This is a genomic window from Nostoc flagelliforme FACHB-838 (assembly GCF_014698065.1).
GTDB lineage: Bacteria > Cyanobacteriota > Cyanobacteriia > Cyanobacteriales > Nostocaceae > Nostoc > Nostoc flagelliforme_B.
Map to the genome: position 1 here is coordinate 1 of NZ_JACJSI010000043.1, position 57,671 is coordinate 57,671.

General features: G+C 40.9%; 41 protein-coding genes and 1 pseudogene. 30 read left to right on the forward strand and 12 right to left on the reverse strand.

Annotated features, from left to right (window positions below; translation table 11 throughout):
- Positions 1 to 298 precede the first annotated feature (298 nt).
- The 7 genes from H6G97_RS20375 (at position 299) to H6G97_RS20405 (ending at position 10,753) form a co-directional block, all read left to right on the forward strand.
- Entirely contained in the window at positions 299 to 3,334 is a 3,036-nt protein-coding gene (locus H6G97_RS20375) for a bifunctional YncE family protein/alkaline phosphatase family protein (RefSeq protein WP_190942511.1), read from the forward strand.
- A gap of 137 nt (positions 3,335 to 3,471) precedes the next feature.
- A complete protein-coding gene (locus H6G97_RS20380) occupies positions 3,472 to 4,014 on the forward strand; it encodes a PEP-CTERM sorting domain-containing protein (RefSeq protein WP_190942512.1) in 543 nt (180 codons plus the stop codon).
- A 1,041-nt stretch (positions 4,015 to 5,055) separates the two neighbouring features.
- Positions 5,056 to 6,273 (forward strand): HMA2 domain-containing protein, encoded by a 1,218-nt coding sequence (locus H6G97_RS20385; protein WP_190942513.1) that lies wholly within the window; start codon positions 5,056 to 5,058, stop codon positions 6,271 to 6,273.
- Between the two features lie 37 nt (positions 6,274 to 6,310).
- On the forward strand, positions 6,311 to 7,150 hold the full coding sequence (locus H6G97_RS20390) for a hypothetical protein (protein ID WP_190942514.1): 840 nt from the start codon (positions 6,311 to 6,313) through the stop codon (positions 7,148 to 7,150).
- A 139-nt stretch (positions 7,151 to 7,289) separates the two neighbouring features.
- On the forward strand, positions 7,290 to 9,542 hold the full coding sequence (locus tag H6G97_RS20395; RefSeq protein WP_190942515.1) for a heavy metal translocating P-type ATPase: 2,253 nt from the start codon (positions 7,290 to 7,292) through the stop codon (positions 9,540 to 9,542).
- Positions 9,543 to 9,609: 67 nt separating this feature from the next.
- Positions 9,610 to 9,918 (forward strand): DUF5132 domain-containing protein, encoded by a 309-nt coding sequence (locus H6G97_RS20400; RefSeq protein WP_190942516.1) that lies wholly within the window; start codon positions 9,610 to 9,612, stop codon positions 9,916 to 9,918.
- A 256-nt stretch (positions 9,919 to 10,174) separates the two neighbouring features.
- On the forward strand, positions 10,175 to 10,753 hold the full coding sequence (locus tag H6G97_RS20405) for an HMA2 domain-containing protein (RefSeq protein ID WP_190942548.1): 579 nt from the start codon (positions 10,175 to 10,177) through the stop codon (positions 10,751 to 10,753).
- Between the two features lie 18 nt (positions 10,754 to 10,771).
- On the opposite strand, the gene H6G97_RS20410 is transcribed toward H6G97_RS20405, so the two are convergent.
- On the reverse strand, positions 10,772 to 13,120 hold the full coding sequence (locus tag H6G97_RS20410) for a WD40 repeat domain-containing protein (RefSeq protein WP_190942517.1): 2,349 nt from the start codon (positions 13,118 to 13,120) through the stop codon (positions 10,772 to 10,774).
- 585 nt (positions 13,121 to 13,705) lie between these two features.
- Here H6G97_RS20410 and H6G97_RS20415 point away from each other — a divergent pair.
- The 10 genes from H6G97_RS20415 (at position 13,706) to H6G97_RS20460 (ending at position 26,893) form a co-directional block, all read left to right on the forward strand.
- Positions 13,706 to 14,350 carry an HMA2 domain-containing protein gene (locus tag H6G97_RS20415; RefSeq protein ID WP_190942518.1) on the forward strand — a complete coding sequence of 215 codons (645 nt, stop codon included), beginning with the start codon at positions 13,706 to 13,708 and terminating at the stop codon, positions 14,348 to 14,350.
- Between the two features lie 137 nt (positions 14,351 to 14,487).
- Positions 14,488 to 15,528 carry a phosphatase PAP2 family protein gene (locus tag H6G97_RS20420; protein ID WP_190942549.1) on the forward strand — a complete coding sequence of 347 codons (1,041 nt, stop codon included), beginning with the start codon at positions 14,488 to 14,490 and terminating at the stop codon, positions 15,526 to 15,528.
- 83 nt (positions 15,529 to 15,611) lie between these two features.
- Complete coding sequence (locus tag H6G97_RS20425; RefSeq protein ID WP_190942519.1) at positions 15,612 to 17,282, forward strand: alpha-amylase family glycosyl hydrolase; 1,671 nt, start codon at positions 15,612 to 15,614, stop codon at positions 17,280 to 17,282.
- 294 nt (positions 17,283 to 17,576) lie between these two features.
- Complete coding sequence (locus tag H6G97_RS20430; protein WP_242055023.1) at positions 17,577 to 17,753, forward strand: hypothetical protein; 177 nt, start codon at positions 17,577 to 17,579, stop codon at positions 17,751 to 17,753.
- Between the two features lie 928 nt (positions 17,754 to 18,681).
- Entirely contained in the window at positions 18,682 to 19,716 is a 1,035-nt protein-coding gene (gene egtD, locus H6G97_RS20435) for an L-histidine N(alpha)-methyltransferase (RefSeq protein WP_190942520.1), read from the forward strand.
- A gap of 432 nt (positions 19,717 to 20,148) precedes the next feature.
- Positions 20,149 to 20,346 (forward strand): hypothetical protein, encoded by a 198-nt coding sequence (locus H6G97_RS20440; protein WP_190942521.1) that lies wholly within the window; start codon positions 20,149 to 20,151, stop codon positions 20,344 to 20,346.
- Positions 20,347 to 22,057: 1,711 nt separating this feature from the next.
- Complete coding sequence (locus H6G97_RS20445; RefSeq protein ID WP_190942522.1) at positions 22,058 to 23,227, forward strand: PAS domain S-box protein; 1,170 nt, start codon at positions 22,058 to 22,060, stop codon at positions 23,225 to 23,227.
- A 144-nt stretch (positions 23,228 to 23,371) separates the two neighbouring features.
- Positions 23,372 to 24,886, forward strand: coding sequence for a glycerol kinase GlpK (gene glpK, locus H6G97_RS20450; protein WP_190942523.1), 1,515 nt, complete (start codon positions 23,372 to 23,374; stop codon positions 24,884 to 24,886).
- 118 nt (positions 24,887 to 25,004) lie between these two features.
- The gene (argC, locus tag H6G97_RS20455; RefSeq protein WP_190942524.1) at positions 25,005 to 25,979 is read left to right on the forward strand and encodes an N-acetyl-gamma-glutamyl-phosphate reductase; all 975 of its coding nucleotides are present in this window, start codon (positions 25,005 to 25,007) and stop codon (positions 25,977 to 25,979) included.
- A gap of 530 nt (positions 25,980 to 26,509) precedes the next feature.
- A complete protein-coding gene (locus tag H6G97_RS20460; RefSeq protein ID WP_190942525.1) occupies positions 26,510 to 26,893 on the forward strand; it encodes a DUF4346 domain-containing protein in 384 nt (127 codons plus the stop codon).
- A gap of 91 nt (positions 26,894 to 26,984) precedes the next feature.
- On the opposite strand, the gene psb32 is transcribed toward H6G97_RS20460, so the two are convergent.
- Positions 26,985 to 27,725: a photosystem II repair protein Psb32 gene (gene psb32, locus H6G97_RS20465; protein ID WP_190942526.1), complete on the reverse strand. Its 741-nt coding sequence runs from the start codon at positions 27,723 to 27,725 to the stop codon at positions 26,985 to 26,987.
- Positions 27,726 to 28,129: 404 nt separating this feature from the next.
- Here psb32 and H6G97_RS20470 point away from each other — a divergent pair, with 404 nt between their 5' ends.
- The 3 genes from H6G97_RS20470 to H6G97_RS20480 all read left to right on the forward strand — a co-directional run bounded on the left by H6G97_RS20470 (position 28,130) and on the right by H6G97_RS20480 (position 29,796).
- Positions 28,130 to 28,495: a hypothetical protein gene (locus H6G97_RS20470; RefSeq protein ID WP_190942527.1), complete on the forward strand. Its 366-nt coding sequence runs from the start codon at positions 28,130 to 28,132 to the stop codon at positions 28,493 to 28,495.
- Positions 28,496 to 28,539: 44 nt separating this feature from the next.
- The gene (locus tag H6G97_RS20475; RefSeq protein WP_190942528.1) at positions 28,540 to 28,683 is read left to right on the forward strand and encodes a hypothetical protein; all 144 of its coding nucleotides are present in this window, start codon (positions 28,540 to 28,542) and stop codon (positions 28,681 to 28,683) included.
- Between the two features lie 75 nt (positions 28,684 to 28,758).
- Complete coding sequence (locus H6G97_RS20480) at positions 28,759 to 29,796, forward strand: AI-2E family transporter (protein WP_190942529.1); 1,038 nt, start codon at positions 28,759 to 28,761, stop codon at positions 29,794 to 29,796.
- 141 nt (positions 29,797 to 29,937) lie between these two features.
- Here the strand turns inward: H6G97_RS20480 and H6G97_RS20485 are convergent, their stop codons facing one another.
- Complete coding sequence (locus H6G97_RS20485) at positions 29,938 to 30,924, reverse strand: hypothetical protein (protein ID WP_199349502.1); 987 nt, start codon at positions 30,922 to 30,924, stop codon at positions 29,938 to 29,940.
- Positions 30,925 to 31,044: 120 nt separating this feature from the next.
- On the opposite strand from H6G97_RS20485, the gene H6G97_RS20490 reads away from it, so the two are divergent.
- The gene (locus tag H6G97_RS20490; protein ID WP_190942530.1) at positions 31,045 to 31,605 is read left to right on the forward strand and encodes a hypothetical protein; all 561 of its coding nucleotides are present in this window, start codon (positions 31,045 to 31,047) and stop codon (positions 31,603 to 31,605) included.
- 18 nt (positions 31,606 to 31,623) lie between these two features.
- On the opposite strand, the pseudogene H6G97_RS20495 reads toward H6G97_RS20490, so the two are convergent.
- Positions 31,624 to 31,962: pseudogene (locus tag H6G97_RS20495) on the reverse strand (acyltransferase family protein); the annotation flags it as partial.
- Positions 31,963 to 31,976: 14 nt separating this feature from the next.
- Complete coding sequence (locus tag H6G97_RS20500; RefSeq protein WP_190942531.1) at positions 31,977 to 37,643, reverse strand: alpha-2-macroglobulin family protein; 5,667 nt, start codon at positions 37,641 to 37,643, stop codon at positions 31,977 to 31,979.
- 482 nt (positions 37,644 to 38,125) lie between these two features.
- Here H6G97_RS20500 and pbpC point away from each other — a divergent pair, with 482 nt between their 5' ends.
- Positions 38,126 to 40,498, forward strand: a complete 2,373-nt coding sequence (gene pbpC, locus H6G97_RS20505) for a penicillin-binding protein 1C (protein WP_190942532.1) — start codon at positions 38,126 to 38,128, stop codon at positions 40,496 to 40,498.
- Between the two features lie 75 nt (positions 40,499 to 40,573).
- Here the strand turns inward: pbpC and H6G97_RS20510 are convergent, their stop codons facing one another.
- Positions 40,574 to 41,503, reverse strand: coding sequence for an NmrA family NAD(P)-binding protein (locus tag H6G97_RS20510; protein ID WP_190942533.1), 930 nt, complete (start codon positions 41,501 to 41,503; stop codon positions 40,574 to 40,576).
- Between the two features lie 229 nt (positions 41,504 to 41,732).
- On the opposite strand from H6G97_RS20510, the gene H6G97_RS20515 reads away from it, so the two are divergent.
- The 6 genes from H6G97_RS20515 (at position 41,733) to hisS (ending at position 48,337) form a co-directional block, all read left to right on the forward strand.
- Positions 41,733 to 42,506 carry a red chlorophyll catabolite reductase gene (locus tag H6G97_RS20515; RefSeq protein WP_190942534.1) on the forward strand — a complete coding sequence of 258 codons (774 nt, stop codon included), beginning with the start codon at positions 41,733 to 41,735 and terminating at the stop codon, positions 42,504 to 42,506.
- A 32-nt stretch (positions 42,507 to 42,538) separates the two neighbouring features.
- On the forward strand, positions 42,539 to 43,594 hold the full coding sequence (locus H6G97_RS20520; protein WP_190942535.1) for a nitrilase-related carbon-nitrogen hydrolase: 1,056 nt from the start codon (positions 42,539 to 42,541) through the stop codon (positions 43,592 to 43,594).
- Positions 43,595 to 43,670: 76 nt separating this feature from the next.
- Entirely contained in the window at positions 43,671 to 45,089 is a 1,419-nt protein-coding gene (locus tag H6G97_RS20525) for an aldehyde dehydrogenase family protein (RefSeq protein ID WP_190942536.1), read from the forward strand.
- Positions 45,090 to 45,420: 331 nt separating this feature from the next.
- Positions 45,421 to 45,798 (forward strand): DUF6632 domain-containing protein, encoded by a 378-nt coding sequence (locus tag H6G97_RS20530; protein WP_190942537.1) that lies wholly within the window; start codon positions 45,421 to 45,423, stop codon positions 45,796 to 45,798.
- Positions 45,799 to 46,376: 578 nt separating this feature from the next.
- Positions 46,377 to 46,823, forward strand: a complete 447-nt coding sequence (locus tag H6G97_RS20540) for a DUF3598 family protein (protein WP_190942538.1) — start codon at positions 46,377 to 46,379, stop codon at positions 46,821 to 46,823.
- Between the two features lie 125 nt (positions 46,824 to 46,948).
- Positions 46,949 to 48,337 carry a histidine--tRNA ligase gene (gene hisS, locus H6G97_RS20545; RefSeq protein ID WP_190942539.1) on the forward strand — a complete coding sequence of 463 codons (1,389 nt, stop codon included), beginning with the start codon at positions 46,949 to 46,951 and terminating at the stop codon, positions 48,335 to 48,337.
- Between the two features lie 502 nt (positions 48,338 to 48,839).
- Here hisS and H6G97_RS20550 read toward each other — a convergent pair.
- The 4 genes from H6G97_RS20550 to H6G97_RS20565 all read right to left on the reverse strand — a co-directional run bounded on the left by H6G97_RS20550 (position 48,840) and on the right by H6G97_RS20565 (position 53,291).
- The gene (locus tag H6G97_RS20550) at positions 48,840 to 50,033 is read right to left on the reverse strand and encodes an MFS transporter (protein WP_190942540.1); all 1,194 of its coding nucleotides are present in this window, start codon (positions 50,031 to 50,033) and stop codon (positions 48,840 to 48,842) included.
- Positions 50,034 to 50,129: 96 nt separating this feature from the next.
- Positions 50,130 to 50,843 (reverse strand): rubrerythrin family protein, encoded by a 714-nt coding sequence (locus H6G97_RS20555; protein WP_190942541.1) that lies wholly within the window; start codon positions 50,841 to 50,843, stop codon positions 50,130 to 50,132.
- Positions 50,844 to 51,136: 293 nt separating this feature from the next.
- Positions 51,137 to 51,877, reverse strand: coding sequence for an SDR family oxidoreductase (locus tag H6G97_RS20560; RefSeq protein WP_190942542.1), 741 nt, complete (start codon positions 51,875 to 51,877; stop codon positions 51,137 to 51,139).
- 106 nt (positions 51,878 to 51,983) lie between these two features.
- Positions 51,984 to 53,291: an efflux RND transporter periplasmic adaptor subunit gene (locus tag H6G97_RS20565; RefSeq protein WP_190942543.1), complete on the reverse strand. Its 1,308-nt coding sequence runs from the start codon at positions 53,289 to 53,291 to the stop codon at positions 51,984 to 51,986.
- 327 nt (positions 53,292 to 53,618) lie between these two features.
- Between H6G97_RS20565 and H6G97_RS54820 the strand changes: the two genes are divergently transcribed.
- Positions 53,619 to 53,744: a hypothetical protein gene (locus H6G97_RS54820; RefSeq protein WP_277883312.1), complete on the forward strand. Its 126-nt coding sequence runs from the start codon at positions 53,619 to 53,621 to the stop codon at positions 53,742 to 53,744.
- A gap of 218 nt (positions 53,745 to 53,962) precedes the next feature.
- On the forward strand, positions 53,963 to 54,505 hold the full coding sequence (locus H6G97_RS20570) for a DM9 repeat-containing protein (protein ID WP_190942544.1): 543 nt from the start codon (positions 53,963 to 53,965) through the stop codon (positions 54,503 to 54,505).
- Positions 54,506 to 54,746: 241 nt separating this feature from the next.
- Here the strand turns inward: H6G97_RS20570 and H6G97_RS20575 are convergent, their stop codons facing one another.
- Together H6G97_RS20575 and H6G97_RS20580 are read right to left on the reverse strand one after the other, a co-directional pair.
- Positions 54,747 to 56,831, reverse strand: coding sequence for a glycoside hydrolase family 10-like protein (locus H6G97_RS20575; protein WP_190942545.1), 2,085 nt, complete (start codon positions 56,829 to 56,831; stop codon positions 54,747 to 54,749).
- Positions 56,832 to 57,042: 211 nt separating this feature from the next.
- Positions 57,043 to 57,615, reverse strand: a complete 573-nt coding sequence (locus H6G97_RS20580) for an HdeD family acid-resistance protein (RefSeq protein ID WP_190942546.1) — start codon at positions 57,613 to 57,615, stop codon at positions 57,043 to 57,045.
- Positions 57,616 to 57,671: the final 56 nt, after the last annotated feature.

Genomic DNA, 57,671 nt, shown 5'->3' on the forward strand with positions numbered 1-57,671 from the left:
ATGGGATTTGGTGTTTACTGGCTGGGTGCAGGATTGGATGTGAAATGGCCTGGTGGTCACTGGGCAATTATTTGGTTGCCTTTAGCTTGGGGTGTGGGTATGGCGATCGCCTCAGCAATTTGGCGCTGGCAAGTTAGTTTACAAAAACCAGAGGAAGCGATCGGTTAAGTAGATACTAAATTTTTAACATTTTGTCAATCCTAATTACTCTGAAAGTAACCTCACCTTATCCTGTTCTTAACTAGTAAATAGGAATATTAGCTGCGTAGGCAAGAAATTTTGATGTGTGAAATAGCAAATGCTCAATTTCAAGCGTAAGCGATATCTCCTACTTAGCCTGCTGATCGCAGTGGTGATAGTAGTAAGCAGTATACAAATAGTTACAGCCCAGCTTGCTACTAGCCGTGTTGGTGATCTACCTGAAGGTGGAGCATTACTACCTACAGGTCAAGTGATTACACCCGCAGCTGCCCCAGGCTCGACGTTTGCACGTTTGGCGACTGGTTTGCGTACAGATAATAATGCTGATGCTGCCGAAGCTGTAACCACAGCCCTCAGCCCCGATGGTAAAACTCTACTGGTGCTTACCAGTGGCTATAACCAGAACTTCAAGAGTCAAAATGGTGCTGATCTCACTTATCCGGTCTTAGACCCATTAACTGGCAAACCAAGTGCTACGAGAACTTCAAAAGCTGAATGGGTTTTTGTCTTTGATGTCAGCAGCGGTAAGTTGGTTAAGCAGCAGCAGATTAACATTCCCAACACATATAATGGCCTAGCTTGGGCAAAAGACGGCACACGCTTTTATGTATCAGGTGGCATTGACGATCGCGTTTATGCTTATGCCTCGAATGGCAACCAGTACTTGCCAGATGCTCCCTTTATTTTGCTAGGTCACAATTCCGAACAAACTGCGCCCTTCCCTAGCTACGATGGTGGTTTGTTGAAGAACACACCAGCTGAAACTGTGGCAACAGGAGCAGTTGTAGCTGGTCTTGATGTCAGCAAAGATGGCAAAACTTTAGTAGCTGCTAATTTTGAGAACGACTCAATATCAATTGTTGATACTACTAATCGTAAGGTACTCAGAGAAATTAAGTTCTTTAGACCAGGCGATCGCATACCAACAGGAGAATTCCCTTTTGATGTAGCCATCAAGAGTGCAGAAAACGGTGCGGCAGCGAAAGTCTTCGTTACCAGCCAACGCGATAACGAGGTGGTTGCTGTTAGCATAGCTTCGGGGCAAATTACCCGTATACCTGTAGGTAGCCAACCAAACAAGGTGCAACTATCGACAGACCAAAAGCGACTGTATGTAGCTAACGGTAATAGTGACTCGGTTTCAGTCATTGACACAAATACCAATAACGTTGTCCAAACTATCTATCTGTCTCGACCTAGTGATAAGTACAAAGGAGCAAATCCCAACTCTGTAGCTCTGAGCCCAGATGAACGTCAGCTTTACGTGACTCTAGGTGGTGAGAACGCTGTTGCTGTTGTGGACTTGCAATCATCTGGTCGGGTGATTGGACGTATCCCCACTGGCTGGTATCCCAATTCTGTAAGCGTCAGTAAGGATGGCCAAAACCTATACGTTGTCAATGCCAAGAGCAATTCTGGCCCCAACCCCTCAAATAACCTAACAACACCAGCCGGATTAGCACGCAACACAACTTTTAGAAATGAGTATACCTGGGCTTTAGAAAAAGCTGGGATCTCAGTTATTCCAGTTCCCCAAGGCGGTACTTTAGCTAGCCTTTCCGAACAGGTAGATAGAAACAACGGTTTCTACAATCGCCGTCCTGACCGGACGATGAAGTTTCTCCAGGATAAAATTAAGCACGTTATCTACGTGGTTAAAGAAAATCGTACCTACGACCAATTACTCGGTGATTTACCTGTTGGCAACGGTGATCCCGCGCTGGCTTTATTCCCGCAACCAATTTCACCCAACCATCACAAGTTAGCTCTTGACTTTGTGACTTTTGATAACTTTTATGATTCTGGTGAGTCAAGCGGTGTCGGCTGGAACTGGTCTACTTATGCAAGGACAACTGATTACACTGAAAAAACTCAGTCAGTACTTTATGGCAACGCTGGGTTTAACGGTCTGACCTACGACTACGAAGGTGTTAACCGGAACATCAACGTTGTTTTACCACAAACTTCCTCTAATCCTTCCCAATTAAATACACGAGTAACGGGAGTGTTAGATCCCTCTGGTCGATCTTCTATTTTGCCTGGAAATAAGGATGTAAATGCCCCCGCAGGCGATGGTGAACTGAATTCAAACGCTATTGGCGGCTATCTTTGGGATGCAGCATTGCGTGCTGGTAAGACTGTACGCAATTACGGTTTCTTCGTTGATGGCAACTACAGTACTACCCAAGCAGATCCCACAAAACCAGATCCCACCAACCCGCGTTACATCCCCATCTCCCCAAATCCTGCTGCTGATAATATTCTTCAAGCTGTAGCTGCTAAAGCTGTATTGTTGGATAAAACTGACAACTATTTCCGGGGATACGACCAAAAGCAACCAGACATTTATCTCTACAACGAATGGGCGCGGGATATTGATAGCTATTTGGCAAAGAATGAATTGCCCAACTTGTCACTAGTGCGTTTGCCTCACGACCACTTTGGTGATTTTGGTAACGCTGTGGCTGGTTTGAATACTGTCCCACTGCAAATGGCTGATAATGATTATGCCGTCGGCTTGCTAGTGGAAAAAATCTCCAAGTCTCCTCTGTGGAAAGAGACTGCGATCGTTATTGTAGAAGATGATTCCCAAAATGGCCCTGACCATGTTGATAGTCATCGCTCAGTAGTCTATATCATTTCGCCTTACACTAAGCGAAATGTCGTAGTCAGTACTAACTACAATACTGTTAGCCTGGTGCGGACAATGGAAGATTTACTGAACATTGGTTATTTAGGAATCACTGATGCTAATGCCAAGCCAATGTCGGATGCATTCACTAGAGAGCCAAACTTTACTGCTTATAAAGCTGTTGTACCAGGTAATTTGTGTGGTGAACCTGTAGACCCCAAACTAGTGCCAGCTTGCCAAGACAAGAATGTAGAAAAGACAGCAGCTATTCCGTCTTTGCATAACAAACAGTGGTGGGCGCAAGCAACCAAAGACTTCTACTTTGAAGTTGAAGATAAGTTAGATCCTGAGAAATTCAACCGCGTACTTTGGGCCGGCATTCAAGGCGACAAAGTGCCTTATCCAACAGAGCGCAGCCATGCCGACCTTCGTCAAAATCGCGCGCAGCTACTCGGTAAATTGAGTTTGAGTACAGATAACCTCTCTGCTCAAGCAAACTAATCAGATCAGGCTTGATTCTCCTTAACCTCCTCTTAAAGGAGGCTAGGGAAAGCATAGACAATTAGCAATTATATCAAGCCTAATTACATAGTTTACGTGAACATTGCTTGTAGAAATTTATCTTGAGGAAAGTTGAGATGAAATTGGTTTCGCAATTAACTCTTGCTACTAGTTGTGCCCTAATTTTTGCTGCTACAGGAGCTAATTCTGCATTTGCTGCAATTATTAATTACGCCTTCAATGTTGATAGTTTTATAACTAAGGGAGAAGGCGTTTTTAGCTTTGATGATTCAACTTTCAGTGACGATAATATTCCAGTAGCACTAGTTGAGTCGCTAAGTTTTAAATTTGATAATGATCCTAATACTTATAACCAAGAAGATGATACAGAATATCCCCAATATCCTATCGTATTTCCAACTACATTTTTGACAGGTAGTGAATCTGTTGGATTGCAATATCTGTTTTTTGATAAAGCTAATCCTTCAAGCTCTATCACATACGAAATTAATGGATATGATTTTGCAATTACTTCCGCCAATAATATCCAAATTGACTCAGGTAAAGTTACCTATAGGCAAGTTCCTGAGCCTACAATCTTAGGTGGCAGTTTCATTGCTTGCAGCATTGGCTGGCTCATGAAGAAAAAGTTAACATTAGGCAAAAAGGTTAAAGTTTAACCTAAAGTTTAGTTTGACCAAGTAGGGAATATTGTCATTTGTAAAGCATATTCCCTAAGAGGTTGTTTGACAGGAATAGCTAAAGTTGTAGGATTAAATAATGAACAATGCTTACACCATGCCCAATACTTGTCGGTTAAAGGGAAAAGGGGAAAGAAAAAACCTTTAACCTCTGACTGTCTTATTGGTATATAGCAATGAATTTCAAAGCTTGAATCTAGCAAAATTTTTAGTGATGGGTTTAAACATACTGATAAGACAGTCAGGGCTTGAGTTGCTCTCCCCGGCAAGCTGCTGTGGCTTGGAAACGGATTGATTATTTGTGCAGTCTACTGTTCGAATCAACCCACTGATATGCAACTATAACAGGTGAAAATAAAGATGCAGTCGCACATAATCCCTTAGCTAGAAGGTGTTTTAGGTTGACTAAAGGTGGTGGTAAAGCACTTTTTTTCCATCCGTTCTAAGCTTTGCTCTATCAACGTCAAATTTTCTTGTAACTTTAATCCAGATGCCTCTAACGCCACACTTGGATGGCTGCTTGAGATATATCCTCAAACATTAATAATAGATTGAAATCATAAACAATTTGTCAATAAACAATAATGCTTAAAATTTTGCCGAAATCAGGGTAGAAAATACAATTTTTAAGCTAGCGATACCTACACGGGCTACGCCTACGCATCATCAAGAAAACTGCCTCCGTATATTATTCAATCCGATACTCACCACACCATGTTAATTAACAACGTTATGGATTATTGACAATACTGATTTTTTCTTAACCTATTACGAATGCTAGACGCGTTTCTAAAACCCTGCGGATAGAGGCTTTTGAGGCTACTACCAGGTTTTTTTGCTTATCACCTTCTCAATCTAAGTTTATCGACTTTATACATAGTTACTGAGTAAAGATATGAACAGCAAGTCTTAATAAGTTTTAATAGAAAATAATCCGGGAGAGATAGATTTCACCCTAAAGCTTACGTTAAACTTAACCTACTGTTAACCTAACGATTCAGCTATTGGAAAATCGAGTAAATGACTAAAACTCTCAGTAATCGCTCTCAACTAAGTCCGTCGGTGAAAACATCAGCTGACTTCATCTCTGCACAACAAAGTAATGAAGTTAATCAAAGTGCAACTAAAGCGATCGCACAGTCAACGGACTCACAACCCTCAAGTGGTTTGCAAATAGTTCATGTAACTACCGGGCGGGTGCGACTCCGTACTACTGACAGTAGTCTTAACTCGATATTAGATAGCATAGCCCAAGATTTACGTTCCTTAGACGGAGTGACGGAAGTCTACGTGAATGAGCAAACGGGCAGTTTGGTAATTAATTTTGATGAATCTAAGCTGTCATTACCAGAAATTTTGGCGCTAAAATCCGATATTGAGATCAAACCGCAAGCTTCCTCTGATCCATCTAACAATACCGATCCCTTTGCAGCTTGGAAATCGCTTTCATTTTGGAAAGAACAAGGTATTTCCTTAATTCCGATGATGACAGGCTTGGCCGTAACAGGAGGATTGGGAATTCAAGGCTGGGTATCGATTCCAGTTTACATGATTGCGGCGGATGCAACTCGTGGTGTAATTAGTTATCTTGGCTCTCAAGTTGCGACATCAGAAAAAAACAAAAGTGATGACACCAGTTCTGCTATAAAAAGTGACATAAAATCAGAATCAGCTATCCAACAAGAAGATAGCGAGATGGTAGCACCTGCAAAGATTGACTACAGCGTAGTTCATCAAATTCCCGGACGTATTCGGTTGAATGTGCCGAAAATCACTGAAGATCGAGCTTATGGGCGGCGGCTTGAAAAGAGAATAAAAACAGATGCTCAAGTTAAAAGGGTGCGTGTGAATTTTGATGCAGCATCGATCGCGATCGCTTATCAGTCTCGTGACATTCCATTATCTTATTGGGTGAGTCTGATGGAATTAGCGTTGGAGATAAACCCACCAACACTAGGAATCACAACCCCTAACCAACCCCTAGAACAAGTTAGTCAGACTCCTGAAGTTACAGAGGCAACAACGGCAAATCATATTACTCAAGTTAGTCAGACTGCTGAAATTACAGACGCAACAACGGCAAACCAAACAACTCAGGTTACTCAGACTGCTGGAGTTATCAACTCAACAACAGCAAACCAAACAACTCCACAGTTATCCAGTCTGTGGACTAACCTAAAATCGCCTGCGATGTCATTGTCATTAGGTATTATGGCGAACTTACCCTTGGGAACTTAACATACAGTTTCAAATTGCGGAATACTGGAGGGCAATTATGACTGGTTTAAATTTAGAAACGGCAGCAAATTTAGACAAAAAACAAGAGCAAACAGTCACAGACGAGACTAATTGCCCAGCAGCGCCGCCTTCAAGGGTAGCATATAGCATTATTTGTGCATTTCCTGGACAAGTGGCGTTTTGCATACCTCAAATTAGCGAAGATGCAAAATATGTGCAACGTCTTCTCGCCTTGCTTGCCAATGAGCCTTTGGTAATAAATCAGCAAGTCAATACTACGATGGTAGGGTCAATTGCTATTACCTATAAATCTGATGTAATGTCAGATGTTGATATGCGATCGCATTTGGCTAATTTGATTCAGTCGGCTGGTAATGAAGAAGTGATACCAGCAGCTGCAAACCAATTCAAACCATGCTCAACTGCGGTAACAACAGAAGACAGGCAGGATACAAAGCCAAAAAGAGAAGCAGAGAAGCAGAAATCAGCAACATTCTCCTTACCCTCTGCGGATGCGTCAGCCTCTAAGACTAAAAGCAATTCGGTATCCTCGACTCATTCTGTAATTCAACAACCAAAAAAACCTGCAAAAGTAGCTTATAGCATTGCTCATGCAATTCCCGGAAGGGTGCGGTTTCGTGTACCTCGAATTGCCTGCGATCCAAAATATGTCCAACGGTTAGAGACATTACTCAAATCAGATTCTACAGTTACAAGTGAGCGAGTCAATAGCGCTGCGAGATCAGTTGTCATTACCTATAAAACAGGAATGATGCAGAATTCTCAGAAGCGAGTGCAAAACTTTTTGTCACCACCAATATCTCATCTAGCCAATTTAATTGAATCTGCCAATGATCCCGCCACAGCAATAAGTTAGCTAACTAATCTAGCAAATTACAAATAACCAAATTGATAGCTAATCAATCTCGTAGGATTGGTGGCTAATTTGCTCTCTTTACCTAAGTAAAGAGCCTGATTTTGATCGAAGTGTAACAATTATTGGATTAAAGAAAAGAATGGCAAAAGTAGCACTGCAACTACCATCACCCCCAAAATCTCAATTCACTGTGTTGGAAGGGAATGGAAAAGTTTCTTTAATTGACACTAATGGACACTCTCAAGGAGAGTTGCCCAACGTTAACTACAACGTTGTCCATACAACTCCGGGAAGACTGCGGTTTCGTTTACCTCGCTTACGCTGTGATGCAGATTATGCCAAGCGTCTCGAAGTCTTATTAACAGCAGATGCGCTGGTGAAGAATGTCCGTGTCAAGCCTGCGGCAATGTCAGTTGCAGTTACTTATAAATCTGATAAAGTTTCCGATGCGAAGATGCGATCGCACCTTCACGATTTGATTCAGGCTGCGAGTGTTGTAGTTGTTCTTAAAAACTCTACATCTTTATCGGAAACGGAAAAAGAGCCATCTTGGCCAGGTTTACAACTCTCCGCCGTTGCAACTACTTTAGCAGTACTGGGAGGGCCGTTAGGATTACCGATCCCGCCTTTGATAGTGGCGCTTCCAATCGCCATTGCCACACTTCCCGTTGTCCAACGAGCATGGGAAGGTATCAGAGTAGAGCGAAAATTGAATATTGACTTTTTGGATTTGATGGCGATCGCTATTACTACCCTCCAAGGCCAATTTCTCACCCCATCGTTGATGCTCGGTTTAATTGAAGTAGGCGAAAATATCCGCGATCGCACGGCTCGTTCTTCTGCTCAACAAACTCTAGATTTACTTAGTTCTCTGGGACAATTTGTCTGGGTGGAACGCAATGGCGACAAGCAACAAATTCCCATTCAAGATGTGCAGCGTGGCGATACAGTGATTGTTTACCCTGGCGAACAAGTGCCGGTGGATGGTAGCATTTTGCGAGGAAAAGCCCTGCTAGATGAGCAAAAACTAACTGGTGAGTCGATGCCAGTGTTGAAAAAAACGGGACAACCAGTTTTTGCCTCAACCCTAGTACGGGAAGGACGGATTTACATTCTCACAGAACGGGTAGGGAATGATACTCGCGCCGGACAGAGCATTAAGTTAATGCAAGAAGCACCTGTCCACGATACCCGCATGGAGAATTACGCCACAAAATTTGCTCAAAAAGCTGTTGTGCCAACTTTGCTACTTGGTGGAGCAGTATTTGCCGCAACCCGCAATCCTTCAAGGGCAGCCAGCGTTTTAACTCTAGACTTTGCTACAGGTATTCGAGTATCAGTCCCCACAACAGTTTTAGCAGCATTAACTTATGCTGCACGGCGGGGTATTCTCATCCGTAGCGGTCGGGCGTTAGAACAATTAGCAGAAGTTGATACCATCGTTTTTGATAAGACGGGGACATTGACTAAGGGAGAAGTTGATGTTGTCAGTGTGGAAAGTCTCAATCCAGCAACCTCAAGATTACGAGTGTTGGAATTGGCCGCCGCCGCCGAACAGCGTTTAACTCATCCAGTAGCGGAAGCAATTGTTCGCTATGCCGAAGCAGAGCAAGTGGAAATTTTGCCGCGTAGTAAGTGGGACTATCAACTAGGTTTGGGCGTGCAAGCTTTGATTGATGGAGAGACAGTTTGCGTCGGGAGCGATCGCTTTTTGCGCTCCAATGGCATTGATACCGAAGCCTTAAATGGTCTGCAAAAATCTCCAAATTCAGCGATTTATGTAGGCAGCAATGGTCAACTTCAAGGTATTATTAAATATAGTGATCTTCTCCGTCCCGAAAGCCGGGAAGTCATTACAGCACTTTCGACGGTCGAAGGTGTAGAAATTCACATGCTAACCGGCGATAACAAGCGAACCGCTACTGCTGTTGCTGCTCAACTTGGTATTTTGCCCACGCATACTCACGCAGAAGCTTTTCCAGAACAAAAGGCAACAGTTGTCCGTCAACTGCACGAACAAGGTAAGACGGTTGCATTTGTAGGCGATGGTATAAACGATTCGCCAGCTTTAGCCTACGCTGATGTTTCCGTTTCCTTTGCCAACAGTTCTGAGATAGCCCGCGAGACAGCAGACTTAGTGTTAATGCAGAATGACTTGCATGGTTTATTAGAAGCGATCGCGATCGCTCGTCAAGCCAAGCAATTGATTCGGCAAAACACAGGACTTGTTGCCGTTCCTAACTTAGGGGCATTAATAATAGCCGTTCTCTTTGGTCTTAACCCCTTAGCCGCAACGGTAGTTAACAATGGCTCAACAGTAGTTGCCGGAATCAACGGGTTGCGTCCAATTCTCAAAAGTCGCCACCAAAAAGCTCTACCATCGGCGAGATGATACACTATGCCGACAAGAGTAATTTAGAAAGCTTCCCAAACTTTTAATTAATAGGAGAAAATTCAAGATGGCACCTAAAATTAGTGATTTTGTTGAAGATGCAGGCGCTCCCGGTATTATAGCCGGAATTGGTGCAGTACTCTTAGCACCTGTTTTATTACCGATTGTCGCTGGAGTTGGTAAACCCTTAGTTAAGTCAGTCATCAAAGGCGGAATTGGTCTTTATGAAAGAAGCAAGGGAAGCATTGCCGAAATGGGCGAAACCTGGGAAGACATGGTAGCCGAAGCCAGAGCAGAACTTGCTGACGAAAAACAAACACCAGCCTTTGAAGCTAGTGCCACTAATGTGGATAATGTTCCAGATAATGGTGTGTAATTTCATTTGCATATCAGCAAGTTAAATTCTTCCTAGAAGGGACTTGCAATTAGCAAAATTTCTAATTAGTAGGGTGCGTTAAGGTGTTTTACCTAACCCACCCTACAAAAACAGAAAATTTCATAAATCATTTAGGACTGCCATAACAAACCCTTTTACAACAGTCCTAAATTCTTCGTAAATTTATTTGCTTCTTCTCTTGGCGGCTTGGCGGCTTGGCGGTTCGATAATTTTTACAAGTCAAAAAGGCGGTTCTATGTTAACAAATGGTCATAGTACTTACAAAAAAATGCCAGAAATTCTAAACATACCCACTACCAAAACACCACCAAAACCGATATCTACAAAAGTTGTAAGTTCGACTCCCGGAAGATTACGATTAAGAGTAGCTCATTCCCATCGTCAGCCAGAAAAGATGCAACGCATTGCCAATGCTTTGTCAGCAAATTCGCACATTAATCGAGTTAAGACAAATGTCGGTCATGGCAGTATCGTTATCAATCACGATAGTAATAATGGCAGTCTGGAAAATGTGCTAGCAACACTTAAAGATTTAGGCATAATTTTTGCCAATGTTGCCGAAGGTAACACCGAGGCAGCAGCCGGAGTATCATCTGCGGTTGTTAACTTAAACCAGCGCGTTAAACAGTCAACGGATGGCGCTTTTGATTTACGGATTCTTTTCCCTTTGGGATTAGCTAGCCTTTCGCTGCGGCAATTACTTAATAAAGGGTTACAGTTAGAAGTTATTCCCTGGTATGTTTTAGCATGGTATGCTTTTGATAGCTTTATAAAATTGCACGGAACTAGCCAATCAAAATCAACAAACGAGTAACCAAAGCAGTAAAAAAGCTTAGTTGAACCGCCAAATTTTGATGGTTTTATCAGAACTACCACTTGCCATAAATTGACCATTTCGGCTAATAGTAATAGAGTTGACTGCCCCAGCGTGTTCTGTTAAAGTTTGCAGTAACTCTCCAGTCCGCAAATGCCAAATTTTGATAGTTTTGTCTGCGCTACCGCTAAAGAGAATTTCTCCATCAGGACTAACAGCTAAGGATCTTACCTCTTCTGAATGGTAAGCCAAGGTGTGCAGCACTTTACCTGTAGCTAGATGCCAAATTTTGATAGTTTTATCTGTGCTACCGCTAACAAGAATTCTTCCATCAGGACTAATGATTACTGATTTTACTTCACCTGAATGTCCATTAATGGTGCGTAATGGATCTCCTGTGCGTGGGTTCCACAACCTAATTTTATTATCACTACTAGCACTAGCAAGGATTGTACCATCGGGGCTGATAGCAGCAGCATTAACTGCCGATGAATGCCAAAGAGTACAAATGCGGTCGCCTTTTTGCAAGTTCCAAATTTTGATTTTATTACTACCACTAGCAAGAATTTGTCCGTCGGGACTGATTGCGATACAGTTAACCGGTTTTTGATGTCCTAACAGAGTGTGGATTAGTTTGCCAGAATTAAGATTGCATACTCTAACATTACTTTTAGGATGTTGGGAACTACCAACAGCAAGAAAATGTCCATCAGGACTAATAGCAACAGATGAAATTTCGCCTAAGTCTTCTGTAGTGCGGATAAGTTTACCAGTATTGATATTCCACACTTTGATGGTTTTATCTGCACACCCACTAACTAAAGTCTCACCATCAGGGCTAATGACAACAGATGTCACTTTTTCGGAATGTCCCGTTAGGTTGTAACTGAGGACGGTATGTTCTAATTTAACTTGTTGTTTAAGGTTAGCGACGCAATTTAAAATTTTCTCAACATCAGCAATACTTTGACTATCACCCACTGCAACAAAATATTCTCTTAGCTTTTTGATATATTCTTCATCTTTAATGCTGACGGCTAATTGCATTGCCTGAAGCGGGTTTGTAGAATCCTGTAATGATATCTGGCGTAGTTGCAACCATGTATTCACAGAATAATTTAGCTGTTCGTTTGCCCAAGTGCGTAGTTTACCACCGTAGGCATCGCTTAAGTGTGATAAACTCTGGGCTAATTGCAAAGCCAACTCTGGAATCCAGTAACAACGCTCATTTTCCAAAGCTTGGTAAACTTGTTTATAACCTGAAGCGATAACCTGCACTGATTGTAAATCAAAAGTATCTGACAGCAAACTCGGCAGTAACTCTGGTAATAGTGGAGGTACATCATGATCAACCAAGTGATAAACATCCGCTACCCAACCTGCAATCAAACAGTGATAGGTAATCAAAACCTGGCAAAGTTTTTCAAAATCCTGACGATTTACTTGATATTGTAAAGATAACTTACTAATATCAATTCCTTTGTCCTGCCATTTTTCTACTTTTTCTAAAATTGCCAAATTAACCACATTCTCTTTTCCAATGTGATTAATTTCCTCTAAGCTTTCTCCTAATGCCAGCAGTTCATCTCTAATTATTTTCCACTCTAACGCCCGTTTTTTAGCAGACTCTTCCAGAATCTCTCGATAAGGTAGACGAGCAATTGTTTTATAATAATAATAATTACCTTGTTCTAAACCCCAGTAGGCAATCCGAAAATTTAAATAATCTCCATCATTTTCTGATTCCAAAATTAAAATAGGCTCTGTTTTCAGCATTCCAAACAGAGCCTTAATACTTGATTCACTGTGAAAACGTTTACTATCCCAAGCTCCTGCTAATAACTCTGTTGGTCTAACTTGACTATGTAGAGAATAATGCTTGCTAAGGAAATCTCGTAATCCTTCAGCCAACATTAACTCAATTTGGGAAATTTTTTCATCTCTATTATCGTCAAATTGGTCAAAATGTATTTGAGGAGGAGCGATAAAAATTTTTAGTGGAGTGCGTCCATAATTGGTATGTTCTAAAATTTGTGAAGGGTATAATCTTAAAGGCCAACTATCAAGAATTTTATTGACTTCTGGCAACTTGAGCGCTGTTTCTCGTTCTTGTGCGGCTATTCTTAATCGCGTTTCGTGATTGTCAGCTACTAATTGCTGTTGGAGAATTCTTTCTTGTTCAAAGTCTTCAACATAACTGTTTTTTTGAGTTGAAGTATTTATAACTTTGAGTAATTCGGGAATTGCTTCAATTGGTTTATATTTACTCAAAGCTAAACTATCTTGGCTTCTCTTTTGTACTAGCTCTACAACAACAGGTGCAAACTCTAGTACCAGTTGAATTAGTAACGTTAACCCTTGCTGCATAAACACATACCTAGAAACTAAATAAAGTAAATAAGCAACCCTTGTATGAAATCAAGGCAATACTCCTATCCAGTCAATTCATAGATATTCTTGATCTTACTACTTGGGAGTGTAGTAACCCAACCGTTATAAGTAAAAACATTGACATTTTTATAGGAATATATACTTAAAATAGTGCAAATAAATCAATCTGATGGCAGCAATAGCTAGATTCACTACTGGGATAGATTTTTTCACTCAGTCAAAAAACATAAACTGCATAAGTTGGGTTGAACGAACACGAACAGCGTCTCGTAGGCAAGTAAAACCCAACAAACCACTGAAAATGTTGGGTTTGGTTCCTCAAACCAACTTACAATTCTCTTCGTTAATTATTCCATTTTTATTAGCAAAGCGCAGTGTTAAAAAAACTTAATCAACCTGATGGCATTAACAGCCTAGATTCACTACTGGGATAGATTTTTCCACTCAAAAGAATAGGTATAACTAAAGTAAAATCATTGCAGTTAAATAAAACGCTACATTAAAATTTAAGTTTATAAACTTCGGATACTTTTTTCTTTTTTGAAATTAAAACATGATCCTATGACTTCTAAAAAACGGACTAATTCTGAAAAAAATGCTCGTCTTAATCAGCATTTACCAGCAAAAAAGGCAGCTAAAAGCGTAGCTAATAAAACAGCGCCATCTCAAAAGATATTTTATAGCATTGTCCATGCAATTCCTGGGCGAATTCGTTTTCGTATTCCTCTGTTAGCCAGAGATCCTGAATATGCTAATAATCTCAAATTGATGATAGAATCTGACACTAAAGTTACAAATGTCCGTGCTAACCCACAAGCTGCATCCATCATCATCAATTATCAAGTACGTGCAATTTCAGATAATCAAATGCGCGAGCATCTGGTTAGTCTGATTCAAACTGCCCAAGATGCGGTTGTGCCCAAAGAGGTAGCGGCAAAATCAATCGTGGGGGCTATCTTTGACGCTGTAATTAACCTAATTGATAGTACACGCAAAATTAACCAAGCACGTAATGTTATTCTATATCGAAGGTTTAGGACAGATATTTGGGAACGAATACTTTCTACCTCAAGAAGCATAATTAAGAGGCTAAAATCTGCCACCATGTTTATCTTGCCTAACAAGCGATGGCGATTGCGCGGCAATGGTGGGGTGAACTCCCAGCCATTACAACTGCAACCTGTGAGCAAAGTTGAGGTTGTGTAATTGCCAATACAGTTACCATTAACATTATTTATGATTAAGAGTAAGTAGCCTTGAAAGAACTACACTCCCCCAGAACGGATGAAAATGTCTCTTCCTTAGTCCCCAGCCAAAATGTTCCTACTATCAATCAAAAAGAAATGGGTACAGATGATTTCCATAAACTTCTCAATGAAAATCATTGGGTTCAGGCAATACATACTGCTGTTAAAGGAAGAGCTAGATATAAGGTAAATGGGCTTTATCATTCAGAAGCTCTCAAAAAATATCTGGAATCAAAATTATTAGAACAAAAAATAATCTTTCAAGCTCGTGCTAATAGTTACACAGGGAATGTTCTAGTTATTTTCCCTCCAGAAAAGAGTTTAAACGCGATCGCACTGCTAATTCAAGGAATTGTTTTAGATTATCGCAAAAAATGCAGTAAATCAATTGACACTGAAGAAAATGCTGCTTTGGTTAGTGGCAATAATCAAAACATATTTGATTCAGCCGTAGTACCTCAAATATCTGTACAGCGACAATTACAGCAAACAGGCAGTCAACTTATTCCGGTATTGGGGGCTGTTTCCGCCCTTGTATGCGCTACCGGACTGTTGTACGCATATAATCTTGACGAAGCCATTTTGCTATTGATTCAAAAGCTGCATACACCACTGCGCGATCGCATCATGGTTAGTATCACTTTTTTAGGCGATCCAGTAGTAATGCTGATATCTTCTTTAGGGTTGGCAATTAGTCCGTTATATTACAATTGTCGCCGAGAAGCAACTATCTTGGGCATTGCTGGAGCCGGCGCAATCTTGCTAAATTGTTTAATGAAATTATCATTTGGGAGAGCGCGTCCAGCACTGTGGAAACATCTTATTAATGTGGGTCAACACAGTTTTCCTAGTGGTCATGCAATGGTTTCAATAGTTATTTACGGCTTTATCGGCTATCTTCTAACAAAGCAGTTTCCTCAATGGCGCTTTCAGATTTATGCCTTAACTATTGTCTTAATTGCTGCGATTGGTTTCAGTCGGCTTTATCTTGGAGTACATTGGCTGACTGATGTCACAGCTGGCTACGGGGCAGGTTTAGTGTGGTTAATTGTCTGTATTCTAAGCTTGGAATCGCAACAAAAATACCGTTCGTCATTAGAATATAAGCAAAACGTGCCAATTTTGTCATCTAATTAAAGATATAAAAGGCAAGACTTTTAGATAAAGTAAATCTAGCTTAAGGCTGGATTGTACTTAGAGAAAATTATGAAAGTGTAGAAATGGGAAATTTAACTGAATTTACATTGTTTGCTCCTCGTAACAAAGGAGCAGCTTTAATTGGGTCTTTTTCAAATTGGAAAGAAATCCCAATGTCAAAAGGTGAAGATGGTTATTTTCGTACTCAAATTGAACTGGAAGATGGCGTTTATCAATATAAATTTCGCATTCAAACCAAAAGTCCAAATTTTGCACCCGATGAATGGATAGATGTCATTGAGCCCAGAGCAACAGATGTTAATGAAACAGAAAAATCCGGCATAGTCCGCATTCAAGATGGACAACGCATTGTTGATACTTACCTTTGGCAAAACGATGAAGTGCCGTTACCTGATAACCGAGAATTAGTCATATATGAAATGCACGTTGCCGATTTTACTGGTGATGAAGTTGGCTCTGATAAGCGAGGCAAATATTTAGGAATAATTGCTAAGTTAGATTATCTTTGCAAATTGGGAATTAATGCAATTGAATTAATGCCAGTTAATGAGTACCCTGGTGATTATAACTGGGGCTATAAAGTTCGCCACTTCTTTGCTACAGAATTTAGTTACGGTTCAACAGAAGATTTAAAGCGGTTGATTGACGAGTGTCATGGTAGAGGCATTCGCGTCTTTATGGATGGAATTTATAATCATACAGATGAAGAATGCCCCTTGATACTGATTGACCGAAATTACTGGTACTACGAACACAAGCATTATCCTGAAGACCCAGATAATTACTGGGGCCCAGAGTTTGACTATGATAATTATGATGAAAAGTTAAATATTAAACCTGCATGGGAATACATCGGCGATGTGGTAAAGTTTTGGATTCAGGAGTATCACATTGATGGAATTCGCTTTGATGCAGTGCGCCAATTGGCTAACTTTGAATTTCTCAACTGGCTAACGAATCAAGCGAAAAACCATGCAGCGCCCAAGGAATTTTACAACATTGCTGAACACATTCCTGATACAAATATTGTAGTTAAGCCAGATGGGCCATTAGATGCTTGTTGGCATGAGAGCTTTCGCTACTTTATAGTTCCATATATTTGTGGCAAATCATTTGAATTAGAACAACTCAAGGAGATTTTAGATCCCAAACAGCAAGGTTATGCGATCGCAACCAATGTGATAAATTATTTGGCAACCCATGATCGCGAACGTATATTACGAGAATTAGGCAATTGTGGCATCTTTAACGCAGCTGCATTTGAACGAGCCAAGTTAGCAGCAGTTCTGTTAATGACAGCGATGGGTATACCGATGCTGTGGATGGGAGAAGAGTTTGGCGAATACCAGCAAAAAAGCGAAAATGTGACCAAACCGCAGAAGATTAATTGGTCTTTGTTGTCAAGCGACCAGAATCGTGATTTATTTGAGTATTATCAAAAGCTTATTGCTTTACGCCAGCAAACTCCAGCTTTGCAAAGTGACAATATTCAGTTTTTCTACGAAAAAGCAGATGATAAAGTGCTGGCTTATACCCGTTGGGATCAGCAGAATTCTCATATCGTCGTCGTAGCAAATTTCTCCGACCAGAATCTAAATCAATATAAAATTTCAGACTTCCCAACTGCTGAGTATTGGCGAGATTGGGTCGCTAATCGAGAAGTAAAATCTGGAGAGGATGGTTTAGTTATTGACTTGCCAACCTATACAGCTAAGATATTTGTTTCGCAGTAGACAATAAAAAGACAGGTCATAAAGCCACCTGAAATCATGCCATTATCTACTTTTGGAGTGTCAGCAGGTTGTGGAGATTAGCAATGGCGCTGTTTCGCTCACCTTATGCGATCGCATCGGTCGAGTATATTCTACTATGCTAGAAGAGCCGATTTAAAAATTTCAGAGTCATTGGGAAAGTTGAATCGTCCTTATTTAACTTTGCTTTTTGAGGTTAAACATAAGCATACCAACCAATATTATTGATAAGCTTTAATAATTAATAATTGAACCAAAGGGAGGCTTTTATAATTTATGTCAGAGATTGAAAATTTGGGAGTAAGTGTAGAAGAATATTTGGATGGATTGGCAGAAGGTATTGACGTTTTGGAATTGAAACGTTTAGAAGCCAAGGAAGGGAATTCCAACAAATCTAGCTCTGGAAGTTATGGAGATTGTATCAAAGGTAATCAATGGCACAGCTACCCCTGAAGAAATTGTCAAAGGGTTAATGATTCTAACACCATCGCTTAGGCAACAAATTAAATAGTCCTTAACGAGAACTTAGAAAAAAATTTGTTTGTAATGTTTTTAAGCCTTTTGGAGAGTTGCAATGCCTCTATTGGACTACCGTTATCTTTATGATTTGTAAAATGTAAACCTTAAGAAATTTATCCATTTTTATGACTGTAAAACTCCAGACTGAAAAAGACAAATTACAGGCAAGCACTAGTATAAAGATAAATCAAGAAACAGAAAACGAAAAAGTTCTATGTCCGCACTGTCGGCGCACTGCAACGAACGGTATTAAATGTAAAGGAATTTGTGTAGCTGACAATGACTATTAAAGTATAAATTTTATTGAGGAAGGCAGGAGGCAGGAGGAAAACTGCTCTCTGTTTCCTGCCGCGACTAATCAGTGAAAGGATTTAAGACCCCCACTATTGCGTCAGCCACTTTTGCTTTCTTCATGCCGAGGGACTTCGAACGCACTTTTGCAGGGTTTCGCTGTGCTGCTGATTAAATAAGGGGTTAGTAAGTAATCGGACAAAAAGATTTACAGTCATTGCGAACGTTCGCAATGACATTGTGTAATTAATTATGTCTAACTACTTAATAGTACTTAGGGACTTCCAAAAAATAAATTATCGAAATCCTTGCTAGAGAAGCGTTAGCGGAGAGAAGCCCATTACAATTTTGCGTCTCTACAGGTTTAAAATCAGTACCAAAAATCCTGAACCCAAGCGTATTGCTTTAGACGCTTAATTATCATTTAAATGGGAAAATGCGGAAAAATAGCTTTAAAGCTTGAGCTATATAGCTCAAGCATGATTTTATTAGCTATGACGATGTGTTTCACTAATTGGGGTAAGGGTTTGCCATAAAAGGTAACTTATTACGCCAAGCAAACGGAGGTTCAATGTCGATATCTAAAGCTGTTAACAGCAACGTTACTTCTCAAAACAGCGTTGAAAAACGCTTGCAGATAGAACGTTTGGTAGGAGCAACTCAAATAGTTGCACTTAGTGCTGGGAGTGATGTAGTGAAGGGATTAACTCAAACACCTAAATCTCTACCCCCCTGTTACTTTTATGATGACCGTGGTTCTGATCTGTTTGAGCAAATCTGTGATTTACCAGAATATTATCTTACACGCACAGAAACAACGATTTTACAGCAGTATGCTGGCGAAATTGCCAAGATAACTGGTGCTTGCGAATTGGTAGAACTTGGCAGTGGCAGTTCTACCAAAACCCGCATTTTACTAGATGCTTATCAGCAGCTGGGCTATCCCCTGCACTACTTACCAATTGATGTGTGTGCAGGTATGTTGGAAAGTAGCGCCAAGCAGTTATTAAGAGATTATCCCTTAATGCAAGTTCATGCTTTAGCGGGAACCTATGAATTAGCCCTGGCAAAACTCCTACCAACGCAATTACCCAGCAGGATGATTTGTTTTATTGGTAGCAGTTTAGGTAATCTTGCACCTCATGAGTGTAATGTCTTCTTCTCTCAAATTACAAATGCTCTACAAGTGGGTGAGTATTTATTGTTGGGGATAGATTTACGAAAGCCGAAACAGATTTTGGAACCAGCTTATAACGACAGCCAAGGAGTTACGGCAGCATTTAACCTCAATATGCTGGAGCATTTAAATCAGCGGTTTGAAGGAAATTTTGACACTACGCAGTTTGAACATTGGGCATTTTACAATGAAAGTGAGCATCAAATAGAGATGCATTTACGCAGCTTGCGATCGCAAATTGTAGAATTACACGCTCTTAACCTCAAGGTTAATTTTGCACTAGGTGAGACTATCCTCACCGAAATTTCTCGCAAATTTGACCTTAATACTATCAAGCTGCAACTCACCGCACAAGGTTTATTACCTCTTCGGATGTGGACTGATCCAAATCAATGGTTTGGTTTACTGCTCTGTCAGCTGCAAAGATAAAGCAATATAGTAGATAGCGGTTCTCAGTTCTGACTTTTCACGCTATCTGCAAAATCTCTCTCTAAATCTCTCTTCGAAAAGGAGAGAGATTTAGAATTTTATCCACCTGAAATCCTTGTAGATAAAATTAACGTAGTGGGGCGATCGCGATAGCGTCTCGTAGAGAAGCCCACTTAAATTTCATGTCTCTACATTCTTTTCATTAAATATCTAATAGACACAGGAGTGAAAACAAAGAGACGTAGCAGTGCTACGTCTCTACAAGGGTTTAAGCCAACGAATAATTAATTGAAATGTCTAATATCTATACCATTTCGCTATGAAAATGCACTTAATATTTATTAAACAAATCACCAAGGAATAAAGAGCAATCATTAAGTATAAGTTTACAGAGAATTAGTATTAGCCGCTAATTATTGCTGCATTGAAGCTGTGGGAAATATTCTGCTGGATATGGGAATTCTTGCCTTAGGCTCATCATTTGCAGTTATATTGGCTTTAGCAGCAGAAGAGTTATTAGCTGCCTCAGAGAGGATAGGCGGTTTGCTATTAGTAGAATTTATCAAATCACTTAATTGGATGGCTGGAGGTGAATTTGAAGATATGGGGCTAATATCCTCAGTATTTTGACTATTTGGTTGTACTGGAGTTTGAGCTTGAGATGGAGTAATAATGAAAGTCGAGCTTGTTCCTAATACCAGTATGAACAAATGAAAAATATATTGTTGCATGGGGATTGTAAAATGGTTTGATAAATATTCAAAGCTCAAATAAGTTGTGTGTGTTATTAGTTGAAAATAAAAGCGCAATTGCTCAATAGAAATCATGACGCTGTTGCTTAATAAAAACTGAACACAGCGAGTTACAAATGAATAGACTACTAATGCTTAGTACATTAATTCGCTCACAACAACCGCATCTATTTTAATCACCTTTTCTAGAAGGTAAGAATAAGGTAAACTTCTCTTTTGTTAAAAGAGAGTAGTTATTCTAAGACTACTGAGTCAGTCTGATAGAAAGTTAGAAAATAGATACACCTGGAATAATTGACTTCTTTTAAATCAACTAAGCTTGCACAACTATTAATATTTTAGTTGGACTTAACTTGTAGATCAAAGAGGAATCTTACTGAATTTTTCAAAAATCTTTTTTATCTAACATCAACTCTTAGATCGCATATTTAACTAACTAAAGCCAAAAGTATATGAACTTTTCATAAAACCTAACTTTGATGAAGTCGCTTCCGTAAATAAATATTAGGTAAATTAGGATAATTTATTTTTTGCAAGTCCCTAAGTCCTTAGTGGGTGGTTCTAGTTGACTGTGAACTGTCAAGCATTCAAAAGCTCAAGTCTTGAATTCCTTCTACCTTCTGACTTGAAAATGCTCCTTCGATGAGTATCTATATAGAATCACATCACATTCTCATAAATGGTGGTAAAACTTGTTTCATCGGGACTGCCTTGAACGCAGATTTCTCACAAAATCGTGTTGCTCCCAATTCTATATGAGGCAAGGGGCTTGAGCAAGTTTTCTATCCAACTTCACTGCTAATCAGCTGTATACCGATTACCAGTGAAATTGCATAGATTTTTGAAAATGGTATAACCTGTCATAACCCCTATGGCGGAGTACTGATGAAAAGCCGCAAGTAAGTAAAAAGGAGCGACGAGATTTTATCGTATTGACACCTTACTCATCACTCCCCATAAGTTGCGCGTTGATTAGCTGTTACGCATTGTTAAATTACACCAGCTTGTTACTTCATTTATCCTCTAACTAAAGAGGCGGATAATTATTAATTTAAAATGTGCTTATGTATACAAATAGTTTTAACTAATAATATCTATGTTGCAATTTTATAGATATAGTGATTCAACTATTGCTGGTTTATTAATGAATGGAGTATTTATGAATACAAACAAACTTAACTTAACTTCTATGTCTTTGGTAGTAGTTGCTTTATTCTTGTGATGGAAGTTGGGGGGAATGTTATCAGGTACTCTAGTAATAATGGAAACAATTATCATTAGCACAAAATCATTCATTGGGGGAATGACAAAGCGGTTAAAACATAGTGATAAATTAAGGTTGAGATCCAGGTTCCCGACTGTAGGATCTTATGTAATTTCTCTGCTAGTCGTAATTTTGACTGGCTTATGAATTTAGTCACGAATTAGCATAATTTGAGTTCAACACATTTGGCGCTCATATTTAGCTAAGTTTACCGAGTTTTCCTACCCAAGTTATAAATAATACTTAGCATTATGTGGATTTTCCCAAGGATTTATCTAGTAGATTTTTTTGCTCAACCTCTGCAAGCAAGTAGCGGGAATTTAAGGTGAACATAGAAAAATTTATCCAACGCACAGAAGTATTGCACAAGCGTTTAGCCGATTTATACCAAACTGCTAGTGTATTGCCTTGGATTCCTGCTGATCTTCTGCCGCAAGCTTTTAAGGAACTCTATAACACCTTAAAAATAGTGCAGTTAGCGGCAGAGGAACTGTATCAGCAAAACGAGGAACTAATACAAACACGTAATTGGCTAGAAGCAGAACGCCAACACTACCAAGATTTATTTGAGTTGGCACCCGATGCCTATTTAGTAACTAATCCAGAAGGAATCATCCAAGAAGCTAACCATACCGCAGCTAAGTTACTCAATGTTTCAAAGCATTTTTTGGTTGGCAAACCAATGATTAACTTCGTCCCTTTAGAAGAACGTCAGCACCTTCGTAGTGAACTTATACAAATATCGCAATCAGACAGAGTTAAAGAGTTATTGCTACGTTTGCAACAACGTTATGGCGAGTCCTTTGACGCATCTTTTACAGTGGCTGTTGTCCGCAACCACCAAGGTAAGGCAATCTCTCTGCGCTGGATACTGCGAAATGTTACTGAGCGCCAGCATTTAGAATCGGCAATAGTCAAGAATGATAGCGACCTTTTCAATCATCGTCCTATACATAAATATTGTAAAGGAGAAACTATTCCCCTTAACCCATTACTAATTTGGTATGTTTGTCAGGGTTGGGTCAAACTCAGTACGTATTGTGAAACGGGTGAAGAAGTGCTGATAGGATTGGCAACAGCAGGGATGGTTTTTGGCTCTAGTTTGACATCTCTAAACATTTACCAAGTAACAGCCCTATCTGATGTTGAGTTGGTGTCAATTTATGCGGCAGAGATAACAGCTTCTCCAACCTTAAGCCACATACTTTTACCAAAAATTAATCAGCGGTTACAACAAACAGAATCTTTTTTAGTCATTTCTGGAAGACGACGGGTACAAGAACGCTTGCACCATCTATTAGAACTTTTGAAAAGAGAAGTGGGTGAAACTGTGCCAGGGGGAACTCGCTTAAATATTCGCTTGACTCACGAAGATATTGCTAGCGCCTGCTGTACTACGAGAGTAACGATTACACGATTGATGGGCAAATTACAAGAAGAAGGTATTATCAGTTTTGACTTAAAAAAACATTTAATCTTAAAAGATTTCGATTAATTAAATCTCTTCTTCTGGGAAGACGCTGCGCGATGGACTACGCCCCGCTGTAGGCGATCGCAAAACTCAAAACGTACCCAAAATAATGTATATCTGATTGAACGCGTATTGCTAAAATCGCAATCGCAGCATATCAAAGCAGCTATGCACACACTTGGTAACACAACTCTATCATCGGGCTACATCTTAGCACTAGACTTAGGTACAACAGGCAACCGCGCCTTTGTATTTAACGCAGACGGCAAGATTGTTGGACAGGCATATAAAGAACTAACTCAGTATTATCCTCAGCCTGGATGGTTAGAACATGACCCTGAACAAATCTGGCAAGATACCTGTTGGGTAATAAAAACCGCAATTGCAAATGCCAAAATTGCTCCATCTGCGATCGCAGCCTTGGGACTAACTGTACAGCGTGAAACCTGTTTGATTTGGGACAAAACTACTGGTAAACCAATCCATAGAGCGATCGTCTGGCAAGATCGCCGCACCGCTCCCCTTTGCCACCAGTTACAAGAACAAGGCTACGCTGATGAAATTTACGATCGCACCGGATTAATTATCGATGCTTATTTTTCTGCTACCAAGCTGAGGTGGCTATTAGATAATTTTACAGATGTTGACCTGAACAATGTTTTAGCAGGCACTATTGATACCTGGGTGTTGTGGAACCTCACAGGTGGCAAAGTCCATGCGACTGACCACAGCAACGCCAGTCGGACAATGTTGATGAATCTCAAAACCTGTGAATGGGATGAGAATTTACTTAAACTGTTTCAAATTCCGGCTCATATTTTGCCCCAGATTCAGCCGAGTCTAGGAGTATTTGGAGTTACTGATGCTACTTTGTTGGGTGCAGAAATTCCCATTACTGCCATTTTGGGAGATCAGCAAGCTGCTCTATTTGGTCATGGCTGCGATCGCCCCGGTTTGATGAAATGTACTTACGGTACTGGTAGCTTTTTGGTTGCTCACACAGGTAATCAAATTGTGCGTTCGCACCATCAACTCATTTCTACAGTTGGCTGGACACAAGCAAATTCAAAGGATACTTTAGATGTCGGTTATGCCCTAGAGGGCAGTATGTTTACTAGTGGAGCTTGTATTCAATGGTTGCGCGATCGCCTGAAGTTGATTAAAACTGCTGGTGAAACAGAGGCGATGGCAAATCAGGTAAAAGATAACGGCGGAGTATATTTTGTGCCCGCATTTAGTGGATTGGGTGCTCCCTACTGGGATATGAGCGCCAGGGGAGCCTTTTTCGGCATTACCGCCAGTGTACAACCAGAACATTTAGTTCGCGCCGTGCTGGAAGCGATCGCCTATCAAGTTCTGGAGGTGGTGCAAGCAATTAACGCGTCTAGCAGTACTCCAGTTGGGCGATTAACTGTAGATGGTGGTGCTTGCGAGAACAATTTTCTCATGCAGTTCCAAGCTGATGTGCTAGGTATTCCAGTTGAACGCCCAATAATGCGAGATACCACCGTTCAGGGTGCAGCATTTGCAGCAGGTTTAGCTGTAGGATTTTGGGAGAGCTATGAAGCATTGGTGGAACAACGGCAAATTGAACGTGTCTTTGAGCCGAGAAGCGATTTCTCCTTGTCCAACTTTGGCACTTGGCAAAAGGCAGTGAAACGTACTCTGGCTTGGGAAGAGTAGCCTGCATTTTGTACCTCACTTAAAAAGCAAACTGCTGTAATTCTTTTCTCTTGACTCCTGCCTTCTCTTTTAAGTATTAAATCAGTCAAAATATCACTCACATTTAATTAAGAAGCACATGACTACTAAACCAAAGATTTTTATTGATGGCGAATCGGGAACCACAGGCTTAGAAATTTACTCACGCCTCAACCAACGGGATGATATCGAGTTAGTTAGTATTGAGGCGTCTAAACGTAAGGATGCAAATGAGCGAGCCAAATTAATCAATGCTGTTGATGTTGTCATTCTCTGCCTACCTGATGATGCAGCCCGCGAAGCTGTTAGCTTAGTCAGTAATACTAGGGTTAAAATCCTTGATGCTAGTACTGCCTATCGCACAGCTATAGACTGGGTATATGGCTTCCCCGAACTCAATCCGGGACAGCGAGAGAAAATCGCCAGCGCTCAGTTTGTTAGTAATCCAGGCTGTTATCCTACAGGATTTTTGGCTTGTATCCGTCCGTTGATTGCCAAAGGGCTTTTGAATAGTAATTTTCCCATCACCGTTAATGCAGTGTCAGGTTACTCTGGCGGCGGAAAAAATCTGATCAAACAATACCACGCCTTCCACGAACAGCAAGCTGGAGCAGAGTCACTCTATCCATACGGCATCTACGGTTTGCAATTTGGGCATAAGCACGTTAAAGAAATGCAACATTACTCAGGGTTAGCATCGCCGCCACTGTTTATACCGGCAGTGGGGGATTTTGAGCAAGGGATGCTAGTACAAGTACCTTTGCCGCTAGGAACTTTGGATAATCCACCATCAGGTGAGGTTATCCATGAAGCGATCGCTAACTACTACCAAAGTGAAAAATTCGTGCAAGTTGTTCCATTCCAAGATTCTACTCTGCTGAGAGACGGAACGTTTTTAGATGCGATCGCACTAAATGGCACCAACTTTGTTCAGGTTTTTGTATTTGCCAATGATACTACCAAAGAAGTGTTGTTAGTTGCTCGTCTTGACAACCTGGGTAAAGGCGCATCAGGAGCCGCTGTCCAAAACCTAAACATCATGCTCGGTTTTCCAGAAGAGTTGGGATTGTCATAAAAAAGAGACGCGATTAATCGCGTCTGTACTTTGGGGAGTGGGAGAGGCAGGGGAGGCAGGGGAGGCAGGGGAAGAATAATTATTCATTAATTACCAATGCTCAATACCCCATTCCCAATACCCATTATTTTGATTTTTCTTTCAGTTCCTCAAGCAATTTAATTACATTCTGCTCAAATGCTTTTATTGTAGTTAGCTTTACAACCCTGAAGTTGACGAGTGATAGAAGTAAATTGCTGTGATCGCCGCGCAAATTCTTCTGTGTTGTAGTCGCCCCAGATGGCATAATCAGGATCAGATCCGGGGATACCAGTTGAGCGCTCAAAACGCAGATATACCCCCTCAATGGGTTTAAAAGATTTTCGGAGGGAGAATTTTGATTTTGCACAAAGATGTGTGTACACCGTAGGAATTGAGGTGAGGACTTTCGCAATACCGTTAAAGAATGCTAAAGCAGAAGGTTAAGGACGAATTACACTTGATATAGAGTGTAAAACGGTGAGAAAAGAAATTTTCTTTTTATAATGCTTATGGATTTAATAGTTGAAGATTTAGCCGCAATTGATGATAAACTTTCCCAGCGTCATATTGACCTTGATCCCGGTGGATATTTCATTATTTACTTGGATCGAGAAGCAGGCTTAATTTATGCCAAGCATTTTACAAATGTGATTGATGAACGTGGTTTAGCTGTCGATCCAGAAACAGGGAAGGTAATTCCGGCGCGAGAAAAGGTAGAACGAACTTACACTACAGTTTTTAGCGCTAGGACGGCGAAAGAACTTTGCGTGAAGATTTTTGAAGAAACTCAGCCCTCTCCTGTAACCCAATTAAATCATGCAGCTTATTTGGGTCGAGAATTTGTTCGGGCTGAATTGGCTTTAGTCACAGGACAAGAGTATGTTCAGGATTGAAGTTAAAAGTGAAAATTTAGGAGTTAAGAGTTAAGAGTTAGGAGTTATGAATTTCAACTCCTAACTCCTAACTTTATCCTTGATTCTCCCATTATCCATCAGATGATGGCTGATTTATCTGATAAATGTAGTAAGTCGCCATTGGGATAACGGTGGCGGCAATTAACAATCCTACTACCCAAGCAGTAGCGTTACCTTGGTCGGTTTCTTCTGCTTTCTTATAGGTGCCTTCCACCTGCACAGTGTCAATTATTTGGGGTGGCCCTGGATCGGCTTTGCCGGAGAGGACGGCGACAAGGCGATCGCTTGCATCTATAAATGCCTGGTTGTATTTGTTACCATTGCGTAAGGGCACACTGACTGTTTCAGTAGCTATACTCTCAGCAATAGAGTCTGTGAGCAAAGGCTTGACTTCATCCCCAGTAACAATGGCAGTACCATTGGTAACTGTATCAATAACTAATAAAGTTTGATTAGCTTGGGCTTCTTTTGTCGGAAACCATTTTTCAAATAGTTCTTTGGTGAAGCTTTGGGGTGTTTCACCATAATCAAGGCGGCGAACAGTCACAATTCTGACTTCTTTATTTGTTTGCTTTGCCAAATCCTCGAAAGCGCTGCTAATTTTACCTTCATTTAGACGGCTAATGACTTCACCTTGATCCAAAACCCAGGTGTCATTCCCTGCTGTGAGGCTAGGTATTTGATACACACCTGTGGCTAAAGCAGGTGCAGCAAACAGCGAGGCTACTACTAAAATAACCGTTACCAAAGGTATAATTAGCCGGATGAGAGGTTTTTGACTGCTAAATACTTGTTTGAGGAGCTGTTTCATCGTGTAAACCTTAAGACAGACTTGCACCAAAAATACTACAGAATCGCTGCAAAAATCACCTCGTTCCTGGTTTTCTCTAGTATAAATTTTCTGCTACTGCCAGCAGATAGATATATATTGTACGGGATATTTTGATAGTACAAACTTGTTTTGGGTGCGGCTGTACTTATTGACTGGCGTTTACACCCTTACTAATGACAAGAAATACCGCCCATTTTGGGAATTAACCCAAAGGTTTAGGGCGGAATTGCAAACCATCTAGAAATCATATCGTATGATCAAGTATATTTTTTCATCTCTGCAAGTATTTTTTCCTGCTATACCCATTACACATCTGATGAAAAAGAATGTAGAAACGTAGCAGTGTTAAGTCTCTACAAGGATTTCAGGTAAAGCATAAATTGATGGATATGTCTATTTATGAGCGATATCTGCGTCTTTCTGGTATTTTAGCTAAATCTATATCAATATACATGACTATAATTTTAACTAACGATGACGGTATTGATGCCCCCGGTATCCGAAGTGAAAGGAAAAGCTATTCAATAGAAGAGGCGCAAGGAAATATTTGGATTTATATGTCAAATGATGAGACTTCCTTAATCTTAGAAGACATCCCACGAATCCCTGAGTTTACCGATCAAAGCCACCAAGCCGTTGAGTCCATTCGCTTTCCTTGTGATCTTGATCACGCCGTAGTAGAATTGATCGATCCTGCTCATATTGCTTTCGTTCACCAAGGTGGTGGTGGCGTTCTCCTCAAACACTAAAGGAGGTAGTCAAAACCTTTGAACCATCTTTGTACGGCTTTACCATGCGAAAGCACCCACTAGAACAACAAACCTTGTTCTATCGCCTGATTGGACGCAATCCACAGATTGAAATCTCATTCCGTTTACCGGGAATTCGTATTGAGCGGGTGTCCACTGATAAACATATAGTCTGTAACTTAACATGACTAGTTAACTTTATTTACGCCCACCTACTTAAGTTTTCAATAAGCATTGGTAATATTAAGTTAAATCTTTTGAACATGAATGATGTTAATATCAAAAAGCTCTGGGATCAATTAAATAATGCAAAACTGATTCGCTATGTATTACTCTTTGCACTTGGTTGGGGAATTGTCCAACTTTTGAGTTATTTTGCGACAGTAATCGTTATTTTTATTTTTGCAGGTATTCTAGCATTTTTACTCAGTTATCCAGTCCGATGGTCAGAGCGTTTTTTACCACATAGCATTGCAGTTATCATAGTTTTTTTACTTAGTCTACTGATTCTGATAGGGTTGATAGCTACACTGGGTTTTGCAATTTTATCTCAGGGTCAAGAACTGGTTAATCAAGCGCCTAAATTCCTGGATTCTGTCATTGCTCTATTAGAAACATTACAAGGCTTGTTGAGAAATTTAAATTTCCAAGTTGATTTTCAAGCAATAGAAGAGGAACTCAGAAATCAGGTATTATCATTCATTGGTAGTGGTTTAGTCACTATTCAAGGTTTACTATTTAATTTTATAGATTTGGTTTTGATAGCAGTTGTAGCTTTCTTTATGTTGCTAGATGGACAAAGAGTTTGGAATTTTATTTTAAAACTTTTTCCGCAAAATTTTCGTGGCAAACTAACCGTAGCAATTCAACAAAACTTTTTAGGCTTTTTTTGGGGCCGCTTATTGTTATCTTTGTTTTTTGGAATTTCACTATTTATCGTATTTATTGTTTTGCAATTACCTTATGCTTTATTTTTGGCAGCGATCGCCGCTATATTTGATTTAATTCCTGGCATCGGGGCTACAATTGGAATTACTCTAGTTTCTCTAATTGTTTTACCTCAAGGAATTTGGCTGAGTATACAAGTATTAATTGGTTGTGTCCTCCTGCAACAAGTAGAAGAAAATCTACTTATGCCGCGAATTATGCAAGGCTCAATCAATATGAATCCAGTCTTTATGTTCTTTGCCTTATTAGTAGGGGCTAAGGTTACAGGATTGGTAGGAGTTTTCTTGTCAATTCCCCTGGCAGGAGTATTAATTAGCTTGTTTAAGATTGAAGAGATGCAGGGAGGGGGTTGAAAAATTCGGGCGTTGCAGAACAGTGGGATGAATTGGAACAAGGGACTTCCAATTAAAAAAATATCCCATCACTTTGAGGGCAGGGGAGAAATTTTAGACGCGGCTCAATCATCCCGCAAAATTCCAAAATAACTTAATTATTTACTTAGAAGGTGTGTTGACAGAAGACCAGATAGGGAGTTGATTTATCTGTTTCACCATTAATTCCGCGTATGTCGTACCATCATTTTTAGCAACCTCTCTACCGAAATAGTTCTCTTCTCCCTGATGCTCGTGGGGGCCACTATTGTAAACTGTATAGCGATTTTCACGACGAGCGCGATTGTAGGGAGAACCCACAGTCCACCCCCATCGGGACGGAAACACTATTCCGCCAATATTCTCAATCCAGTCTCGTTCTCCCCGAAAGTGGTAAATATGCTTTGCAACATCAAAACCTTCGTTTCCATCAAATACTCCTCCAAAGGAAACTACAGTAATTTCCACGGGAAGCCATTTGTCGATATAGGGAGCTGTACCTAAAGCTACCTGAGCGCCGCCGCTTGTACCCATGAGAATTAGCTGAATTGGCTGTTTTGAGGATGTGGGAATAGGTTGCTGTTTCTCCATCTGTTCAATGATTGTCAGAGCGATCGCTTGGTTGTAGATAGGCCCATAGCGATTATCGGCGGAGACAGCCATTCTCCAGACATTACGGGCTTCTAGTACATATCTGGTTAATTCTAACCAACCCTCTGCCTCCTCTGTAACGTTCCACAGAAATTCAAATACCTTTTGTCCACCAAGATCCTGATTGGCGGCTGAGTAAGGAAAAACATTTCGTACACTTAAACACTGGGGTTGATCTTGCTCTAGACGATCTAAAAATGCTTCTTCTCTAGGAGATACCTCATTTTTTTCAGCCCCTACTCCCGGCAAAAAAACAATGTAGCAGTGACTTCCTCCAGAGGTCAGACTAGAATTACTATCTTCACCATTAACTCGGTTGGTAAGCTCTCTAGTTTTTCTATCTAGCTTTGTTGATCCCCTGTCTAACCACCATACTATAGTTCCTACGGGAGCAAAAGTACCCCAGATTAATAAGAGGAATCCTGCAAATAGCAACAGCTTGAATCCTCCATTTCGCATCTACAAAAGGAGTTTGCTAATAAATTCGGGCATTCAAATTTTAATGGTTAAACTGTCACCTACGAATCACTTCTAACTGAGAATATTGAACTAAGTCACCAATCTAAAGAAGGATTTGTTGTGAGAAACCAGCCATCAACCAATGGGATTAGGAAAGTGCTGTGGGATGTATTAGCTCTGAACGCGAACTTTTACGAAGATGCTCGCAGATACCCAAAAGCAGTTAAAGTTGCCCAAGTGATTGTGATTTTGGCTGCGATCGCTCATGCTTTGGGCAGTGTTGTCATTCCATTATTAGCTCAAGTAACATTACCACTATTATTACTGATCTTTGCCGTCAATATTCTAAGTGTAGTAGTTGGTTACTACTTTTGGACGTTTAGCATTTGGAAAATTGGACAGCAGTTGCAATTACCTATTCATACTTATAGAGAACTGCTGATTCCTATTGGCTTTGCCTATACTCCCCAAATCCTCAACTTTTTTACAGTGATTCCCCTTTTGGGAAGACCAATTGAAATTGGACTGTCAACTTGGAGCTTGCTAGCAGTAATTGTAGCCATTAAACGTGGTTTCAATATTAATTTGGGAAGAGCGATTTTAATTTGTTTATTTGGCTGGCTAATTGTAGAAATTGCCATTGGAGTAATTCAAGTTATAATTCAATGGCTGATAAATTAGATTATTTATTCATGAATTCTAGTTACTAGGGCTAGTAATTGCATCTTTGACTTTCCGTTTTTTTAAGAAATTAGACATAAATGGCCGCTCAAAGAATAAGTAAAACCAGTAAGCAATGATGAGTGACATTACCGTACCCAATAAGTATGATGCTGCTGCAAAGATATCTGGGGAAATTGGTAGGTAAAACAGGAAGTAACGCACGAAAACTAAGACTGGGCCATGAATCAGATAGAGGCTATATGAAAATGTACCAAGTGCGATCGCCCAAGGGTGCTGTAATATTCGTAATACTAAGGATGGCTCTTTGCCCTCAATTATCAACTTGGTTAAGGAAATAAATTTAGTGCAGCTAAAGATGGCATAAATAATTACTTTCTATCTTCCAATATCAGCGTAGACTCAGCAGTACGCCCAAATTCTTCTGGTGCATATTGCAGGTGAACTTCTGCACCAGGCCAAGAAAATGTACCAGGAGTAACAGAACGCACTAAGTAATGCAGACTATAAACTCCTGGTTCTAGGTGGTTGGCGTAGGCGATAATGCGATCGCGGTAGATATTTCTAAACCCAAGTTCCCAGCTATCAGCTTTTGCTTGTAATGCAGCTGTGGTAGTTTGAAAACTTGCATCCACTGCCTCAAAACCTGATGGTAACGGATCTTTAATCACAAGATGATCCACAGGATAATCGGCAATGATTTCTAAACCAATATCAAACACCTGTCCAGAGGCTAAAGTCAAGGGTTTATCGAAAGCGTAAAGACCTGTTTTTTGTAAAGCTTTCTCTTTATTTACTTGACCAATTTCTCGTGTTATGCGTAACCCATTAAATCTGCCTGGTTGATTTCCCTGCAAGCGATAATTATAAGCAACCAGATAGTGCAAAGTGCCATTACCTGATTTTTGCAGCGTTAAATCATTACGCCCACGAGGTAATAGATTCATCGGCACAATTAGTTGTAAGCTAGGATTTGTATAACCTTCAAACCGATTTTCTGCTAACTTATTACCAGCTAATTGCACTGTGGCAACAAAATTAGGCGGTGTAGGTTGCAGTTGGCTATATTCTACCAAAGCTGTTAAAGCTTGGGCATTATTATAGTTAGTTTGCCATGTGCCATTGCGTCGCAATGCCAGAAGACTTTGGAATAATTTATCTATAACTTCGGGTTTACTTTGTTTGGCAATAAACAAGCGTAAAGCTTGCGCTTGCGTCGTCGTAGATGAACTCATCCATCCCCAACTGTTGGGTAAACTCACAACTGCTGTGCGACCAGTTTCATATATACTCTGTTGCAGCTTGTTTACTAATTGTTGAGATTCATCTTGCCATTCTGGGAATTGAGATAAGTATCGCGCCAGTTTAATTTGAGTTACTAAATCAAAATTATTGCGCTGTTCATAAATATCTGCAATAAAAGTATTGCGTTTTTCACCCAGTTCTGCTAAAGCAATTAAAGCATTAAGTTGCAGTTGCCTTTTACATGGTACTTGTTTACAAAAATCGTATTCTCCAGGATTCGCCAAAACTTTTTGCAGATAAGTTTTGAGGCGAGGTAGCATTGCAGAATCGACTAAATTAGGAAACACCTGACTAGCTTTAACCAAAGATTCACCCGCATAAGAAGAAACCCAAGGGTCAGATTTTTCTTGTTTGGGGAAAGCAGCAAAACCACCATCTGCTATTTGGAGTTTTTGCAATTGTTCAATAGCTTTTTTTGCTTGTTGGCTAGGATTGAATTCTGAAAATGTTTGACCATATTTTTGTGTAAGATTTTGTAGATTAGCCGCAATTATTAACTGACTCGCCGCTGGTTCTGTAAAAGGTAAATCATTATCTTCTAAAACCTGCTTCGCTGGTGCTTGAATCTCGGGAATTAAGGTACTCGCCAACTGAATATCTAAACCTCCCGCATTAGGGAAGGTATTTTTATCAACATTCAAGGGAATTTTTACTTGTTTTTCAGTAACACCAGTTTCAACGACTTGTTCTGTAATTTCAATTGGCTTGATTTCCAAAGGAACTTCAAAAGCATCTGCGGCTGTACCATTTAGTTGAGTGGTAAAGCGAACTTTCCCAACTCCCACGCTATCCGCCACCATTGGAAAGCGATAAGCGTGAGTTGCGGATTCAGCTTTGGTTTGCAAAGCAGTAGCTGTGGGGTTTTTCTCAGCAAACTTCACGTTACCGCTAAGTTCGCCATTAATTGAGAGATTTCCTGTATTCCCAGTGTTATTAGTTACAGATAAACCAGCAAGGATGCGATCGCCTGGACGGGCAAACTGTGGCAAGATGGCATTAGTTAGCAGTGGCTTCGTGGTGATAAACGTCGCATCCCCATTCCCGAAACGCAGATTTCCATCAGTGGCGACAGCCATCACCCGCCATGTAGTTAAATCATCCGGGAGTTTAAAGGTTATCTGTGCATTACCATTCGCATCGGTGACAAGAGAACCGTTGTAGTAAGCTAAGGCTTGAAAATCGGTGCGGGTACGAGTATTGGCTGCACCAGTTGACAAACCACCGCCGTAACCCCAACCTTTGGGTTTTGTTACATCTTGTGGTTGTAATATGACATCTGGACGATTATCGCTAAAGCGGGTAGATATCGGCTGCTCTGCATAAACCGTATCTACTAAGTCTGGGGGACGATAACCAGAAAGTTGTAACACTGCCTCATTTACCACCATGACTGTAAATTGTCCTTTGGTGGGATTGCCTTGATTATCCTTCAGTTCTAATTGTACTGTTTCCTCCGCACCAGGTTCTAATGATGCTTGAACTGGCTTAACTTGCAGTTTTAAATACTTATCTTCTAAGTTAACTTTAAAAGGTGTAAAACCAATCTTCACCAAATTATCTAAACTTCCCGCTTCCACTTGGTTTATCGGTTTACCTTGTCTGACTAAGACAGCTTCAATGGCTGCATTTGGCAGCATTTCTGGCGTGACTTTAAACTGAATTTGTGGTGCGCTTCCCTGAGTTTTGGTGATTTGCTGATAAAGAGGTTTGTCTTTAATCACAGCAAAGTACAATTCTGCATCTGGATAGGGAGATTGAATTAGTACAGTAGCGGTTTCACCAGGTTTAAACTCTTTTTTATCTAGCTGAATTTCTAAGACATCTTTTTCTTTAGAACCCCAAAATACTGGATTTCCCCCAGTTGCCCAAATTTGTAAATCTGTGGCACTTGATTCGCCTTTGGCATCACTAAAATTAACTCTAATTCGGTATGAACCAGATTCCGGTGCTGTCAAATTTACCGATTGCGGATTACTAGCAGATGTAATTTCTGCTTGTCCTACTGTTTTATATTCAACTTGATTTTTTGGAGTTCGGCTACCTTCCACTAATTGCGTGACGCTGCTGTATTTAATTTGTTGTAATTCCAGCCGCACCCGTTGACCTGTTATCGGTTTTCCTGTAGGGTCAGTAACAATCACTTCAATGGGAAAAGCCTTACCAGCATCAGCGACGAAATTACTTTTTAACCCGATAAGGCGATTACTTGGTAAGGCTGTAAAAGTTTTGGAATTCGCTACAGATAGATTAGAAACATCTGCAACTTGCACATCCACCCGGTAAGCCATCGGATATGGTAAATCATTAGCCACATTCACAGCTTGACTACTTTTACCATTAGCATCTAATTGGGCATTAGTTTGTAAGACATCACTAGATATAGTAGGGGTTTCCTCTGGCCATAACCATTGCCTACCAAAAGTAAATTCCTCCCAACCTTTAGGGACAAAATTAGCCTGTTGGCGAGTAATAAAGTATTTTGCTTCGCCACCTTCTACAGGCGCACCAAATAAATAATTACTTGTCGCATTAATATTAACTTTGTCGTCAATGAGAGCGAATTCTTTATCTAAGTTGAGTTCGACTTTAAAATTGGGTGGCTTAAACTCAGCTACCCGAAATTCTCCAGAAATTTCTTGCCCATTCTTCCCCTTAGCCTGGATTGTATAATAGCCTAAGCGCTGAGTAGTTTTGATTGGCAGTTCTAGAGAAAATGTACCAAATTCATTTGTAGTTTGTGTACCTAAATTAATCTTTTGCCCATCAGGATTAACCAAAGTTAATTGGTAAACAGCATTTTTATCTTGTTGGATTGCACCATTTTGCAAGAAGTCAGCAAAACCAGTCAACCAAGCTTTTTCTCCTGGTTGATATAACTGTCTATCTGAGAAAATTACCCCGCGTGATTCAGGTTTCCCAACTTGCCAGCCTGCATCAATACCATATCCATAAACGCCGCTATATTCTTCAACTCTGGCAAATGCCCAATCTTGATTTTCACGGGCAATTACTAATAATTGTGGTGATTTACTATAACTTTCATTTCCCGAATAACATTGCTGTAATCCTTCACGAAGAATAGTAAAAGTTCCATTTTCATCAGTTTTACCCGTTGCACAAGGTACAGGTTCAGGGCGAGATTTAGCCTGTAACTTTGATTGATAAATTTCCACAGCAGCCGCTTGAACTGGCGAACCATCTGCAAGATGATTGACGCGAATTAAGCCTGACTCAGGAAACCACTGAGTAAATATGCCCAAATTCGTCAATTCAACCATGCCATAAGTTGTAGGTTCACGCCACAGTTCCTTCCCATTCTCCTGATATTTATTAGTACGGGCTTGCACTCCATAAGCTAACATTCCCGTAGCTGCACTTATTTTTTCCCGCAGAGGAACCGCAATATCAACTGATTGATTTTTTTTACCCGATACCTTAAAACTTTGCCAATCAGAAGGTTGTGGTAATAAATCACTACCATTATTAAAATAAACTAAATCTGTCGGTTTAACTACTTGATAAGCTGCTTTGTACTTAGATTCTGGCAGATTTCCCGTACTAATATTTAGCTGTAAATCTTTACCTGTGGGGAAAATATTCAAATCTGAGGGTACCCAAATATCCCCAGCTAAATCTCCAGTATCATATTTTAGTGTGACAGGTTTACCCAAAGTTTGCCCAAACTTATCTTTGAGATTTCCGCCGATAGTAATTGTATAAGTCTTGGCAGGTTCTAGTGCATAAGGATTGATGCCGACAATTTTGTCTTCATCATTTATTTGGATAATTCTCGAAATTTCTTTTGGTGGCGGATTAATAGTAATATTTTCTTTAGCTGAATCTGGCAATAAGACGTTATTAAATTCTAGCTGTGGACTGCCTTTAATAAATCGTCCAAATGTTCCACCTGCATCTGGCTGTCCGTAAAAGTTAATTTTTTGAAATGCTAAAGGCGAATAAGTTGCTAGCTTACTGGCAAATTCTTTTTCTGTAGGTAAATTACCATAAGCAGGGCGGATTCCGGGAGAAAATACTAGACGATAAGGAGTTGCTTTTTCAAGATTTTGCTGGGGGATGAGGTTATAAATCCAATTGCGTGCTGAAGGGTCAAATTTTTCTAAAGGTTCTTCATCTTTTAATAGTTTTTCTTCTTTGTTTAATTCAACTTTAAAACCTGTACCTTTATTTTTACCTTCAGGAATTAACTGTAAATGTTCTTGTACAGAAGCTAAATCCAATTCGACATTTGAAGTAAACTGTAATTTCTGTTGTAAATCAATTGGTTCGATATCAGCCTTTTCAATGGGATTTGCACCGGGTAAATTAGTCAGTTTGATAGATTCGGTATTAAAAGTCCAAGGTAAATCTTTGTCTAAGCGATGATTTTTTAAATCGGCTAAACCTGTTTTGAGGGTAACTTGAAATCTTGTCGCTATTGGCAATGATTTTTCGGCTTGAAAACCCACCATGCGCGGTGTTAAAAAGCGAAATTGGCCGGGTAAAGGTGGCCAAAGGGCAAACTTTTCTAATATTTTCTGCTGTTCTGGACTGTCGAGACTTTCAACTGGGATTAAAGCTTCTTTAAAACGAATGCGGATTTGGTTAAGAGATTTTGTATCTCCAATGGGACTAATTTGTTCAATCCAATCTGGTAGTTTAGGCGGGGTGAGTGCGGATACTGTTGGGAGTTGTTCTTTACCTGAGTTGATACCAAAAAAATTACACCCTACCATTCCTAGCAGAAATGTAAAAAGAAGAAGATACTGTATTTTTCTTTTCTGGCTTGAAGAATGACTAATTTTTTTTAACAAACCGCCAAGTACGCTAAGAACGCCAAGGAAGAAATAGAGAATTTTATGGTGGAAACGCAGTAAAAATCTGATTATCATCTTTCTAGTAATTAAAAATAAAAATTTGCATTCCCTCATAGAGTGAGCAATCCCAAGACTAATAAAGGACGCAATATGGCTAGTTATTTATACCCACGTTGTGGATGTAACCTATGTTTATTTACATAGATAACTAATCCAGTGTTATTGTTCCAATAATCACTACAATTCTTAACTATGAAGAAGTATTTAAGTTCTGCAAATATTAATTTATATCTGCTAAGTTAGGAAAAATGAATTATTAAGTATTTGACATACTTACTGATGTAGATACAATAATCTCCGCGTCAAAATTAAAGTAAGTTTTCTTGGGCAGGGATTCCCTGATGAAACTAATTTTACGATCGCTACTCAAAATTAAGCGCACTAGTAAGGTTATCCTGGCTGTGCTGGTAATCTGTCTGGTTGTACGTCTACTACCTTATTTTGCGCCCATTCGTGCCGCAGACATTGCCCAAAATCAGTTGGCAATGCAATTTAGCGATCGCAATGGTTTACCATTAGGAACATTACTCACCCGTGACCAAGAGCATACATCAGTAGTACCGCTAAATCAGGTTTCGCCCCAATTTATCCACGCTATTTTAGCCGCCGAAGATGGCAGCTTTTATCATCACGGGGCGTTGGATATGAAAGCTATTATCCGTGCCAGCAAAGAAGCCATCCACGCCAAACGAATTGTTTCTGGCGCTTCCACAATTACTATGCAGTTAGCCCGGATGTTAGATCCTGTACCGCGTAGTTTCTCTGGTAAAATGAGTGAAATTTGGCTATCTTGGCGGTTAGTAGCAGGGATGAACAAAGATGAAATTCTCTCTGCATATATCAATCGGTTGCCAATGGGAGGAAATATATATGGTGTGGAAGCAGCCGCGCAGACTTATTTTTCCATCCCAGCTAGTGAATTGAATCTTGCTCAAGCTAGTTTGTTGGCTGCTATTCCCAATAATCCTACATACTTTAATCCTTACCAGCATTGGGAACGGCTGAAGCAGCGACAAAAATACGTCCTTAATCGGATGGTACAGGAAAAGTATATCATTGGTGCGATCGCAACCCGAACATCCGCCGAAAAAGTTGTGTTTCAGTTTAGCCAACGGGGAATTACCGCCGCACCACACTTTTTATTTTGGTTAGCCAATCAAATCCCCCCAACCCCCCTTGAAAAAGGGGGCTTAATCCCCCCCTTTTTAAGGGGGGTTAGGGGGGATCAATCCATTATTCGCACCACGATAAATCGCCCTTTACAGCAGTTTGTCGAAGCACAGGTGCAACAGGTGATTTCTTCTCTCACCACCAACAATGTCCATGATGCAGCTGCGTTGGTAATTGACAACCACACTGGCGAAGTTTTGGCTTATGTTGGTTCCCCTGATTACTTCAACGAAGCCAAACTAGGACGCAACGATGGAGTGCAAGCGCTACGTCAACCAGGTTCTACTCTCAAGCCTTTTGTGTATGAATTAGCTTTAGAAAAAGGTTTAATTCGTCCAAATACCATTTTGGCAGATGTACCCGCCCATTATGCAATTCCCGGCGCGAAACTTTATAGCCCCACAGATTACACCGAAAGCTTTCTTGGCCCTGTGCGGGTGCGAATCGCTTTAGCAAATTCCCTAAATGTCCCCGCAGTGAGGGTTTTAGAAAAAGTAGGCGTGGTAACTTTCTTAGAACGATTGCATCAGCTGGGCTTTGAACACCTTAATCAAACTCCAGAACATTACGGTTTGGGTTTGACTCTCGGTAGTGGCGAAGTCAGTTTATGGGAACTAGCTAGAGCTTACGTTACTATGGCACGACTCGGAGAAGCTACGCCCCTAGTAAGCACATTTTCAGATTCCCCAATCCAAAATCCAAGTTGCGCTGAAAGCGCACCAAAAGTGCGACCTAAAATCCAAAATTCGACGACAATATGGCAATTAATCACCAATATGCTTAGTGATAACCATGCTCGTGCAACAGCATTTGGTGTGGACTCAGTGTTAAATTTACCTTTCCCCGTTGCTGTTAAAACTGGCACTTCTTCTAATTTTCGTGATACTTGGACAGTCGGCTTCACCACAGATTACACCGTCGCAACTTGGGTAGGCAATTTCAACGGTGAACCGATGCGACAAGTTTCAGGTGTGACAGGCGCAGCACCCTTGTGGAATCGGATTATGTTACATCTGCACGAACATCAAGAACCAGCAGGCTTTCCACCTCCAGAAGGTTTAGTGCAGCTACCTGTTTGTGCAATTTCGGGGTTAAGACCAACACTAGATTGTACATCAGTGGTGCAGGAATATTTTTATCCAGAAGATAAAAGTAATTACGAAGGTGAAAATCAATTTAATTTGCCACCAGAGTATGATGAATGGCTGGCAAAACAACAGCAATTGAATTTTACTTCTACCAATTTGAGAATTTTATCTCCACATAATGGCGATTTATTCTTAGTGTATCCAGGTGAAGAAGAGAAGCAAAAACTCGAATTTAAGTTAACAGGAAATAAATCTGCGCCTGTGGAATGGTGGCTAAATGGGGAAAAACTAGATACAAACTCAGCTAATTCTTTATTTTGGAATTTGCGTCCTGGTAAGTGGACTTTGGAAGCGCGAAGCGGGGAAATGACCGACAAGGTAAGTTTTCAGGTGGAGTTAGCAAATCTTAAACCTACGCGTCGAGGATTTTCTATTAGTACTACAACATCCAAGTAAAAAGTCGGAAACTTGTGATTGTGAACTTCAAGCTTCGCTCTTAAGGCAAACTTTTGCCGCAGTGTACTAATCCAATCACAGACTCTCGTAGGTGAGTTCCGTATTTGCCCAGTTGGTTTCTGCCAAAAATTCTCTAAATGTGGTCATAATTCCAGGAAACTCTTCTTCTCGTAAACGCCAGACATCGGCTTGATAACCTTGCTTGCGATACCACTGAATCAAATCGAACAGTTCCTTTTGCAGCAAGAGTAAGAAAATCCAGGCGGGTGTCTCTTTGTAGACAACTTTCATCCCCTGCGCTTGGGAGAATGCCTCTGCCATTTCAAGAGGAGTTAGCACATCGCCAGCTAGCTCAATTTCTTGACTAATATACTTAGTGGGATGTTTAATTACGTAAGCAGCAACGCGGCCCATGTCCTTTGTTGTAATTAGATGAAGGGGCTTGTTTGGTTGAATGGAAAATGGGAAACTACCTTTGAGGATGGAAGGTCGCGTGTACTTCTTCCAAAACTCTTCCATAAACAAGCAAGCTCGCAACATGGTAGTCGGTAAGCCAGCTTCTTTAAGAATTTTCTCTACTTGATACTTTTGCTCTATGCGGGGGATTCCTGAATTCCTATCCGCCCCACCTGCGGAATTGTAGACAAAGTGCTTAATGTCAGCCTGTTTTGCTACTTGTGCAACTCGCCTTGCTCTCTCCACCTCTAACGGGTCAATTTTAGTAGAGTCCGCAGAAGTAGCGTGGCAGTAAACAGCCGAAATCCCTGCAAAGGCTGCTATGAGTGAGGTTTCATCCTTGAGGTTGGCTTTTACCAGTTCAACTCCGGCATCGTTGAGCTTCGCAAGAGTTGGACGATTAAGGTCAATTTCTCTAGTGATGACTCGCAGGTTAGTAACTCCCTGTTCGAGAAATCCCTTAACGACATTTCCACCTGTGCCGCCAGTAACTCCGATGAGTAAGATTTTATCGGTGTTTGACTCTGTGCAATCGCGGAAATTTGACATTCTCTCTTCTACCTGGAGTTATTTATTTAAATTAAGTTTATCCAAAGACAATAGAAGCAAACAATAATTGAAGAAGAATTCAGAAGTCAGAATACATCCGTCTGAATCACGGTGCAAGATGTAAATTAATCTAAGAACAACTCTCACAGAAGCTAGATGCTTGTGTTTTGTTTTGTTTTGACATTATGCTTTGTTTGTATTCATTATCTCAAAAGGGTATATACAAACAGTGCTTGAGCAGCAACCTAATGTAGACAGTAGAACCTTATTTGAACAGTTATGGAGTTTGACAAACGAACTCCGTCAGAAAATAGATGCTCGTTTTGAATTACATCCAGACCCTTCTGTAGAAAATTTACAGCAATACAGCAGTCTCGATGGCAATATCAAGGGTTCGCTCACCGCTTTTTCTGGGAAAGAAATTGATTGGCTAGTACATTCGTGGCTAGGAAACCCTGAAAAATCAACCTTTAGTACTATGCGTCTCACCACTTGGTTGAAGTCGCATATTCAAGTTCCTCATTTGGCCTTTGAGTTTGGCACACTTCCAAATGGAAATATCTTATTTTATATAGATTACATTGCCCGAACTGAGCTTTTAACCGATTTGGCATATCTCGATCGCTACTATGAGCCACTTAATCAAACATTCTTAAAGTTACAAGAAGATTCGCGCCTCAAGGTATTTACCAGCAAAAGTCTGTATCTTCGATTATTTCAATCGCCTGTTAAATTGTGCTACACAGGCGCACCTACTTTTGAAACCCTCGAACTAACTCGCACACTTGCACACGAAACACTCGATCGCTGGCTAACTTGGATAGATGCAGCTGAACCTGTGCCAGAAGATGCACGCACCGCTTTAGCGGCTCGTGATTTGGCACTACGCCGTAACGGTGCTGAACGCGATCCAGGTAATAAATTTGTCGCACAGATGTTTGGTGTTGAGTTGGCAGATAAAATTGTGCGATCGCTCTGGGGTGGCGATCGAATTAGTCATTAGTCATTGGTCATTTGTCCTTAGTACCATGCCCTATGTCCACTAATCTAGAATCATTCCGCGCTTTGGCACTGCAAGTTACCTGTCATGCAGTCAACCAAACAAATGATGCCTCCGGCGGGCTACGCCTACGGCAAGAAGCGCGATCGCTCATGCAAAACTCCATCAACCGACTAGCACAACAAATTGCTGCCAGTATCGCTTTTATCGGCCTCGATTGTCGTTTAATTGTACTGCCAGAATATTTCCTCACCGGTTTCCCGATGGGAGATACTCTAGCAGGATGGGCAGAAAAAGCTTGTATAGAAATGGCTGGTGCTGAGTATGAAGCCCTTGGTAAAATTGCCCAAAAGCATAAAATCTTTTTAGCTGGTAACGCCTACGAAGTTGACCCCAACTTTCCCGGATTGTACTTTCAAACCTGCTTTATTCTTGACCCCTCTGGCTCAATTGTTTTGCGATATCGGCGGCTAAATTCCTTATTTGCTCCCACACCCCATGATGTTTGGGATAAATATCTTGACTGCTATGGTTTAGAGGGAGTTTTCCCCGTAGCCAAAACGGAGATCGGTAATTTGGCAGCCTTAGCATCAGAAGAAATTTTGTATCCAGAAGTGGCGCGGTGTCTAGCGATGCGAGGAGCGGAGATTTTTGTCCATTCCACCTCGGAAGTATACAACAAAAACCTCACACCTAAAGACGCGGCAAAAATCACTCGTGCCGTCGAAAATATGGCATACATAGTTTCAGCTAATACCGCAGGCATCGCTAATATTGCCATCCCCATTGCTTCGGCTGATGGTGGTTCTAAAATCATTGACCATCGCGGAATCGTAATAGCAGAGACAGGTGCAGGCGAGAGCATGGCAGCATTTGCAGAGATTGATTTAGCAGCATTACGCCGCGATCGCCGTCGACCGGGGTTAAATAATTTACTTTCCCGCCAGCGATTTGAACTATACGCCCAAAGTTATCGCCAATCACACTTTTACCCCGCTAATACTATGCTGGAAGGAGAAGTAGACCGCAAACACTTCCTCCAAACGCAGCAAGCCACCATTGAGCGGTTAGCCAAACTGGGAATTATTTGAATGGGGAATGGGGAGTAGGGGGAGCAAGGGAAGAATAACTATTAATTATTGACTAATGACAAATGACCAATGACAAATGACAAAAACAATAGAAGTCCGCAATCCCCGAACTGGCAAATTTGACTATGTAATTATCCCACCGCCTCCGAGACTGGTGGTACAGCAATGTAAGCGCACGCGTAGGGCACAAATTCGCTGGCAGCAGTTGGGTTTAGAGAGGAGAATTGAAGCTTTACAGCAGTGGAAGAAAGCGATATTATCTGGACGCGATCGCCTTACAGAAGCTTTGGTAAATGATACAGGAAGATTGTCAACTTCTGTATTAGAAATAGATTCCTTCCTCTCTAGCATCGATCGCTGGTGTAGGTTAGCACCAGAATTGCTGCAAGAATCTACAAAAAATACAGCCATTCCCTTTATCGCTTTGCAACAAACATCGGTTCCTTATCCCCTAGTTGGGGTAATTAGCCCGTGGAATTTTCCCCTGTTACTGTCTACCATTGATACCATTCCGGCATTGTTGGCGGGTTGTGCTGTGATTGTTAAACCCAGTGAAATCGCTCCCCGCTTCGTAGCACCAGTCAAAACAGCACTCAACGCCGTTTCTGAATTGCGTGATGTTTTAACTTTTGTGGAAGGAGCAGGCGAAACTGGATCTGCTTTGATTGAAAATGTAGATTTAGTATGTTTTACAGGCAGTGTAGCCACGGGGAGAAAAGTTGCACAAGCGGCTGCTAAACAGTTTATTCCAGCTTTTTTGGAATTAGGAGGAAAAGATCCTGCGATCGTTTTAGAATCAGCCAATTTAGAATTAGCAACCTCAGCAATATTGTGGGGTTCCGTCGTCAACACCGGACAGTCATGTCTCTCAATTGAGCGAATTTACGTTGCAGACTCCATATTTGAAAAGTTTTACCATCAACTAGTAACCAAAGCACATCGCCTTCAATTAGCCTACCCCACAGTCGAAAGTGGAGAAATTGGCCCCATCATCGCCGAAAAACAAGCAGCAATTATTAGCGATCATCTCGTAGATGCAGTGGAAAAGGGAGCAGTAATTCACTGCGGCGGCGTAATAGAAGATTTAGGTGGCGGTTGGTGGTGTCGTCCCACAGTACTTACCCAGGTTAATCATTCCATGAAAGTGATGACCGAAGAGACTTTCGGCCCCATTATGCCAGTGATGCCTTTTTCCACAGTAGAGGAAGCAGTATCTTTAGCCAATGACTCAATTTATGGATTAAGTGCTGCTGTGTTTGCCTCGGAAGCCGAGGCCTTAGAAATTGCCCAACAGATAGATGCAGGTGCTATTAGTATCAACGATGCTGGACTAACTGCCATCATGCATGAAGGAGAGAAAAACGCCTTCAAATTCTCCGGTTTGGGAGGGTCACGCATGGGTGCGGCGGCGCTGAAACGATTCATGCGAAAAAAAGCTATTTTGATCAAAACTAACGATACTAATGACCCTTGGTGGTTTGGAAATGGGGAGTGACCAATGCCATCATCACTATGTAACTCATTAGCTTAACCAATGGCGATCGCTTCTGCCACAGTTTCGTCTACGATAACTAAAGCATCTGGAAGAACTTTCATAGTTTTGGTTCACAATACGAGGCCATTTGTTCAGAACACAAGTCTGTTGGTTCACTTGGTCAGTGGTGTGGTGTTGAAGTATGGCAAAGACATTGGATCAACTTTAAAACCAAGAGGAACATCAAGATTCCTAACACTCCTAAGTTGAAGTGTCACTAGTGAGAATAGTATTACAAATAGGCATTCCATTAGTAGAAACTACTCTGGAAAAATAGTGTGAGGTTATAGTAATGGATGAGCAGCATCGGTACTTGCAAATCGCGCTTGTTGTTGGAATTGCTTTTATCCTGGTCTATCCGTTGATGAAGGTCTGGCCATCGGGCTGGTCATGGCAACCAGGTCAATATGAATACGAACAGATGATCGTGGGTGTTTATGCGACGCTCGGTGTCTTTTTACTATGGGCTTCTCGAAAACCAGAAGTGCATCTCAGTTTAATCTGGTTCACCGTCTGGTCGAGTTTTGTCCACGGGCTGATCATGGCGGTACACGCAGTGATTGACCCGGCAGAACGTGGACACTTGTTCGGCGATGTTCCAGCATTGATCTTGGTAGCAATTGTCCTTGGTTTCCTAGCATCACGCGAAGTAGCGCCAGTGCATGAATGAGCGCGGCATAGCAAATTAAATGCAGTGGATAGAGTTATCTGCCTCCAGTAAGTTTCGTCGCTATACTACGGTGAATGATGCTCATTGCTTTTAGTAGGCGTAGCCCAACCCAGGCATCGCACTCTTGAGAAGATGCGATCGCATCGTCCAATTTGGCACTTTCATGTTTTTAGAATTAGGAAGTTGCCTTCAAAGTATTAAAAAAATCTATAGGTCGATTTCTACAATAGCGTTACACTCTATAACGGACTAAGCCTTTATGTAGATTCTGTAGCGCCTGATGAACCTAGCCGATATCCTCAAAGACTCAAACTACAAACTGTCGCTTTGCTACGGCGGAAATTGAGCAGTTAGAGCAGAGCATTACTCCCAAAGCAACCAAAAGTGGCGAAGTGCCTTATATAGTTTGTTTGGTGCGTCAGAAGGCAATTAAGCTGACACCAGAGGAAGCAATTCGGCAGCTATATTTACAGGTTTTAAATCAACGCCTATAAAAGACTCTGGTTGTACAGCGAGAACTTTTCCCGATTACTTTACTCGATTTTTCCAAATGTTAGAACAATAGAAGGTGAATTGCAATGTCTAATATTCGAGAAGGAATGCCCGTGCTTGCTCGTCATGAAGGAGATTGGGTAGGAACTTATACATTAATTGATACAGCAGGAAAAATCCTTGACAGTCATGAGTCTCACTTAAGTTGTCAATTTCCAGAAAATGGCCCTCATTCCTACTACCAAATTAATCGCTACAAATGGTCTGATGGTAGGCAAGAAGAGCATAAATTTCCAGGAAGCTATAAAGATAATAAACTCTGGTTTGACACCGATCGCATTGACGGAAAAGCCTGGGAAGCCGATGATTCGATTGTTATTTTGTGGTTTAGTTATAAGACAAACCCAGAAATGAGCTTATATGAAATGATCTACATTAGTCCTGACAATAACAATCGTGCCCGCACTTGGCATTGGTTTAAAAACAATCAAATCTTTCAACGCACCCTAATTCAAGAAGAACGGGTAAGATAGTAATTTCTCCCCTCAAAGATAAACGCTTATTATTCTTCAGTCCGTGCAGGCGGACTTTGTTTGTGTAGCTACGACTTCTAATCGTTAGACTTTCATCTCAAATTTCAACTTAGTAAGGTATACGCATGGCCAAAGGTGACAAAATAAACTTCTCTACCCCTAGCGGATTTCCAGAATTTCTTCCTAGCGAAAAGCGTCTAGAATTATATTTACTAGATATCATCCGTAGAGTTTTTGAAAGCTATGGATTTACACCTATCGAAACACCTGCTGTAGAACGCTTAGAAGTGCTGCAAGCTAAAGGTAATCAAGGCGACAATATCATCTATGGCATTGATCCCATATTGCCACCGAATCGCCAAGCTGAGAGAGATAAATCGGGCGAAACTGGTTCGGAAGCAAGAGCTTTAAAATTCGATCAGACAGTTCCTTTGGCGGCGTATATTGCCCGTCACCTGAATGAATTAACCTTTCCCTTTGCCCGCTACCAAACAGATGTAGTTTTTCGTGGTGAGCGGGCAAAAGATGGGCGTTTTCGCCAGTTTCGCCAATGCGATATTGATGTAGTTGCTCGTCGTGAACTCAGCTTGCTCTATGATGCTCAGATGCCTGCAATTATCACTGAGATATTTGAAGCAATTAATATTGGTGATTTTCTAATTCGCATCAACAACCGTAAAGTTCTTACTGGTTTCTTTAAATCATTGGGAATTGCTGAAAATCAAATTAAATCTTGTATTGGGATTGTTGATACTTTAGAAAAGATTGGTGAAAGTAAGGTAAAACAGGATTTAGAAAAAGAAGGAATTGCAGCAGAGCAGGCGCAAAAAATCATTGAATTTATTAAAATTGACGGTTCGGTTGATGACGTATTAGATAAGCTTAAGCACCTCGCTCAGAATCCCCTAGAAACTGAGCAATTGAGCTTAGGAGTTAGCGAATTAGAAACGGTAATTACAGGAGTGCGTAATCTCGGAGTTGCCGAGAATTGTTTTTGTATTGATTTATCAATTGCGCGTGGTCTTGATTACTATACAGGCACAGTTTATGAAACAACCCTATTAGGACATGAAGCTTTAGGTAGTATTTGTTCTGGCGGTAGATATGAAGAATTAGTTGGGGTATTTTTGGGCGAGAAAATGCCTGGTGTAGGCATTTCTATAGGCTTAACTCGCTTAATTAGTCGCTTGTTAAAAGCTGGTATTCTAAATACCTTAGCTGCGACACCAGCCCAGGTGATGGTAGTGAATATGCAAGAAGATTTAATGCCCACTTATTTAAAAGTTTCTCAACATCTGCGTCAGGCGGGAATTAACGTTATCACTAACTTTGATAAGCGTCCCTTGGGTAAACAATTTCAATTAGCAGACAAGCAAGGAATACAATTTTGCGTAATTATTGGTTCTGAAGAAGCAGCTGCACAAAAATCTTCGCTCAAAGATTTGAAAACAGGGGAGCAAGTAGAAGTGTTACTAGAAAATCTGGCAGAGGAAGTTAAAAGAAGGCTTACTTAAAATTTTTCTTATAAAGTAGCAACTGTCTATGACGATGTGTTACAGCTTCCACCTCACACACTTGAACTTATTTGGAAGTCCTTTATGAGTTTGTCGGATTTACCTAATCTTTGGGTTCCTCTAGCACTTTTAGGCTTAATTGTTATAGCTGCTGTATTTTTCAGCCGCAGCAATTGATATTGTGATGGAAATTGGCTAGTGAAAGTTGTTGTTGTCTGCGTAGGCGTAGCCTGCCGTTCGCGTAGCGTCTTGTAGAGAAGGCATCGCCTACTTCATTCTTACGCGCACCCTCATTTCTCACCACGGTAGGGATTAGACTCTAGTGATCGCACTCGGTGCAGACTTAAAAGGAAAAATATCGATGGGATTCTATGCTACAGCAATTCCACTTGCCTTTGTGAACTCATGGTTTGCCTGCTTATTATACGTTCTGGTTGCTGTTATGTAGCTCATCCCCGACCGTCGCATTGAGAATACTCTTACTCTTTAAACGAATTACGAATTACTTACAAGTGCAATATCTAAACACAAAAAATATCAGAACTGCAAAACCAGTCGCCGCAAAAAATACGCTACTAATTCCGCCAAAACCAAAGGCATAGCCCATTAACAACGGCCCTAATGTTTGCCCTAATCCATAGAATGTCCCGTTTACCGATATAATCGTCGCCAAATATTCTTTTGGTGCTAAATCTGCTAAAAGTGTTTGGATAGTAGGAAAACCAATACCAAGCCCAATACCAAAAATTGTACTAGGGATTAATAGTAACCAGATATTTGACACAAAGGGAACTATTAACATAGCTAAAGCATAAAAAACATAAGATGCACTAATTAAACTTGTGCCACTAAATCTTCTACCTAATCTACCTAATTGGGAAGCTGTGATGGTAATTGCTATAGAAACACTAGAAAGTAGCAATCCAATAATAGTAGGCGGCGCTTTAAAGGTATCGTTAATTAACTGTGGTAAATAGGTAACGTAAGCGCCATAAAGAAACACAAAGTTAGCAGCACTGGCAATAAAAAGTCCAAATAGCTGACGATTTTTCAGAACTTTTACGGCATTGCTTAAATACTGTTGGAGATTGCGTTCGCCTTTTGGTTCTGGATTTTTGAGTGCAAACAAAACTAGTAATCCGAGAGGAATCGCTAATATTGGCAGCATGAAGGGATAATACCAGCCCATTGTTGCTAATGCGCCACCAATTATTGGATAACTAGATGTGCCGACGCTGCTAATACTTGCATTGTAACCCATTGCAGCAATTCGTCTGTCTCCTGTGTATAAATCGCCGATTAAGGTGATACTCAAAGAGAGCAAAGAAGCAGCACCAATTCCTTGCAGCAAACGCAACCATAGCAATAAATTAAAATCACGAGCAAAGGCGCAGGCTGTACCAGCTATGCCAAATAAAAATAGTGAAGGAACAATAATTTTCTTTCTGCCCCATCTATCGGCAAAAATACCAATAATTGGCCCTAAAATCAGAGATGGAAATGTAAATGCTGTAATCAATAAACCCAAGTTTTTCGGATTGATATTTAAGTCTTTGGCTAACTTGGGAAAAGCCGGAGTCACGCTAGAAACTCCGATAACAGCAATCAATGCAACTGCACAAATAATCTGAAAATTTAGCTCTAGATAAATTGGCCTCTGTCGTTCAAATTGGCTGTTATCTTCTGGTGAATTCATGATTTTACCTTGGTGTATAAATAATCAAGAACGCGAAGCATCTCTTAAGACGCTTCGCGTTTATGTGCAAAAAAGAGTGCCTAATTGATTGTCGTCTTAAGCTGCAATTTTTTCCTCAAATGGTTTAAAGGTTTTTTTGCTAGCACCGCAAATCGGACATTCCCAGTCATCAGGAATTTCTTCAAAAGGTGTACCAGGTGCAATTCCCGAATCAGGATCGCCAGCAACCGGATCGTAAATCATGCTGCATTTTCTACAAATCCATTTCCGAGTTTTGGCATCTTCACCTGCGACTCTGGTTGCTGTTTGTCCTCCATTTAATACTTCTAAGGCTTCAGCGTAGCGATCGGCGTGGTAATTTTCGATAAATTTTAACAAACCAAAACGGTGTGCAGCTTCCCGAAATGTGTTGGCATGATCGGTAGATTCTTTAACTTGTTTAAGAAATTCTTCAGCCGCAGGATTGTCGTGATCGCGTTGAGCATCTGCGGCAAACTCAGGATACATTGTAGTATATTCGTAAGTCTCACCCTCAATTGCCAAAGATAAACAGCGAGATATAATTTCCCGCTTTTGTTCATCAGTTAAAGCAGCCGAATCTTCTACTACAAGTTCTGGATGCAGCAATTTAAAATGTGCAAAAGCGTGTTCGGTTTCTTGATCGGCTGTTTCTTTAAAAAGTTTCGCCAAATCTGCAAACCCAAGTTGACGCGCCACATCAGCAAAAAACAGATACTTGCGATTTGCCATCGATTCACCACCGAAAGCAGCTTCTAAGTTTTGAAGTGTAGTAAAGTTGGACAAATCCATAATTTTTGAATGCCTGTAAAAGTGATATTTGGTGCAAAAGAACAGATTCTACAAGCAAATAGACGAGCCGTTATTTGTATAAGTTAGAAAAGGTTTATACAAACTTTTTCAGCCCAGATTTAGCAATCTGCTTTGTTAACTGCTCTTGGATAATTATATTCCAGTAAAAAGCTCTAATTAATGGAAGTAGCAGGCTAATTTTCACCTACGATAACAAGACTAGTAATACCGACGTTATCGGCTGAGGTTTTTATACGGAGAATATCGTGTTCATGAGGAGAGCTTTCATTGCCTCATGCGATTCCACCGTTGACACGAATGTTTTGCCCAGTGATCCACCTAGCTTCATCGCTAGCGAGAAACGCTACTACATCGGCGATTTCTTGCACATCTCCCAGTTTGCCAAAAGCAGCCATTTGGGCTAAACGGTCTATCTGTTCTTGTGTTTTGCCTTCTCGAAACATTTCTGTATCGGTGGGGCCAGGAGAAATAACATTAACTGCGATCGCTTTTGCACCCAATTCTTTAGCTAGTACCCGCGTGATTTGTTCAACAGCACCTTTGGTTCCTACATAAGCACTGTAAGTTGGCAGCATCATCGCCGTGGTTGATGAAGAAAAGTTGATAATCCGCCCCCCTTCTGCCATGTGTTGCGCGGCTTGTTGGCAAGTAAAATAAGTGCCTTTGACGTTAATGGCAAAAATCGCGTCGAAATCTTCTTCACTCACCTGAGTAATTGGTTTATAGAGGGCGATTCCGGCGTTGTTGACCAAAATATCGATTTTACCAAAGCGCTCAAGTGTTTGCTCAAATAACCGTTGAATGTCGGGTAATTTGCTAATATCAGCTTGTACGGCGATCGCTTCTACTCCCAACTTTTCAATTTCTGCAACAACTTCCTGTGCTTTGCCTGCATTACCCGCATAGTTAACGACAATAGATGCGCCGTTACCAGCTAACTTGAGTGCGATGGCTCGTCCAATTCCCCGCGATGAACCAGTGATAATTGCAACTTTCCCGGCTATTGATGCCATAGATTAATCTAGTTTAATTTTGTTAATCAAAGTGATTCTCTGCTCTTAACGTACTGTATCAAGGTTAAATTTAGCGATCGCAGTCATTGATCATTTACCCTGCTCTCTAAGTTTCTGGAACGATCGCAACGCCATCTCTAAGATTGAGCAAACCTGAAATAATAACTTTATCTTCTGGCTGTAAACCTTCGAGAACTTGGTAATTATTACCTTTGATCTCGCCTAGCTTCACTCGCCTTTGCCGAGCTACTTGTTGGGATACACCTTGAGGAGATGTTTGTGTTTCAACTACATAAACAAAAGTGTCTCCACCGACACGAGTCATTGCTGTTGTCGGGATTAAAACTCCAGGGCGCTGATTCCAGAAGACTCTAGCCCTTACCAATTGATCTGCACGCAACTGACCGTTAGGATTGTCAAAAAGTGCTTTGATTAATATCGTTTGTGTTTCATTACTGGCATTAGGTGCAATAAAAAATACTCTACTTCTACCCAGTTTTTGACCTTGTGTGTTCATAACCTCCACTGGCATTCCCTTACGCAATTGCGGCCCTTGCTGTAGTGGCACAGAGATGTTCACTTCTAAAGGTCGATTTTGAGTGATATTAACTAATTGTGTGGAAGTATTAACTGAATCACCGACTTTCACACCAATGTTGCTAACTGTGCCACTAAAGGGAGCGGTAATTTTGTCAGATTGGGGCTGTTGTGTTTGAGTATTTACATTAGCCTGCTGCAAGGATTTTTCAGCCTGCAAGATGGTGGCTCGTTGTGTTTGAATTCTGGAATCAATTGCATTAAGACTAGTCTTAGCAGTGGCGAGCCTATTAGCAACCTGATTGCTAGTCTGTCGAGACACGGCTCCTTGTTCAGCTAGAGAGACAAACTTTTCGTAGTTCTGCTGGTACAATTGCACATTTGCAACATAAGATTCTCGTTCTGCTTCCAGAGATTTGAGTGTAGCGCGGGCATTTTCCAGTTGCATTAAAAATGCTTGAGGTACAGCATTGGTTCCACTGACACCTGCTTGTGCTGTAGGATCTACTTGGAGAATTGCCCCTCCTTGTGCGACTGGATCTCCCGATTTGACAAATATCTGGGTAACTTGGCCTTGAATCCTCGGCTGGAGCGTGACTGAGCGCTGGGATTTTAGGCTAGCAATAAAATCTGAGCTTTCCTCAATTATGCCACTTTGTACTGTCGATATTTTGACCCTTACACCTTGAGGTTGAGCGTTAACAGTTGAAGGTGCGGAATTTTGTGGAGTGAGCAAACGCCAAACTAGAGTTGCTCCGCCCCCTAACAATAGAAGTGCTGGTAAAAGCCAAAGCCACCGCCGTTTTCCACAAGGTGGCTCAAATGAGGTTCGTGGAGTTTCTTCTCCAAAATCAGTTTGAGGCTCAGGGGATGTCATGGCTTTTGAGGAACTGAAGGAACAAATTAACTAGAATTCAATCAAAATTTCATCTGTTGATCTTGAAATTACTGATTTAGCATGAGGTATTGTGGCAAATTCTGTGTTACCTCATCCAAATATACAGTTTTGATGATTCTGTCTAAATCTACCGAAAGGTGAATCCCTAATTTTCCATCCAGTTATCATCGACAAGGTTTGATGATGCTGGCATACCCATGATTGCACTGTAAAAGTCGGTCATTTGCTTGAGTTAATAATAGAAGGCGAGTTTGATTTATGAAAAGAGTTAAGTATTTTTGAGAGTTACGCTCTTAAATTATACCGTTGCTGAGATTAATATCTGGAACACTCCCACAAAAGACAATTCCCTACGACGAAGCGATCGCTGCAACAGTGGTATGGCAGTGGCGAGGTGACTTGCTCTTGAATTGGCGAGGTAAGTGGCTTTAGTTGAAATGTGCAAATGGTAGGCTTCTAAAAACTTTTTGGTTTACTGAATCTTGTAATAATGTAACTTTTTATTTTTATTTTTCGAACGCATAATAAAACATGAAAATATTAAATTAGGTTTTTAATAAGTTAATTCTTTTCAAATATTAATTTATTATTTACCACTCTCCAAAAGGTTGATTTTACGACTTATGTAAAAGTTTGGGAGTTTATCAAATATGCAATTGAAAGATATCGCAACAAATTTAATAAAATTTAATCGGATAGCTACCCTCCTAGGAGTTGGAATAGCAGTTTCTATAGGAATACCTGCACTAGCGGCTGTTTCAAGGACTAATGTGAAACCCAATACTAGTAATTCTAGTCGCTATATTACAGGCGGTACTGAGGATAATGGTAGGAACACATTGTATATTTGCTCTACCAAGGTTGATGGGGAGTATACACCTGGAAAATATTATCCACCAAATCAAAGATGCTACGTTGCATGGGGAGGTAAAGAATATTCGTACACATCGCCAATCAGATTCTACATAACTAATAGCTGGACATGGGGAAATTTTCCGGGGTACATCGTTGGTAATAATCTTGCTGGTGGCACTGAGAATAATGGTAAGAATACATTATATTTTTGCCGAGCCAAGGTTGATGGCGAGTATACACCAGGGAAATACTATCCACCAAATAAAACCTACTATGTTCCTTGGGGTGGACGAGAATACCAATACAAGAAGAATTTCCAGATTCTATTTGTAAACTAAACTGGTACTTGGCAACTTTTGGTAAAGATGGAGAGGAATGGCATGAGCGGATGGTCAAAAGGTCAACTCCAAAGCTCATGCCAGTGAAAATTGTCGGCTCAGTAACGCTATTCCAGTCGCTACCATACATTTAGGGCTTGTAAAATCCGTGAATGCTGTACGCTACAAACTGGCTGCGTATTTGTAGGTGAGAAGTCGATAAATATGATTTTTTATGGCTTGTGAGAAATCCGGGTTTGGTTCAATTCACTGTAATAACTGTTCCCAAACTTTCATTCGCCAATCTATCCACCGCACACACGGCATAAGTTCCCGCTTGTTGAACGGTAGCGAAGGTTGTGCCAGCAGATAAAATTCGCTCAATTGTCCAAGTATCGCCAGTTTGCCGATAAAGTGTCCAAGAACGAACTGGCTGATTATCTCCAGGCTGCCAACTCAGTTTGCGGTTATTGACTTGTAATCCAATAGGTGGAGGGGGTGGCGTTGTATCCTGCCAAGACAAAGTTGGTGGTAACGCAGGTTTGTTATAAAGCAGACTTTGAAATCTATCAGCAATGCCCTGACTATTTTCCGTCAAAACACCGAGATTAAAGAAGATATTTCCCAGTGACAACCGTCCAGCTTGGCTACGACTAATTTTCACCTGCTTTTCAATTTCATCACTCTCTCGACTCTTGTTGCTTGGTTCTGTTAAATTGTTACCCGCGTAAACGTGTCTTTGCTTTGTGTTTATCTGTGTCCACCACTGTAGCAACGCCGAATAACTTTGTTGTGTTTGATCTGTGCGCCAATAAAGTTGAGGAGCAATATAATCAATCCAGCCTTCTTCTAACCATTTCTTCGAGTCGGCATACAGAACGTTATAAGCATCTAACCCAGTAATACCAGCGGGTTGTCCGGGGCGATAAATCCCAAAGGGGCTAATACCAAATTTAACGTCGGGTTTGGCTGCTTTAATTCCCTGCCAGAGGCGCTGTACCATTCTGTTAACATTATCCCGTCGCCAGTCGCCAAGGCTAAGTGTACCACCGGCTGCCTTATATGCAGCGTAGGTCTTATCATCGGGGAAAGGTTGTCCCTCGATGGGATATGGATAGAAATAATCATCTAAGTGAATGCCGTCAACATCATAGCGCTTCACTACATCAAGAATTACGTTGTAAGCTCTGTCTTGAACTATTTTCAGTCCGGGATCCATCCAGCGCTGAGTTTTCCACAAATAAACGCTTTCTGGATTGGTAGCTGCTATGTGGGGACGGACTGTTTTAGCTGGGTTGGTGGAAGTGCTTGCACGGTAAGGGTTGAACCAAGCATGGAGTTCAATATTGCGCTTGTGACATTCTGCAATCGCAAACGCCAAAGGATCATAAAATGGTTCTGGCGCTTTCCCCTGAGTTCCTGTAATCCAAGCACTCCAAGGCTCTAATTGCGATTCATATAAAGCGTCTCCTTCTGGTCGCACCTGGAAAATCAGGGCATTAAAGTTTAGCGCTTGTAATTTAGTAATAATCTCGGTGAGTTCAGCTTTTTGTTGAGCAACAGGAAGTCCTGCTTTGGAAGGCCAATCACCATTCCACACAGATACTAACCATGCTCCCCGGAACTCCCGGCTATGATTTACCTTAACAGTACCAGCAGGTATTGGTGTTGGTGTGGGCGTAGGTGTCGGTGTTGGTATCGGCGTAGGTGTTGGTGTGGGTGTGGGCGTTGATATTGGCGGCTGCACTAGGTAATTAGAGGTAATTTTTTCTGCCTGCCCTAAATACACTAAAGCTTGATAAACAATCGCTGCCACATCTCCACGGGTAGCTGCGAGATTGGGATTGAATAATTTGATATTTGGGAAACTAACTACCAATCCAGCGCTGGTGGCAATAGCTACTTGATTTCTTCCATACTCAGGAATTTGAGCAAAATCTTGATAAATTTTTGGTAGTTGTGACAGCAGGTCAGGTCTTACCTTAGTGGCAATTTCTAATCCTCCTACCAAAGAAACTAAGACTTCAACTCTAGTAATTCGGTTAGCAGAACGGAAGGTTTTATCAGGAAACCCAGTAAGAAATGCTTTTTCGTAAGCTCCTTGAATGGCGGCTGCTGCCCAATAATTAGTGGGTACATCAACAAAGGGGACGTACTGCCGCTTCTTAGAAACTCTCCCAAATGCGTTAGCGATGATGGCGGCAAATTCAGCGCGAGTAACAGAGCTATCGGGGCGATAAGTGCCGTTAGGCAACCCATTGACAATACGACGTTGGGCTAAGGCTGTAATAAATAAGCGTGCCCAATGGTTTTGAATATCCGAGAAGGGAGTAGCGATAGATACCATTGTTGATTGCAGCTAGCTGGCCTTGATTTTGATTTCCTTAGCTAATTTAGCAACATCAGGGCGATCGCTGCTGCAATGTCTTAGTAAACTGTCACTACTCAAGATTGGACATTGAAAAGAGGCAGAGGGCAGGGTGCAGAGGAGAGGAATTTTCCCCCTGCTCCCTGCTCCCTGCTTCTTGTTCCCCTGCTTCTTCCCCATTCCTTATCTACTAAGTAGGATTTGCAGCTTCATTAGTAGAATTCAAGGTAGAACGCGCATTCAATGAAAGCATTACGCGTGAAACGCCAGTAAAAATAACGCTGACACCAACTAGTGTGCCAAGAAGCCAAGGTGCATTGAAGGGCCACTGGAACCAAATCATTGCGCCTAAGACCAAAGTAATAATCCCATCACCTAGTATCCACGTCCAGTTAGCTTGCGGACGTAACTTAAATGCCAGAATTAACTCGAATGTGCCTTCAGCCAATAAAAAGCTGCCCAGCAACAGAGTTAGTGTGAGAATACCTGTAAAAGGATAAACAAACAGCATTACACCGGTTGCAATATAGAGTCCGCTTAACAGAACTTTCCAAACAAAACCTCCTTGGTGGCGGGTTTGAGTGGCATAAACTAGTTTTGTAAATCCGGCGAAAATCAAAATCACCGCAATCCAAGTCTCGGCAAATAAGGTGGTAAAATTAGGCGCTGCGATCGCAATAACGCCCAAAATACTCAAAATCACACCACTTATCAGTGACCCATTAACATCCTTGTTAATATTTCTAGAAACATCGCTTGTCATACAAATCTTTTCCCTATCTTAGACTAAACTCTACATTTAGGTTAGGGAATTTCTAA

Coding starts and splice junctions, on each gene's coding strand:
- H6G97_RS20375 (WP_190942511.1), top strand. CDS start 299: ATGCTCAATTTCAAGCGTAAGCGATATCTCCTACTTAGCCTGCTGATC.
- H6G97_RS20380 (WP_190942512.1), top strand. CDS start 3,472: ATGAAATTGGTTTCGCAATTAACTCTTGCTACTAGTTGTGCCCTAATT.
- H6G97_RS20385 (WP_190942513.1), top strand. CDS start 5,056: ATGACTAAAACTCTCAGTAATCGCTCTCAACTAAGTCCGTCGGTGAAA.
- H6G97_RS20390 (WP_190942514.1), top strand. CDS start 6,311: ATGACTGGTTTAAATTTAGAAACGGCAGCAAATTTAGACAAAAAACAA.
- H6G97_RS20395 (WP_190942515.1), top strand. CDS start 7,290: ATGGCAAAAGTAGCACTGCAACTACCATCACCCCCAAAATCTCAATTC.
- H6G97_RS20400 (WP_190942516.1), top strand. CDS start 9,610: ATGGCACCTAAAATTAGTGATTTTGTTGAAGATGCAGGCGCTCCCGGT.
- H6G97_RS20405 (WP_190942548.1), top strand. CDS start 10,175: ATGTTAACAAATGGTCATAGTACTTACAAAAAAATGCCAGAAATTCTA.
- H6G97_RS20410 (WP_190942517.1), bottom strand. CDS start 13,120: ATGCAGCAAGGGTTAACGTTACTAATTCAACTGGTACTAGAGTTTGCA.
- H6G97_RS20415 (WP_190942518.1), top strand. CDS start 13,706: ATGACTTCTAAAAAACGGACTAATTCTGAAAAAAATGCTCGTCTTAAT.
- H6G97_RS20420 (WP_190942549.1), top strand. CDS start 14,488: ATGGGTACAGATGATTTCCATAAACTTCTCAATGAAAATCATTGGGTT.
- H6G97_RS20425 (WP_190942519.1), top strand. CDS start 15,612: ATGGGAAATTTAACTGAATTTACATTGTTTGCTCCTCGTAACAAAGGA.
- H6G97_RS20430 (WP_242055023.1), top strand. CDS start 17,577: ATGTCAGAGATTGAAAATTTGGGAGTAAGTGTAGAAGAATATTTGGAT.
- egtD (WP_190942520.1), top strand. CDS start 18,682: ATGTCGATATCTAAAGCTGTTAACAGCAACGTTACTTCTCAAAACAGC.
- glpK (WP_190942523.1), top strand. CDS start 23,372: ATGCACACACTTGGTAACACAACTCTATCATCGGGCTACATCTTAGCA.
- argC (WP_190942524.1), top strand. CDS start 25,005: ATGACTACTAAACCAAAGATTTTTATTGATGGCGAATCGGGAACCACA.
- H6G97_RS20460 (WP_190942525.1), top strand. CDS start 26,510: ATGGATTTAATAGTTGAAGATTTAGCCGCAATTGATGATAAACTTTCC.
- psb32 (WP_190942526.1), bottom strand. CDS start 27,725: ATGAAACAGCTCCTCAAACAAGTATTTAGCAGTCAAAAACCTCTCATC.
- H6G97_RS20470 (WP_190942527.1), top strand. CDS start 28,130: ATGGATATGTCTATTTATGAGCGATATCTGCGTCTTTCTGGTATTTTA.
- H6G97_RS20475 (WP_190942528.1), top strand. CDS start 28,540: ATGCGAAAGCACCCACTAGAACAACAAACCTTGTTCTATCGCCTGATT.
- H6G97_RS20480 (WP_190942529.1), top strand. CDS start 28,759: ATGAATGATGTTAATATCAAAAAGCTCTGGGATCAATTAAATAATGCA.
- H6G97_RS20485 (WP_199349502.1), bottom strand. CDS start 30,924: ATGCGAAATGGAGGATTCAAGCTGTTGCTATTTGCAGGATTCCTCTTA.
- H6G97_RS20500 (WP_190942531.1), bottom strand. CDS start 37,643: ATGGTAGGGTGTAATTTTTTTGGTATCAACTCAGGTAAAGAACAACTC.
- pbpC (WP_190942532.1), top strand. CDS start 38,126: ATGAAACTAATTTTACGATCGCTACTCAAAATTAAGCGCACTAGTAAG.
- H6G97_RS20510 (WP_190942533.1), bottom strand. CDS start 41,503: ATGTCAAATTTCCGCGATTGCACAGAGTCAAACACCGATAAAATCTTA.
- H6G97_RS20520 (WP_190942535.1), top strand. CDS start 42,539: ATGTCCACTAATCTAGAATCATTCCGCGCTTTGGCACTGCAAGTTACC.
- H6G97_RS20525 (WP_190942536.1), top strand. CDS start 43,671: ATGACAAAAACAATAGAAGTCCGCAATCCCCGAACTGGCAAATTTGAC.
- H6G97_RS20530 (WP_190942537.1), top strand. CDS start 45,421: ATGGATGAGCAGCATCGGTACTTGCAAATCGCGCTTGTTGTTGGAATT.
- H6G97_RS20540 (WP_190942538.1), top strand. CDS start 46,377: ATGTCTAATATTCGAGAAGGAATGCCCGTGCTTGCTCGTCATGAAGGA.
- hisS (WP_190942539.1), top strand. CDS start 46,949: ATGGCCAAAGGTGACAAAATAAACTTCTCTACCCCTAGCGGATTTCCA.
- H6G97_RS20550 (WP_190942540.1), bottom strand. CDS start 50,033: ATGAATTCACCAGAAGATAACAGCCAATTTGAACGACAGAGGCCAATT.
- H6G97_RS20555 (WP_190942541.1), bottom strand. CDS start 50,843: ATGGATTTGTCCAACTTTACTACACTTCAAAACTTAGAAGCTGCTTTC.
- H6G97_RS20560 (WP_190942542.1), bottom strand. CDS start 51,877: ATGGCATCAATAGCCGGGAAAGTTGCAATTATCACTGGTTCATCGCGG.
- H6G97_RS20565 (WP_190942543.1), bottom strand. CDS start 53,291: ATGACATCCCCTGAGCCTCAAACTGATTTTGGAGAAGAAACTCCACGA.
- H6G97_RS20570 (WP_190942544.1), top strand. CDS start 53,963: ATGCAATTGAAAGATATCGCAACAAATTTAATAAAATTTAATCGGATA.
- H6G97_RS20575 (WP_190942545.1), bottom strand. CDS start 56,831: ATGGTATCTATCGCTACTCCCTTCTCGGATATTCAAAACCATTGGGCA.
- H6G97_RS20580 (WP_190942546.1), bottom strand. CDS start 57,615: ATGACAAGCGATGTTTCTAGAAATATTAACAAGGATGTTAATGGGTCA.